Source organism: Pseudarthrobacter kochi, assembly GCF_055412805.1.
The window spans coordinates 1-56,132 of record NZ_JBVAYV010000003.1 but is presented as its reverse complement, the minus strand read 5'-3'; the positions used below and the strand labels follow the sequence as shown (position 1 = coordinate 56,132).

Annotated in this window: 52 protein-coding genes (1 of these 52 running past the window's edge); 38 read left to right on the top strand and 14 right to left on the bottom strand. The window is 68.3% G+C overall.

Features of this window, described 5'->3' with window-relative positions; all coding sequences use genetic code 11:
- Nucleotides 1–1,962, top strand: partial view of an ATP-dependent DNA helicase gene (locus ACZY0Y_RS02420; RefSeq protein ID WP_463956669.1) — the 3' portion only. The gene continues 228 nt to the left of window position 1, outside the view; only the last 1,962 of its 2,190 coding nucleotides appear in the window; its start codon lies beyond the left edge, outside the window; the stop codon is at nt 1,960–1,962.
- Between the two features lie 68 nt (nt 1,963–2,030).
- On the opposite strand, the gene lexA is transcribed toward ACZY0Y_RS02420, so the two are convergent.
- Nucleotides 2,031–2,780: a transcriptional repressor LexA gene (lexA, locus tag ACZY0Y_RS02415; protein ID WP_463956668.1), complete on the bottom strand. Its 750-nt coding sequence runs from the start codon at nt 2,778–2,780 to the stop codon at nt 2,031–2,033.
- Nucleotides 2,781–3,139: 359 nt separating this feature from the next.
- Here lexA and ACZY0Y_RS02410 point away from each other — a divergent pair, with 359 nt between their 5' ends.
- From ACZY0Y_RS02410 to ACZY0Y_RS02375, 8 genes are all read left to right on the top strand, one after another.
- Nucleotides 3,140–3,649: a LysM peptidoglycan-binding domain-containing protein gene (locus tag ACZY0Y_RS02410; protein WP_463956666.1), complete on the top strand. Its 510-nt coding sequence runs from the start codon at nt 3,140–3,142 to the stop codon at nt 3,647–3,649.
- Nucleotides 3,650–3,727: 78 nt separating this feature from the next.
- Nucleotides 3,728–4,846 (top strand): histidinol-phosphate transaminase, encoded by a 1,119-nt coding sequence (locus ACZY0Y_RS02405; protein ID WP_463880573.1) that lies wholly within the window; start codon nt 3,728–3,730, stop codon nt 4,844–4,846.
- Nucleotides 4,847–4,925: 79 nt separating this feature from the next.
- On the top strand, nt 4,926–5,552 hold the full coding sequence (gene hisB, locus ACZY0Y_RS02400) for an imidazoleglycerol-phosphate dehydratase HisB (RefSeq protein WP_024366742.1): 627 nt from the start codon (nt 4,926–4,928) through the stop codon (nt 5,550–5,552).
- Complete coding sequence (gene hisH / locus ACZY0Y_RS02395; protein ID WP_463956665.1) at nt 5,549–6,304, top strand: imidazole glycerol phosphate synthase subunit HisH; 756 nt, start codon at nt 5,549–5,551, stop codon at nt 6,302–6,304. Before hisB ends, hisH begins: the two co-directional genes overlap by 4 nt.
- A complete protein-coding gene (locus tag ACZY0Y_RS02390) occupies nt 6,305–6,463 on the top strand; it encodes a CG2302 family histidine operon protein (protein WP_202129111.1) in 159 nt (52 codons plus the stop codon).
- 52 nt (nt 6,464–6,515) lie between these two features.
- Nucleotides 6,516–7,262: a bifunctional 1-(5-phosphoribosyl)-5-((5-phosphoribosylamino)methylideneamino)imidazole-4-carboxamide isomerase/phosphoribosylanthranilate isomerase PriA gene (priA, locus tag ACZY0Y_RS02385; protein WP_463880580.1), complete on the top strand. Its 747-nt coding sequence runs from the start codon at nt 6,516–6,518 to the stop codon at nt 7,260–7,262.
- Nucleotides 7,263–7,275: 13 nt separating this feature from the next.
- Nucleotides 7,276–8,175 (top strand): SseB family protein, encoded by a 900-nt coding sequence (locus ACZY0Y_RS02380; RefSeq protein WP_463956664.1) that lies wholly within the window; start codon nt 7,276–7,278, stop codon nt 8,173–8,175.
- A gap of 60 nt (nt 8,176–8,235) precedes the next feature.
- Nucleotides 8,236–9,462, top strand: a complete 1,227-nt coding sequence (locus ACZY0Y_RS02375) for an MFS transporter (RefSeq protein WP_463956662.1) — start codon at nt 8,236–8,238, stop codon at nt 9,460–9,462.
- Here the strand turns inward: ACZY0Y_RS02375 and ACZY0Y_RS02370 are convergent.
- Complete coding sequence (locus ACZY0Y_RS02370; protein WP_160666675.1) at nt 9,404–9,790, bottom strand: DUF1844 domain-containing protein; 387 nt, start codon at nt 9,788–9,790, stop codon at nt 9,404–9,406. The two genes, ACZY0Y_RS02375 and ACZY0Y_RS02370, sit on opposite strands and share 59 nt — an antisense overlap.
- A 457-nt stretch (nt 9,791–10,247) precedes the next feature.
- On the opposite strand from ACZY0Y_RS02370, the gene infC reads away from it, so the two are divergent.
- The 4 genes from infC to ACZY0Y_RS02350 all read left to right on the top strand — a co-directional run bounded on the left by infC (nt 10,248) and on the right by ACZY0Y_RS02350 (nt 13,155).
- Nucleotides 10,248–11,270: a translation initiation factor IF-3 gene (infC, locus tag ACZY0Y_RS02365; RefSeq protein ID WP_463956661.1), complete on the top strand. Its 1,023-nt coding sequence runs from the start codon at nt 10,248–10,250 to the stop codon at nt 11,268–11,270.
- A 115-nt stretch (nt 11,271–11,385) separates the two neighbouring features.
- Nucleotides 11,386–11,580, top strand: coding sequence for a 50S ribosomal protein L35 (rpmI, locus tag ACZY0Y_RS02360; protein ID WP_009358635.1), 195 nt, complete (start codon nt 11,386–11,388; stop codon nt 11,578–11,580).
- A 118-nt stretch (nt 11,581–11,698) separates the two neighbouring features.
- Complete coding sequence (gene rplT, locus ACZY0Y_RS02355; RefSeq protein WP_160666671.1) at nt 11,699–12,178, top strand: 50S ribosomal protein L20; 480 nt, start codon at nt 11,699–11,701, stop codon at nt 12,176–12,178.
- A 65-nt stretch (nt 12,179–12,243) separates the two neighbouring features.
- A complete protein-coding gene (locus ACZY0Y_RS02350) occupies nt 12,244–13,155 on the top strand; it encodes a TrmH family RNA methyltransferase (protein ID WP_463956660.1) in 912 nt (303 codons plus the stop codon).
- Nucleotides 13,156–13,255: 100 nt separating this feature from the next.
- Here the strand turns inward: ACZY0Y_RS02350 and ACZY0Y_RS02345 are convergent, their stop codons facing one another.
- Nucleotides 13,256–13,522, bottom strand: a complete 267-nt coding sequence (locus tag ACZY0Y_RS02345; protein WP_463880595.1) for a GlsB/YeaQ/YmgE family stress response membrane protein — start codon at nt 13,520–13,522, stop codon at nt 13,256–13,258.
- Between the two features lie 261 nt (nt 13,523–13,783).
- Here ACZY0Y_RS02345 and ACZY0Y_RS02340 point away from each other — a divergent pair, with 261 nt between their 5' ends.
- On the top strand, nt 13,784–14,704 hold the full coding sequence (locus tag ACZY0Y_RS02340; protein WP_463956659.1) for a cation diffusion facilitator family transporter: 921 nt from the start codon (nt 13,784–13,786) through the stop codon (nt 14,702–14,704).
- Nucleotides 14,705–14,765: 61 nt separating this feature from the next.
- Here ACZY0Y_RS02340 and ACZY0Y_RS02335 read toward each other — a convergent pair whose 3' ends face one another.
- Nucleotides 14,766–15,974: an MFS transporter gene (locus tag ACZY0Y_RS02335; protein ID WP_463880600.1), complete on the bottom strand. Its 1,209-nt coding sequence runs from the start codon at nt 15,972–15,974 to the stop codon at nt 14,766–14,768.
- Between the two features lie 172 nt (nt 15,975–16,146).
- Here ACZY0Y_RS02335 and ACZY0Y_RS02330 point away from each other — a divergent pair, with 172 nt between their 5' ends.
- From ACZY0Y_RS02330 to ACZY0Y_RS02315, 4 genes are all read left to right on the top strand, one after another.
- On the top strand, nt 16,147–16,623 hold the full coding sequence (locus ACZY0Y_RS02330; protein ID WP_463956657.1) for a (deoxy)nucleoside triphosphate pyrophosphohydrolase: 477 nt from the start codon (nt 16,147–16,149) through the stop codon (nt 16,621–16,623).
- 80 nt (nt 16,624–16,703) lie between these two features.
- On the top strand, nt 16,704–17,849 hold the full coding sequence (locus tag ACZY0Y_RS02325) for a Re/Si-specific NAD(P)(+) transhydrogenase subunit alpha (RefSeq protein WP_463880604.1): 1,146 nt from the start codon (nt 16,704–16,706) through the stop codon (nt 17,847–17,849).
- On the top strand, nt 17,849–18,166 hold the full coding sequence (locus ACZY0Y_RS02320; protein ID WP_463880692.1) for an NAD(P) transhydrogenase subunit alpha part 2: 318 nt from the start codon (nt 17,849–17,851) through the stop codon (nt 18,164–18,166). Before ACZY0Y_RS02325 ends, ACZY0Y_RS02320 begins: the two co-directional genes overlap by 1 nt.
- On the top strand, nt 18,163–19,536 hold the full coding sequence (locus ACZY0Y_RS02315) for an NAD(P)(+) transhydrogenase (Re/Si-specific) subunit beta (protein ID WP_463956656.1): 1,374 nt from the start codon (nt 18,163–18,165) through the stop codon (nt 19,534–19,536). The genes ACZY0Y_RS02320 and ACZY0Y_RS02315 overlap by 4 nt, the downstream gene beginning before the upstream one ends.
- On the opposite strand, the gene ACZY0Y_RS02310 is transcribed toward ACZY0Y_RS02315, so the two are convergent.
- Nucleotides 19,533–20,711: an Rv2578c family radical SAM protein gene (locus ACZY0Y_RS02310; RefSeq protein WP_463956655.1), complete on the bottom strand. Its 1,179-nt coding sequence runs from the start codon at nt 20,709–20,711 to the stop codon at nt 19,533–19,535. The genes ACZY0Y_RS02315 and ACZY0Y_RS02310 overlap by 4 nt on opposite strands.
- A gap of 109 nt (nt 20,712–20,820) precedes the next feature.
- On the opposite strand from ACZY0Y_RS02310, the gene pcp reads away from it, so the two are divergent.
- A complete protein-coding gene (gene pcp / locus ACZY0Y_RS02305) occupies nt 20,821–21,462 on the top strand; it encodes a pyroglutamyl-peptidase I (protein WP_463956654.1) in 642 nt (213 codons plus the stop codon).
- A gap of 17 nt (nt 21,463–21,479) precedes the next feature.
- Here pcp and ACZY0Y_RS02300 read toward each other — a convergent pair whose 3' ends face one another.
- Together ACZY0Y_RS02300 and ACZY0Y_RS02295 are read right to left on the bottom strand one after the other, a co-directional pair.
- Nucleotides 21,480–22,118, bottom strand: coding sequence for an SIMPL domain-containing protein (locus tag ACZY0Y_RS02300; protein WP_463956775.1), 639 nt, complete (start codon nt 22,116–22,118; stop codon nt 21,480–21,482).
- A gap of 2 nt (nt 22,119–22,120) precedes the next feature.
- Nucleotides 22,121–22,624: a hypothetical protein gene (locus ACZY0Y_RS02295; protein WP_463956652.1), complete on the bottom strand. Its 504-nt coding sequence runs from the start codon at nt 22,622–22,624 to the stop codon at nt 22,121–22,123.
- A gap of 282 nt (nt 22,625–22,906) precedes the next feature.
- On the opposite strand from ACZY0Y_RS02295, the gene pheS reads away from it, so the two are divergent.
- From pheS to ACZY0Y_RS02275, 4 genes are all read left to right on the top strand, one after another.
- Complete coding sequence (gene pheS / locus ACZY0Y_RS02290; RefSeq protein ID WP_463956651.1) at nt 22,907–23,968, top strand: phenylalanine--tRNA ligase subunit alpha; 1,062 nt, start codon at nt 22,907–22,909, stop codon at nt 23,966–23,968.
- Nucleotides 23,969–23,970: 2 nt separating this feature from the next.
- The gene (gene pheT / locus ACZY0Y_RS02285; protein WP_463956650.1) at nt 23,971–26,514 is read left to right on the top strand and encodes a phenylalanine--tRNA ligase subunit beta; all 2,544 of its coding nucleotides are present in this window, start codon (nt 23,971–23,973) and stop codon (nt 26,512–26,514) included.
- A gap of 5 nt (nt 26,515–26,519) precedes the next feature.
- The gene (locus ACZY0Y_RS02280) at nt 26,520–27,209 is read left to right on the top strand and encodes a 4'-phosphopantetheinyl transferase family protein (protein ID WP_463956649.1); all 690 of its coding nucleotides are present in this window, start codon (nt 26,520–26,522) and stop codon (nt 27,207–27,209) included.
- A gap of 849 nt (nt 27,210–28,058) precedes the next feature.
- The gene (locus ACZY0Y_RS02275; RefSeq protein WP_463956648.1) at nt 28,059–28,739 is read left to right on the top strand and encodes a DUF4166 domain-containing protein; all 681 of its coding nucleotides are present in this window, start codon (nt 28,059–28,061) and stop codon (nt 28,737–28,739) included.
- Between the two features lie 41 nt (nt 28,740–28,780).
- On the opposite strand, the gene ACZY0Y_RS02270 is transcribed toward ACZY0Y_RS02275, so the two are convergent.
- From ACZY0Y_RS02270 to ACZY0Y_RS02255, 4 genes are all read right to left on the bottom strand, one after another.
- The gene (locus ACZY0Y_RS02270) at nt 28,781–30,163 is read right to left on the bottom strand and encodes a M1 family metallopeptidase (RefSeq protein WP_463956646.1); all 1,383 of its coding nucleotides are present in this window, start codon (nt 30,161–30,163) and stop codon (nt 28,781–28,783) included.
- Nucleotides 30,164–30,207: 44 nt separating this feature from the next.
- Nucleotides 30,208–34,188: a Pls/PosA family non-ribosomal peptide synthetase gene (locus ACZY0Y_RS02265; RefSeq protein WP_463956645.1), complete on the bottom strand. Its 3,981-nt coding sequence runs from the start codon at nt 34,186–34,188 to the stop codon at nt 30,208–30,210.
- 129 nt (nt 34,189–34,317) lie between these two features.
- The gene (locus ACZY0Y_RS02260; protein WP_463956644.1) at nt 34,318–35,283 is read right to left on the bottom strand and encodes a quinone oxidoreductase family protein; all 966 of its coding nucleotides are present in this window, start codon (nt 35,281–35,283) and stop codon (nt 34,318–34,320) included.
- Between the two features lie 211 nt (nt 35,284–35,494).
- Nucleotides 35,495–36,586: a fatty acid desaturase family protein gene (locus ACZY0Y_RS02255; RefSeq protein WP_463880637.1), complete on the bottom strand. Its 1,092-nt coding sequence runs from the start codon at nt 36,584–36,586 to the stop codon at nt 35,495–35,497.
- Nucleotides 36,587–36,822: 236 nt separating this feature from the next.
- Between ACZY0Y_RS02255 and argC the strand changes: the two genes are divergently transcribed.
- From argC to ACZY0Y_RS02205, 10 genes are all read left to right on the top strand, one after another.
- Nucleotides 36,823–37,854: an N-acetyl-gamma-glutamyl-phosphate reductase gene (gene argC / locus ACZY0Y_RS02250; protein WP_463880640.1), complete on the top strand. Its 1,032-nt coding sequence runs from the start codon at nt 36,823–36,825 to the stop codon at nt 37,852–37,854.
- A complete protein-coding gene (gene argJ, locus ACZY0Y_RS02245) occupies nt 37,851–39,017 on the top strand; it encodes a bifunctional glutamate N-acetyltransferase/amino-acid acetyltransferase ArgJ (protein WP_463956643.1) in 1,167 nt (388 codons plus the stop codon). The genes argC and argJ overlap by 4 nt, the downstream gene beginning before the upstream one ends.
- A 43-nt stretch (nt 39,018–39,060) precedes the next feature.
- On the top strand, nt 39,061–40,017 hold the full coding sequence (gene argB, locus ACZY0Y_RS02240; RefSeq protein ID WP_463956642.1) for an acetylglutamate kinase: 957 nt from the start codon (nt 39,061–39,063) through the stop codon (nt 40,015–40,017).
- The gene (locus tag ACZY0Y_RS02235; protein ID WP_463956641.1) at nt 40,014–41,336 is read left to right on the top strand and encodes an acetylornithine transaminase; all 1,323 of its coding nucleotides are present in this window, start codon (nt 40,014–40,016) and stop codon (nt 41,334–41,336) included. Before argB ends, ACZY0Y_RS02235 begins: the two co-directional genes overlap by 4 nt.
- Complete coding sequence (gene argF / locus ACZY0Y_RS02230; protein ID WP_463956640.1) at nt 41,333–42,358, top strand: ornithine carbamoyltransferase; 1,026 nt, start codon at nt 41,333–41,335, stop codon at nt 42,356–42,358. The genes ACZY0Y_RS02235 and argF overlap by 4 nt, the downstream gene beginning before the upstream one ends.
- On the top strand, nt 42,358–42,888 hold the full coding sequence (locus tag ACZY0Y_RS02225) for an arginine repressor (RefSeq protein WP_463880650.1): 531 nt from the start codon (nt 42,358–42,360) through the stop codon (nt 42,886–42,888). The genes argF and ACZY0Y_RS02225 overlap by 1 nt, the downstream gene beginning before the upstream one ends.
- A 47-nt stretch (nt 42,889–42,935) precedes the next feature.
- Nucleotides 42,936–44,141: an argininosuccinate synthase gene (locus tag ACZY0Y_RS02220; RefSeq protein ID WP_463956638.1), complete on the top strand. Its 1,206-nt coding sequence runs from the start codon at nt 42,936–42,938 to the stop codon at nt 44,139–44,141.
- Nucleotides 44,142–44,146: 5 nt separating this feature from the next.
- A complete protein-coding gene (gene argH / locus ACZY0Y_RS02215; protein ID WP_463880652.1) occupies nt 44,147–45,574 on the top strand; it encodes an argininosuccinate lyase in 1,428 nt (475 codons plus the stop codon).
- Between the two features lie 137 nt (nt 45,575–45,711).
- Nucleotides 45,712–46,242 (top strand): pyridoxine/pyridoxamine 5'-phosphate oxidase, encoded by a 531-nt coding sequence (locus ACZY0Y_RS02210; RefSeq protein WP_463880654.1) that lies wholly within the window; start codon nt 45,712–45,714, stop codon nt 46,240–46,242.
- A 53-nt stretch (nt 46,243–46,295) separates the two neighbouring features.
- Nucleotides 46,296–47,036: a maleylpyruvate isomerase family mycothiol-dependent enzyme gene (locus tag ACZY0Y_RS02205; RefSeq protein WP_463880657.1), complete on the top strand. Its 741-nt coding sequence runs from the start codon at nt 46,296–46,298 to the stop codon at nt 47,034–47,036.
- Nucleotides 47,037–47,122: 86 nt separating this feature from the next.
- Here ACZY0Y_RS02205 and ACZY0Y_RS02200 read toward each other — a convergent pair whose 3' ends face one another.
- Nucleotides 47,123–47,632, bottom strand: a complete 510-nt coding sequence (locus ACZY0Y_RS02200; protein WP_463956637.1) for a methylated-DNA--[protein]-cysteine S-methyltransferase — start codon at nt 47,630–47,632, stop codon at nt 47,123–47,125.
- Nucleotides 47,629–49,158, bottom strand: a complete 1,530-nt coding sequence (locus tag ACZY0Y_RS02195) for a DNA-3-methyladenine glycosylase 2 family protein (RefSeq protein ID WP_463956636.1) — start codon at nt 49,156–49,158, stop codon at nt 47,629–47,631. The genes ACZY0Y_RS02200 and ACZY0Y_RS02195 overlap by 4 nt, the downstream gene beginning before the upstream one ends.
- 91 nt (nt 49,159–49,249) lie before the next feature.
- On the opposite strand from ACZY0Y_RS02195, the gene ACZY0Y_RS02190 reads away from it, so the two are divergent.
- Together ACZY0Y_RS02190 and ACZY0Y_RS02185 are read left to right on the top strand one after the other, a co-directional pair.
- Complete coding sequence (locus tag ACZY0Y_RS02190) at nt 49,250–49,918, top strand: DNA-3-methyladenine glycosylase (protein WP_463880664.1); 669 nt, start codon at nt 49,250–49,252, stop codon at nt 49,916–49,918.
- Nucleotides 49,919–50,087: 169 nt separating this feature from the next.
- Entirely contained in the window at nt 50,088–50,390 is a 303-nt protein-coding gene (locus ACZY0Y_RS02185; RefSeq protein WP_463956634.1) for a hypothetical protein, read from the top strand.
- 6 nt (nt 50,391–50,396) lie between these two features.
- Here the strand turns inward: ACZY0Y_RS02185 and ACZY0Y_RS02180 are convergent, their stop codons facing one another.
- Nucleotides 50,397–51,014, bottom strand: coding sequence for a GNAT family N-acetyltransferase (locus ACZY0Y_RS02180; protein ID WP_463956633.1), 618 nt, complete (start codon nt 51,012–51,014; stop codon nt 50,397–50,399).
- 173 nt (nt 51,015–51,187) lie between these two features.
- Between ACZY0Y_RS02180 and ACZY0Y_RS02175 the strand changes: the two genes are divergently transcribed.
- The 3 genes from ACZY0Y_RS02175 to tyrS all read left to right on the top strand — a co-directional run bounded on the left by ACZY0Y_RS02175 (nt 51,188) and on the right by tyrS (nt 55,599).
- Complete coding sequence (locus ACZY0Y_RS02175) at nt 51,188–51,739, top strand: adenine phosphoribosyltransferase (protein WP_463956774.1); 552 nt, start codon at nt 51,188–51,190, stop codon at nt 51,737–51,739.
- A gap of 172 nt (nt 51,740–51,911) precedes the next feature.
- Complete coding sequence (locus ACZY0Y_RS02170; protein WP_463956632.1) at nt 51,912–54,140, top strand: HelD family protein; 2,229 nt, start codon at nt 51,912–51,914, stop codon at nt 54,138–54,140.
- 145 nt (nt 54,141–54,285) lie between these two features.
- Complete coding sequence (gene tyrS, locus ACZY0Y_RS02165; protein ID WP_463880673.1) at nt 54,286–55,599, top strand: tyrosine--tRNA ligase; 1,314 nt, start codon at nt 54,286–54,288, stop codon at nt 55,597–55,599.
- Nucleotides 55,600–56,132 lie beyond the last annotated feature (533 nt).

Here is a 56,132-nt window from a genome sequence, read left to right as displayed (position 1 = left end):
CAGCACGAAATGGCCCGGCAGGTGGCGCACGCGATTGACAGCGGCGACCATCTGCTGGTCCAGGCCGGAACCGGCACCGGCAAGTCCCTGGCGTACCTGATTCCGCTCATCGCCCATTCGCTCGTGAGCGACAAGCCCACCCTGGTCTCCACCGCCACCCTGGCCCTGCAGACCCAGATTGTCGGCCGCGACCTGCCCCGGCTGCTGAAGACCATCACCCCGGCGCTCGAACGGCCCGTTAAGATCGCCCTCGTCAAGGGCCGTTCCAACTACGTGTGCCGCCACAAACTCGACGGCGGTTTCCCCTCGGAAGAACCCTCGGAAGGGCAGCTGTTCTCGCTCGGCGAGGATACCTCCGTGCCGCATTTCGCCGCGGCGATGGGCGGACCCTCGTCCCAGCTCGGCAAGGAAGTCGTCCGGCTGCGCGAATGGGCCGAGGACACCGTGACGGGGGACCGCGACGAACTCCTGCCCGGGGTGACAGACCGCGCCTGGCGGCAGGTCTCGGTCACCTCGATGGAGTGCCTTGGCGCGCAGAAATGCCCGCTCGCTGCCGAATGCTTCAGCGAACTGGCCCGCCGGAACGCCGCGGACGCCGACGTCGTGGTCACCAACCACGCCATGCTGGCCGTCAGCGCCTTCGAGGGCCTTGCCGTGCTGCCCGAATACGACGTTGTGGTGGTCGATGAAGCCCACGAACTCCAGGACCGGGTGACCGGTGCCGTCTCCGGCCAGCTCTCCGTCGCGATGGTGCACGCCGCCGCGTCCGGGGCACGGAAGCACACCGGCATCACCGTTGATGCCCTGAACAACGCCGCGTCCAACCTCGAACTCGCCATCGAAGGGGTCCCCAGCGGACTCATGCCCAACGGCCTCAACAGCGAACAGCTGGACTGCGTGGACCAGTTGCGGGACGCCTGCCGCGCGGCGCTCTCCGACTCCAAAGGGGACAGCGCCAACACGGCCGACGGCGGCCGGCAGCTCGCGCGGTCCCGCCTCATGGTGATCCTGGAGCTGTGCGAACGGCTGCTGGCGGCGCGGGAAAACCGCGAAGTGGTCTGGTTTTCCAGGAACAGCACCTTCGACCCACAGCAGGGCTACTCCCAGCCCGACGAGTCCGCGCCCGCCCTGATCAACGTCGCCCCCCTCAGCGTCGCGGGACGGCTCCGTGAGGGCCTGTTCGCGGACCACACCGTCATCCTGACCTCGGCCACCCTGGCGATCGGGTCAGCCTTCGAACCTGCTGCCGGCGGTCTCGGCCTGGTCGGACCCGGCGCCCCCAGCTGGACCGGGGTCGACGTCGGCTCGCCTTTCGAATACCCGAAACAGGGCATCCTCTACGTTGCGAAGCACCTGCCCAAACCCGGCCGCGGCACCTCTCCGGAAGCCCTCGACGAGCTCGAGAAGCTGATCCGGGCCTCCGGCGGCGGGGCCCTGTGCCTGTTCTCCTCCCGGCGCGCGGCGGAGGACGCCGCTGAGGCCATGCGGCCGCGACTGGACATGAGCATCCTGTGCCAGGGGGATTCGACCATGACGGCGCTCGTGAAGCAGTTCGCCGACGAACCGGACACCTGCCTCTTTGGCACCATGTCCCTATGGCAGGGTGTCGACGTGCCCGGGGCCTCCTGCCGCCTCGTCGTGATCGACCGGATTCCGTTCCCGCGGCCCGATGATCCCCTGATGACGGCGCGGTCCCGCGCGGTGGCCCAGGCCGGGGGTAACGGCTTTATGAGCGTTTCCGCGACCCACGCCGCCATCCGCCTGGCCCAGGGCGCCGGCCGGCTGATCCGCACAACGACGGACAGGGGAGTGGTGGCCGTGCTGGACTCCCGGCTGTCCACCGAACGCTACGGCGGATTCCTCCGCGCTGCCCTGCCGCCCTTCTGGCCCACCACCGACCCCGCCATCGCCCTCGCGGCCCTGGAACGGCTCGCGAAAGAATCCGGCCAGCCAGCCAGCTGACTACGGACGGGGGCGGGGCCGGGACGCGCGGGCCGCTGCTAGTGCTGCGGTGCTGGTGCCGACCGGTCCTAGAGGGAGCGAAGCACCGAGACGACTTTGCCCATGATCACGGCGTGATCGCCGAGGATGGGCTCGTACTGGGTGTTCTGCGGCAGCAGCCAGGTGTGGCCGTCGCGCTGGCGGAACGTCTTGACTGTTGCCTCGTCGTCCAGCAATGCGGCGACAATGTCGCCGTTGACGGCGTCGCCCTGCTGGCGCACAACCACCCAGTCGCCGTCGCAGATGGCCGCATCGATCATGGAATCTCCCGCGACCTTGAGCATAAAGAGTTCCCCGTGGCCCACCAGCTGGCGGGGCAGGGGCATGACGTCCTCCACGACCTGGTCGGCCAGGATCGGTCCGCCGGCGGCGATGCGGCCCACCAGCGGCACCATGGCGGTGTCGGTGGCGCTGGCCAGCTCGGACACGGACAATCCGCCCACTGTGCGCAGCCCGCCGGACTTCGCGGCCCCGGAAATCTTTGGGGTTCCCTCATCGAGGGTCAACGGCATCAGCACTTCCATGGCCCGGGGGCGTTTGGGATCGCGCCGCAGGTAGCCAAGTTTTTCCAGCTGTGAGAGCTGGTGGGTGACGCTGGACAGGCTGGCCAGTCCCACGGTGTCGCCGATCTCGCGCATGGACGGCGGATAGCCGTTGTCGGTGACCGAGCGCTGGATGGTTTCCAGGATCTTCTTTTGCCGGACGGTGAGGCTCTTGGGGGGCCGGGCTGCCTGCGGGGTTCGCTGGGTGGCCCTGCCGCCAGTGGCTTGTGCTGCCATGTTCGCCAACGCCTTTCCGTTCCGCCCGGCCGCCGTGGCTGCGGATGCCGGGAACTTCCGGCCTGAAATGTCAGACCCTGCTGATCAACTGCAGAAGTGGTTGTTCTTTGACTCAAACGTAGGCCAGCCACACCGCTTTTTCAAACATTTGTTCTAGCGAGTCTCGACAATGTTCGTCAATAAGTGCTAAAACAGAACAAGCAAGGTTCGAATATGTGTTCTAGTCATTCTCTGTTTGAGGCTGGGGCACTGCTCGGGCACAGCGCGACGTTCGGTTCTTTGTTCGAAGGTTAGACCGGTTGGCGGCAAGCAGGTGGAGTACGCCGGGCGGCACAGTATGGTCCAGGAGGGCTCAGTTCATGTCAGCATCAAGCGCGTTTCACGACACTTTCGGCCGCGACGCATTCGGCAACTACGGCCGGCCCGACGGCGGTGCATCCGTCGGCGGGTATGCGCCGGCCAACCAGGACAGCTCCATCAGCCGGGACAGCTCCATCAGCCGGGACAGTTCCATTCGCCGGCACAATCCCGCAGCGCCCGCACTGCGGGTGCGGCAGGCGCCGCTCAAGCTCACCCGGCGGGGACGCTTCGTCTTCATCGGCGTGCCGCTGATCCTGCTGGCCGCCCTCATCCTGTCCTTCAGCGGCTTCCTTAACGCGCCCGCCAAAGCGGCGGAATCCGCCTCCGAGCTGTCACTGACCCCCACGGTCACCGTGACAGTGCAGCCGGGCGAGTCACTCTGGGCCATCGCCGAAGCCGTGGCGCCGGAGCGCGATCCCCGCGATGTCGTGACCGATATCATCCAGCTGAACAACCTCGACGCCGCCCGCGTCGTGCCGGGCCAGGCCCTCTTCATCCCGTCCAAGTAGCGCGTTCGACCCCGTCAGCCGGGCCCTGCGGGGCGTCACAGTTTCGGGGCCCGCGGCGATCTCACTTAAACTAGTGAGGTGACTGACCAGTTAGAGCGCCTGAACCGACTTCCCCTCCGGACCAATCTGCGCGGCCTGACGCCCTACGGCGCGCCGCAGCTGGAGGTCCCCATCCTGCTCAACGTCAACGAGAACACCCATGGTGTCCCGGCCGATGTTCGGGCTGCCATCTCCGAGGCCGTCACGATCGCCGCCGCAGGCCTGAACCGGTATCCGGACCGCGAATTCACCGAGCTGCGCGAAGCCCTGGCGGAGTACCTGGGTCACGGACTGGGCGCCGACAACATCTGGGCCGCGAACGGCTCCAACGAGGTACTCCAGCAGATCCTCCAGGCCTTCGGCGGCCCGGGCCGCACCGCCCTTGGGTTCCCTCCCACCTACTCCATGTACCCGCTGCTGGCCGCCGGCACGGACACCGGGTACATCGTGGGCGTCCGCGCCGACGACTACGGACTGAGCGCCGAGTCGGCCGCCCGCCAGGTCCGCGAACTCCAGCCCAACATCGTCTTCCTGTGCTCCCCGAACAACCCCACCGGCACGGGCCTGGGGCTCGACGTCGTGGAGGCCGTGTACGAGGCCGGCGAAGCCAGCCAGACCATCGTGATCGTCGACGAGGCCTACCACGAGTTCGCCCACGACGGCACGCCCAGCGCCCTCACGCTCCTGCCCGGCCGGGAACGGCTGATCATCTCGCGCACCATGAGCAAGGCCTTCGCCCTTGCCGGTGCCCGTGTCGGCTACATGGCGGCTGCGCCGGAGGTCACTGACGCTCTGCGCCTGGTCCGGCTCCCATACCACCTTTCGGCCATCACCCAGGCGGCAGCCCTGGCCGCCCTGCACCACCGGGTCGCGCTGATGGCAGACGTCGAGGACATCAAGCGCCAGCGGGACAGGATTGTGTCCGAGCTGCAGCGGATGGGCCTCAAGCCGGCTGCTTCCGATTCGAACTACGTCTTCTTCGGCGGCCTCGACAACCCGCACGAGATCTGGCAGGGGCTGCTCGACGCCGGTGTGCTCATCCGGGACGTTGGCATTGCCGGGCACCTGCGGGTCACGGCCGGGACTGAGACGGAAACCACAGCCTTCCTCGAAGCCCTCGAGCGGATCCTGGCCGGCCGCGCAGTGCAGCCCGCCTAGACTTAACACCGGACATCCACACTGCCCTGTTCGCCGGGCACCGTCGTCATCCAACCGTCGTCATCCAAAGGACACGCACATGAGCAACACCGGATCAACCGCTGCCGAGGGCCGGACCGCACGCATGGAACGGACCACCAGCGAATCCTCCGTGCTGGTCGAGATCAACCTGGACGGCACCGGCGTCTCGGACATCAGCACTTCGGTCCCGTTCTACGACCACATGCTGACGGCGCTGAGCAAGCACTCCCTGATCGATATGACGGTCAAGGCCACCGGCGACACGCACATTGACGTCCACCACACGGTCGAGGACGTTGCCATTACCTTCGGCGAGGTCCTGCGCACTGCGCTCGGGAACAAGGCCGGGATCCGCCGGTTCGGCGAAGCCACGGTCCCCCTCGACGAGGCCCTCGCGCACGCCGTCGTCGACGTCTCCGGACGCCCGTACCTCGTGCACGGCGGCGAGCCCGCCGGCCAGGAGTACCACCTGATCGGCGGACACTTCACCGGGTCCCTGACCCGCCACGTCTTCGAGGCCATCACCCTGCACGCCGGAATCTGCCTGCACATGAACGTCACCGCCGGCCGGGATCCGCACCACATCGTCGAGGCCCAGTTCAAAGCCTTCGCGCGTGCCCTGCGCGCAGCCGTCGAGCCGGATCCCCGTGTCAAGGGCATCCCGTCGACCAAGGGTGCCCTGTGACCGGCAAGGTGCTGCAGGGCGGCGCCATCATCAACCCGGACGCCGGGAGGAAGCCCGCCTCGCCCGAGGGCAAGCCCACCGTCACAGTCCTGGACTACGGCTCCGGCAACGTCCGTTCCGCCGTCCGCGCCCTCGAACGCGCCGGCGCCGAGGTCATCCTCAGCTCCGGGCCCGAGGACGTGCTCAACGCCGACGGCCTCGTGGTCCCCGGCGTCGGTGCGTTCGAAACGGTGATGCGGGAACTCAAGGCCGTCGACGCCGTCCGCATGATCGGACGGCGCGTCGCCGGCGGCCGGCCCGTGCTGGCCATCTGCGTTGGCCTCCAGGTCCTCTTCGAAGCCGGCGTCGAGCACGGCACCGAAGCCGAAGGCATGGGGGAGTGGCCCGGCAAGGTCGAACTCCTCCCCGCCGACGTCGTGCCGCACATGGGCTGGAACACCGTGTCCGTTCCGGAGGGCTCCAGGCTCTTCGCCGGTGTCGAAAACGAGCGCTTCTACTTCGTGCACTCCTACGGCGTCCAGAAGTGGGACTTCGACGTGATCCAGCCCCGGATGGCAGCGCCGCTCGTCACCTGGTCCGAGCACGGCGCCCCGTTCATCGCGGCCGTGGAAAACGGCCCCCTGTGCGCCACCCAGTTCCACCCCGAAAAATCCGGCGACGCCGGTGCGCGCCTGTTGCGCAACTGGGTCGAGGGCCTGCGGGTTCGTTCCGGGACCGCCGAAGCCGCGGCCACGGAAGCCGGGACCGCCTAGATGTGGTCCATAGTGCTGATGGGGCTCGCCGGCCTGCTGGTCGGCGGCGCGCTGTCCTTCCGCCAGCAGAAGAGCCCGCGCTGGGTCCAGGCCGTGTTCTACGTCCTGGCCGCGATGGCGCTGCTCGCCGCGTACCTCCTGACGCTGCCGGCCTCCTGACGCCCCGCAGCACCCCGACCACTAGCCGCCCCTGAAGAGCCGAGGATCCCCGATGACCACCGAAACCCCGCTGCCCGTGCTGGAGCTGCTGCCCGCCGTCGACGTCGTCAACGGCCAGGCCGTGCGCCTTGTCCAGGGCGAGGCCGGCAGCGAAACAAGCTATGGCACTCCGCTGGAAGCCGCGCTCAACTGGCAGCAGCAGGGCGCGGAATGGGTCCACCTCGTGGACCTCGACGCAGCCTTCGGACGCGGCTCCAACGCCGGGCTGCTCCGCGAAGTGGTCGGCCGGCTCGACATCAAGGTGGAGCTCTCCGGCGGCCTGCGCGACGACGAGTCGCTCGAGAAAGCCCTCGACCTGGGCGTCGCCCGTGTGAACCTGGGCACTGCGGCGCTGGAAAACCCGGAGTGGACTGCCCGGGTGATCGAGCGCTTCGGCGACAAGATCGCCGTCGGGCTGGATGTCCGCGGCACCACTCTGGCCGGCCGCGGCTGGACCAAGGAGGGCGGTGACCTCTGGGACGTCCTCGGACGCCTCGAAGAGGCCGGCTGCTCGCGCTACGTCGTCACCGACGTCACCAAGGACGGCACCCTCCAGGGACCCAACGTCGAACTGCTGCGCCAGATGGTGGAGAAGACCGGCAAACCCGTCGTCGCCTCCGGCGGGATCTCCAGCCTGGATGACCTCAAAGTCCTGCGCTCCCTCGTGCCCCTCGGCGTAGAAGGCGCGATCGTCGGCAAGGCCCTCTACAACGGCAACTTCACGCTGCCTGAGGCCCTCGACGTCGCCGGCCGCCGCTAGGTAAGACCACAGCATGGAACACCGTCCCGCGGGCGAGCGCGCAGCTGACCTTCCCGCCCTGCCCCGCCCGTTGCCCGGGCACATCGCGGCGGCCCTCGCCGGCGCCGGCGGGGCGGCGGACTCGGCAGGCCAGCCCTGGGCGGGCCGCAGCCTGTCCGGCGACGACGCCAGGATCCACAATTTCGAGGACGACGACGGCGCCGCAGACCCCGGTTACCTCGCGGCACTTGCTGCCCTCGCCGCCGGCGATGGCGACGAGGCGACGGTGGTGGCAGCACTGGCCACGGCACGGGTATTCGTGCCGATCCTCGCCACTCTCGCCGAAGAAGCCGAAGGCGCCAACGGCCTGCATGCCGACAAGCAGGCCGACATGGCCCTCGTGACGCTCAAGGCCCCCGACGGCCGGACAGCGCTGCCCGTGTTCACCTCCGCCGCTTCGCTCAAGGCCTGGCACCCGGAGGCCCGCCCCGTGGCCGTTTATGCTGCCCGCGCGGCACTCTCCGCGGTCGCTGAGGGCGCAGAATTGCTGGTGCTCGACCCGGGCTCCGCGGTCACGTTCGTGGTGCGCCGGCCCGCGGTGTGGGCCCTCGCGCAGCAGCGGGTCTGGGCTCCGTCGTACGCTGATCCGGAGCTCGCCCGGAGCCTCGGCGAGGCCGCGGTTGGCTTTCCCGCGGTCCGCCGTGTTGAAATTCATCCAGGCGGTGGAGTTGCCGCACTGGCCGCCGACGGAACGCAGCTTCCGGGCGGCGGCTCCGGCCCGGAACTCCGGGTGCTGCTCTACCTTGACGACGGGCTCGACGCCGCCGGCGTGCAGTCCATCGTGTCCGGTCTCAACAGCGCCTGGGCACGGAATGAAGTTTTTGCTGAGCGGGTTGACTCCATCGAGGTCAAATTGCAGCGCGCAGCACAGTAGCTGGCGGCCAGCGGGGAGACCCTGGTGCTGCCGGGGGCAGTACCAGAAGGGAGTAGTTTCGTGAACTTCGCGCTTTACCGGGAGCTGCTGGCCGTTCGGCCGATCCGGCGGCTCCTGCTGGTCGGGATGGTTGCCCGCATACCGCACTCCGCGGCCGGGGTCCTGCTGACCCTGCATATCGTCCTGACCCTCGGCCAGGGCTACGCGGCGGCCGGGGCCGCGGCCGCCGTGATGACCATCGGGATTGCCGTCGGCGCCCCGTGGCGCGGCCGGCGCGTCGACACCGTGGGCCTGCGCCGGGCCCTCATTCCCTCCGTCATTTCCGAGACCATCATCTGGTCGATCGTGCCGCATGTGTCCTACGAGCTGCTGCTGCCGCTGGTGTTCGTCGGCGGCCTGCTGACCCTGCCGATCTTCAGTGTGGTGCGCCAGTCCCTCGGCGTCCTCGCCACGGGGGACCAGCGCCGCACGGCCTTTGCGTTGGACGCCATCTCCACCGAACTGGTCTTTATGATTGGTCCCGCCGCGGGTGCCCTGGTCGCGACCGCCGGGTTCTCGGTCCTCGGGCTGACCATCGTTGGCATCGCCACCTCGGTGTCCGGGCTCTTCCTGATGTGGTTCAACCCGCCGACCCGCAGTGCGGAGTCCGGGGCCACGTCCGATTCATTGTCCGGCGCCGTCTTCGATTCCAGCCAGCAGGAGGCCGCCGAGGCAGCCGTCGTCGCCGCTGCCCCGGCCCACCTGCAGGAGGCCGCCGCCGAGTTCGCCACGCTGGCCGCCGCCGGGGACCGGCGCCAGGAGCGGTCCGGGCTGCGGCACAAGGTCATCCACAACTTCGCCTGGTTCACCACCGCCGTGGCCGCGGTCTTCGCCGTCGCGGCCGGGGCCGGGATGGTCCTCAGCGGCACCGACGTCGGAATCGTGGCCGCCCTCGAGACCGGCGGGCACCAGGCCGAAATCGGGCTGGTGTTCCTGTTCTGGTGCGCGGCCTCTGTGGTCGGCGGCGTGATCTACGGTGCCATGCACCGGCCCATCTCACCGATCCTGCTGCTGCTGGGCATGTCAGCGCTGACCATCCCGATGGCCTTCGCGCAGGACACCTGGACCCTCAGCCTGCTCTCGCTCCTGCCGGGCCTGCTGTGCGCGCCCGTGCTGTCGGCAGCGTCGGAAAAGGTCGCCGAACTGGTCGACGAGCGCCGCCGCGTTGGAGCTGGCCTGCTGGTTGTGCCTAGTTCACCGGGCCGGTGTATTTCTCGCCCGGGCCCTTGCCCGGCGCATCCGGAATGATGGACTCCTCGCGGAAGGCCAGCTGCAGGGAACGCAGTCCGTCGCGCAACGGTCCGGCGTGCTGGGAACCGATCTCGGGCGCCGCGGCGGTCACCAGCCCGGCCAGGGCCGTGATCAGCTTGCGGGCCTCGTCAAGGTCCTTGAGCTCTTCGGCGTTCTCCTCGGCGGCGAGGCCGAGTTTTACGGCGGCGGCGCTCATGAGGTGCACGGCGGCGGTGGTGATGACCTCGATCGCGGGCACCTCGGAGATGTCGCGGATCTGCTGTGAGACGTCGGCCTGGACGCCGGCGGGCTCGTAAACGTGTGAATTACTATCTGCTGTGCTCATGCTGGTAAGCTTGTCACAGACCGACTGATTGTCGTTATTTCGTTTCAGTTCTACTGCAGTTCAACATCAACTGCGTTTCAGTACTACTGCAGCGGATGACGGCGGAACCCGTCCGCAACCGGCATGCCCGTCATCCAGGTGCGCCGGACGGGATTTCTTCTGTAGAATCGACTTTCAGTTTGCAAGCGGAGTTCTCTCCCACCCGCGTCAGCCGCTCTCCTTCGGGAAGCTTCGCAAGAAGCTAAGGTTGCCGGGTACCTGGTCGGGCATTCTTCCCGGGCGTCAGCCTGGTGGGATGTATGCAGCCTCATACGAGGCAGGCAGCTCCGATCTTCGAGGCCTTCGATTGCTCCGGCAATTGGGGGCCTTCTCTTTTTGCCGGTGGAATACCCCTCACGAACACAGGAGCTTTAACATTAGCGAGCCAAGAATCAATGAGCGTATCCGCGTCCCCGAGGTGCGGCTGGTCGGCCCTGCAGGCGAGCAAGTAGGCGTTGTCCGTATTGAGGATGCCCTGCGTTTGGCTGCCGAGTCCGATCTTGATCTCGTTGAAGTTGCACCGCAGGCCAAGCCTCCGGTGTGCAAGCTGATGGACTTCGGCAAGTACAAGTACGAAGCCGCGGTCAAGGCACGTGAAGCCCGGAAGAACCAGACCAACACGGTCCTGAAGGAAATCCGCTTCCGCCTGAAGATCGACACCCACGACTACGAAACGAAGCGCGGCCACGCGCTCCGCTTCCTCGGCGCCGGTGACAAGGTCAAGGCCATGATCCAGTTCCGCGGCCGTGAGCAGCAGCGCCCCGAGATGGGCATCCGCCTGCTCCAGCGCTTCGCGGACGACGTCGCCGAGGTTGGCGTTGTGGAGTCCAGCCCGCGGATCGATGGCCGCAACATGGTCATGGTGGTCGGACCCCTGAAGAACAAGGCAGAAGCCAAGGCAGAGGCCCGCCGCGCAACGCAGCGTGCAGAAGCCAAAGCCGAAAACGAAGCCAAGGCTTCGGGTGACTTCCGGGTGGACACGTCCGGTCCTGAAGCGCCCCTGACGCAGTCGCTCGCCGACCTGCTGCCGGAGGGCTACCAGGTCCGGACTGAGGCACCCGAGCCTGAGGCCGCTGCAGCGGAGGCTCCGGCCGCCGAGGCCAAGGCCGAGGAAGCCCCGGCAGCGAAGGCTCCCGTCCAGGAAGCGCCGAAGCAGGAGGCCCCCAAGGCCGCCCCGAAGCGCGAAGCTCCGAAGACTGAAGCTCCGAAGACTGAGGCTCCGAAGGCCGCTGCCAAGCCGGCAGTAGCCAAGGCGCCCGCAGCGCCCAAGGCCGCCGCCAAGGTTCCGGAAGCCGCCACGGCTGAAAAGGCGGCTCCGGCGGCAGCACCGAAGCCGGTTGCTGCACCGAAGCCGGTCCCGCGTCCCGCGGCGCCGAAGCCTGCTGCGCGGCCGGCTGCCCCGATGGCCGCCGCCAAGCCGGGCACCAAGAAGACCAACTAGTTCAGGGCTGCCGGACAGCAATGTCCGGCAGCAAGCAACCAGCACGCCGCCCGCAGGGGCGGCTGCACGAAAGACTGCAGACCCTGTCTGCGGATACGTAAGGAGATCGGTTCCCATGCCGAAGATGAAGACCCACAGTGGTGCTAAGAAGCGCTTCAAGCTGACCGGCAGCGGCAAGCTGCGCCGCCAGCAGGCCAACCGCCGCCACTACCTCGAGCACAAGTCCTCCAGGCTGACCCGTCGCCTTGCCGGCGACAAGATCGTCTTCAAGGGCGACGCCAAGGTCATCCGGAAGATGCTCGGCATCTAAGTTCCAAGTTCTCTGACTGTTGCCACCTGGCAGCGGTCAACTACCAAAAAGGCTTCTCAGGCCAGCCGGTTGTTCCGGCAGTAGATGCTTGGGATCAGATTTTCGAAGGAGTACGCACGTGGCACGTGTGAAGAGGGCGGTCAACGCCCACAAGAAGCGCCGGGTTATCCTTGAGCGCGCAAAGGGCTACCGTGGACAGCGTTCACGCCTGTACCGCAAGGCCAAAGAGCAGCTGCTGCACTCGTTTGTGTACAGCTACGGCGACCGCAAGAAGAAGAAGGGCGACTTCCGCCGCCTGTGGATCCAGCGCATCAACGCTGCATCCCGCGCCAACGGCCTGACCTACAACCGTCTGATCCAGGGCCTCAAGGCCGCTGAGGTCGAGGTTGACCGCCGTATGCTGGCCGAGCTTGCCGTCTCCGACGCCAACGCCTTCGCCGCGCTGGTCAAGATCGCCAAGGACGCCCTGCCCGCCGACACGTCCGCTCCGGCCGTCCAGGCTGAGGCTGCACCGGCCGCCAAGAAGCCTGCTGCGAAGAAGGCCCCGGCCAAGAAGCCTGCCGCCAAGAAGCCTGCCGCTGACAAGGCTGCTGAGTAGTACCCGAGGCAGTTGACGAACTGCGTCGTTCAAGAGCCGGCTGGAAAAGCCACTAAGGTTCTTGTATGAACGAAACCGGGCGCCCGCAAGACTTTCCACTTTCCAATCCTCGAGCTGATCGGGTGAGGAAGGTGGCACAGCTTGCCGGGCGCCCGGCCCGTTTAAAGCGCCGCGAGTTCCTGGCCGAGGGGCCGCAGGCGGTCCGGGAAGCCCTCGTCCTCCATCAGAAGAGGATCGCCGCGGGGCAGCCCGGCGTCGTCTATGAGGTCTACGCGAGCGAGTCCTGCCTGGACCGGCACCCGGACCTGGAGACGCTGGCGGAGGGCACCACCGCTTACCTCGCCACCGACGAAGTACTCGCCGCGATGGCGGACACGGTCACCCCGCAGGGCATTCTCGCGGTCTGCGGCTTCCTGGATGTCAGCCTCGAACAGGTGCTGGACGCCGGCCCGCGGCTGGTTGCCGTGTTGTGCGAGGTCCGCGACCCCGGCAACGCCGGCACCGTGCTGCGCGCCGCGGACGCGGCCGGCGCAGACGCCGTCGTCCTGACGGCGTCCAGCGTTGACATCTACAACCCCAAGGCTGTGCGGTCGACGGCGGGATCCCTTTTCCACCTGCCCGTGGTCCTCGGCGCCGGGATCGAGGAGACCGTGGCCCGCTGCAAGGAACGCGGCATCGGCGTGCTGGCCGCCGACGGCTACGGCCAGCTCAACCTGGACCGGCTGCAGGATCAGAACGCCGCCCGCCGGCTGGGCGCACCGGCCCAGGATGCCGGGTATGCGCTGGAGAACCCGACAGCGTGGCTGTTCGGCAACGAGGCCCAGGGCCTGTCCGAGGAGGAACTCGCGCTGGCCGACCACCGGGTGGCCGTTCCCGTGTACGGCGCTGCCGAAAGCCTCAACCTCGGTACCGCGGCGACCGTTTGCCTGTACGCCAGCGCCCGTTCGCAGCAGGGCGGCGGAACACCGCAAAGCTAGCCTCACGGGACCGCCCACCGGTATCTCCTTTGGGCAAAAAGTACGGCGGGGGTCCACCGAAAGGTGGGCCCCCGCCGTCGTACTTGTGCAGTTAAGTTGTCTAAGTTGTCTTGTTGCGTCCCGTGATTGCGCCGTAGATGCCGGCAACCGCCAGGCCGCCGACAATGGCCAGGATCCAGGAACCGAGATTCCAGAATTCCATCTTGCCGCCGCCGAACAGCAGGTCGCCGATCCACCCGCCGACAACTGCACCGACAACGCCGAGCACGAGGCTGGTGACCCAGCCGCCGCCGACCCTGCCAGGCATGATTGCCTTGACGATTGCACCTACTATGAGTCCGAGAATGATCCAGCCTAGAAAGCCCATTACTCCTCCTACATATTCGTCGGCATCCAAATGGTGGATCCCGATTATGGCTTCAAGCTAACATAGGCGGGTTTGCTTGTCAGCAGGATCACCCCCAATCGTTACCTGCCCTGTGACCTGCAGTGTTGCGTGCCAGCCGGGCGGTGCTTTGCAGTGCTGGCTGCGGTGCTGGGGCAGGGTGATAACGGGTACGGTATTCCATGTGGGCGCAGGCACCGGCCGGGGTCCACCACCCGGTCGAACCCCTAAGGAGAAGCTCTCTTGGCTGCACATGGCGGTACCAAGGCGATTGTTGCGGCGCTTGCTGCCAACCTGACCATCGCCGTCCTGAAATTCGTCGCGTACTTCCTGACGTTTTCCTCATCGATGCTGGCCGAAGCGATCCACTCGCTCGCGGACTCCGGCAACCAGCTCCTGCTTCTCGTGGGCGGCAAGCGTGCCAATCGGGCGGCAAGCCCGGAGCATCCCTTCGGCTACGGGCGCGAGCGTTACATCTACGCTTTCATCGTCGCGATCGTCCTGTTCAGTGTGGGTGGCCTCTTCGCCCTGTACGAAGCGTGGGGAAAGCTCCAGCACCCGCACGCCATCGAGGGTGCGTTCTGGTGGGTGCCGCTCGCCGTACTGGTCGGCGCCATCATCGCCGAGTCCTTCTCGTTCCGGACCGCGATCATCGAATCCAAGCACATCCGCGGCAAGCAGACCTGGGTCAAGTTCATCCGGAGCGCCAAGCAGCCCGAGCTCCCCGTCATCCTGCTCGAGGACTTCGGCGCCCTCGTGGGCCTGGTCTTTGCGCTCTTCGGTGTGAGCCTGACCCTCCTCACCGGGAACGGAATCTGGGATGCCCTGGGTACCGCGATGATCGGCTTCCTGCTGGTGGCCATCGCCGCCGTGCTTGCCATCGAGACGAAGTCGCTGCTGCTCGGCGAATCAGCCACCAGGGACGACGTCGCCAAGATCCGGGCGGCCATCGAGTCCGACGGCACGTCGATCATCCACCTCAAGACCCTGCACCTGGGTCCGGAGGAACTGCTGGTCGCGGCCAAGATCAGCATCGGCCGCTCCGATTCGGGCCAGGAAGTCGCCCGGGCAATCGACGGCGCCGAGACACGGATCCGCGCGGCTGTTCCGATCGCCCGGGTCATCTACCTGGAACCGGACGTGCAGCGCGTCAGCGCACCGTAACCGACCGGCACCGTGCCGGGCACAGCCATGCGGGCCCCTGGTCCGGCAGCCGCGCTGCGGGCTACCGGACCAGGGGCCTTTTGCGTTCCACGAGTCCGCTGATGAGGGCGACGCCGAGGCCCAGGACGGCCAGCACGGCACCGACGAGGGCGGGCGCGACGTAACCCCAGCCCCATGCGATCACGAGGCCGCCGAGGAAGGCGCCCAGGGCGTTGGCGACATTGAGGGCCGCATGGTTGAGCGAGGAGGCCAGCGAGGGGGCATCCGGGGAGGCATCCAGCAGCCGGGTCTGGAGGGCCGGGACCAGCAAGGCGCCTGCGCCGCCGACGACGAAGACCATCACATACGCGGACCACGGCCAGTGCACGGCAACGGCATAGACCACGAGCGCCACGGCAATGCCCGGCAGCACCCAGTAGATCGTTCCCATCACGGACTTGTCCGCGATCCGCCCGCCAACGATGTTGCCGGCCACCATGCCCAGGCCGTAGAGCGCGACGACCAGCGGCAACCAGGCCGCGGGGATGCCCGCCACGGAGGTCATGGTGTGGGCGATGTAGGTATAGGTGGCGAAGAAACCGCCGAAGCCGACGATGCCGATCAGGATCGCCAGCCAGACCTGGAGCCGCTTGAGGGCGCCCAGCTCGCGGCGGAAGCTCGCATCGGCGTGCGGTTTCTGGAACGGCAGGAACTTCCAGAGCATGACGAGGGTGAGAATGCCGATCACGCCCACCAGCAGGAACAGCAGCCGCCAGCCATAGGTCTGCCCCAGCCAGGTGCCGAAGGGGACGCCGATGACGTTGGAGACAGTCAGGCCGGCCATGACCATCGAAATGGCCCAGCCGCGCTTGGTCGGGGCGACCAGTGACGCCGCGATCACGGCGGCGACGCCGAAGAAGGCCCCATGCGGCAGGCCGGCAGCGAACCGGGAGACCAGCATGCTGCCGTAGTCCGGGGCGATGAAAGACGTCAGGTTCGCGATGCTGAAGAACAGCATCAGGCCCAGGGCCAGGTACTTCCGCGGCATCTTGGCGCCGACGGCGGCCAGCAGCGGGGCGCCGATCACCACGCCGAGTGCATAGGCCGAAATCAGATGCCCCGCCTCCGGGGTGCTGATGTTGAGCCCCTGCTCCACCTCCTTGAGCAGGCCCATCATGGTGAACTCAGTGGTGCCGATGCCGAATCCGCCCATGGCAAGGGAAACGATGGCAAGGGCGAGATGGCGGGTGCCGGTCTTCGGCGTGGCCGGGGCTTGTGCGGTGGTTGTCATTCGTCTGCTTTTCGGTGACGTTCCCGGTTGGAGCCAGGAGAATGCGGCAAGATAAATCGGATTTGTGGTCTGGTTTATCTAACGGGGCGGGCGCGCCCGGTATTCCGGGTCCTCGCCGACGGCGGCCCCTTCCATTCTCCCCTAAGCGAGGCCCGCCCCTAGACTTAGGGGCGTGACTGGACTCATCAGCGTCGTAGGCGGCGCCGTACTGGATTCCCTGGCCGCCCCCGGCAGGATGCTGGTGGCGCGGCGGACGGCGCCCCCGCAGTTTGCCGGCATGTGGGAGTTCCCCGGCGGCAAGGTCGAGGCCGGCGAGACGGCCGAGCAGGCCCTGCACCGCGAGCTGCTCGAAGAACTTGGTGTGAGTGTGCGTCTGGGCGCCGAACTGGACAGTGGATCAGCGGACGGCGGATCAGCGGACGGCTGGCCGCTTAACGAGCGCGCCGCGATGCGGGTGTGGTTCGCGGAACTGCTCGACGGCGTACCCCACCCCCTGCAGGACCACGATGAACTGCGCTGGATCAACATCCGGAACCGCGACGAGGTACTGGCCCTGCCCTGGATCCCGGCTGACCTGCCGATTGTCGAGGAACTGCTGGACCGGCTACAGGTCCCGGATTTCAACGCCGTGCCCGCCCACCGGGGCTGAGCTCCCGGCGGGCGCGGCCCCACCTCTCGCCAAAGCGTTGCGCATGTGACTACGCTGAAGCGAATCGAGAGGAGCAGCCCGTGCGGGTCGGTGTCAGGCGGGAGCAACGAGCAGGGGAGCAACGGGTTGCCGCCACGCCGGAAACGGTGCAGCAACTCATGGCTCTCGGCCTGGACGTGGCGGTGGAGAGCCATGCGGGCACCGCGGCCGGGTATGGGGACGCCGCCTTCGCCGCAGCCGGAGCGTCGATCGTTCCCGAACTGCCCGCCGAATCGCTGGATGTCCTGCTGCACGTCCGCCCGCTCGAACCGGAAACCGCCGCCGGGCTCCGGCCCGGAACCATCACCATCGGGTTCGCCTCTCCGGGCTCGGAACTGCCCGGCGTGGGCGCCCTCGCCGCCGCGGGGGTGACCTCCTTCGCGCTGGAGTTGGTGCCGCGCATCTCCCGGGCCCAGTCGATGGACGCGCTCAGTTCGCAATCGCTGGTCTCCGGCTACCGCGCCGTTCTGGAGGCGGCCCTGCGCTACCCGAGGTTCTTCCCGCTCTACATGACGGCCGCCGGAACGATTCCGCCCGCACGTGTGCTGGTCCTGGGCGCCGGCGTCGCAGGGCTGCAGGCGATCGGCACCGCGAAACGCCTGGGCGCGCGGGTCTCCGCCAACGACATCCGGGCAGCCTCCGCCGACGAGGTCGCCTCGATGGGAGGCACGTTCATCCACCTGGACCTCGACAGCCAGACAGCGGAGGGAAGTGGCGGCTACGCCCGTGAGCTGGGCGAGGACCGGGCCAAACGCCAGCGCGCACTGCTGGCCCCGCATGTTGCCGCTGCGGACGTCCTGATCACGACGGCGGCCATCCCCGGCCGCGCGGCTCCCCTGCTGGTGACGGCCGGGATGGTGGCCGGCATGCGGGCGGGTTCGGTCGTCGTCGACCTTGCGGCGGAATCCGGCGGCAACGTCGAAGGAGTCATTGCGGGGCGGGACCTCCAGATCCCGGTCGACGGCGGTTCCGTCACCCTGGTGGGCCTGCAGGACGCCGCCTCCGCGATGCCTTCCGATGCTTCCCGGCTGTTCGCCAAGAACGTCGCGAACCTCCTGGCCCTGATGACCGCCGACGGCAAGGTTGTCCCGGACTTCGACGACGAAGTGGTTGCCGGCGCCTGCCTGACCCACGGCGGCTCCGTCCGGCATGCCGCCACCGCCGAAGCACTGGAGGCCCTCACATGATGGATCCGATCACGCTGCTCACGGTGGTGGTGCTCGCCGTCTTCGTCGGCTTCGAAGTCGTCTCCAAGGTGACGAGCAAGCTGCATACCCCGCTGATGTCCGGTGCCAACGCCATCCACGGCATCATCCTGGTTGGCGCCATCATCGTGGCCGGCCAGGCGGATGACCCCTGGCTGCTCACGGTTGCCCTCATCGCAGTGGTGCTGGCAACGGCCAACCTGGTCGGCGGCTTCGTCGTCACGGACCGGATGCTGGAAATGTTCGGCAGCCGGAAGCCTGCCCGGCGCGGTGCCGGCGCGGGGGAGGACGGCACATGAGCATCCTTGGCCCGGGGTGGACGTCCCTGTTCTACCTCGTGGCCGCCGTCTGCTTCATTCTTGCGCTGAAGGGCCTGAGCTCACCGCGGACCGCCCGGCGGGGCAACGCGATCGGAGCGGCCGGCGCCCTCGTGGCCGTGGTCACTGTGTTCCTCTCCGCGAAACTGGAGAACATCCCGCTGATCCTCGCCGCCATCGCCGTCGGGTCCGCCGTGGCCGTTCCGGTGGCCCGGCGCGTGCAGATGACCCAGATGCCGCAACTTGTGGCCTTGTTCAACGGCGTTGGCGGCGGGGCCGCTGCGCTGGTCGCCGTGCTGGAACTCGGCCACGGCGCCGACCCCTGGGTGCGGCTGGCCGTGGTCTTCACCATGCTGGTCGGCGCCGTGTCCTTTGCCGGCTCGGCCGTGACCGTCGGCAAGCTGCAGGAACTGATCAGCACCCGCCCCCTGCTGTTCCCCGGCATGCCGGTGGTGATGGGCGCCGTGGTGCTGGGAGCCGTCGCCGCCGGCGCCCTCGTGATCGTCACGGGTGCAGCCGGCTGGGCTGTGGCGCTGTTGATTCTGGGCCTGGCGGCGGGACTCCTGCTGGTGCTGCCCGTCGGCGGGGCCAACGTGCCGATCGTGATCTCCCTGTTGAACGCCTTCACCGGCCTTGCGGTCGCAGCCTCCGGTATTGTGCTGGGCAACGTGCTCCTGCTGGTCGCCGGCACGCTCGTCGGGGCCAGCGGCACCATCCTGACCAAGGTGATGGCGTCCGCGATGGGCCGCGGCGTCACCGGCATCATGTTCGGCGCCTTCCGGGGAGGCTCGACGGCGGGATCCACCGTGCAGAGCGACCGGCCGGTGCGCTCTTCCTCGCCCGAGGACGTCGCCGTCCAGCTCGGTTACGCGCAGCGGGTGGTGATCGTTCCCGGCTACGGGCTTGCTGTGGCCCAGGGCCAGCACACGATCGCCGAGCTCGCCATTGCCCTGGCGGCACGCGGCGTTGAAGTGGTCTTTGCCATCCACCCCGTGGCCGGGCGGATGCCGGGCCACATGAACGTGCTGCTCGCGGAGGCCAACGTTCCCTATGAGGCGCTGAAGGAGCTCGAGGAAGTCAACCCGGAGTTCCCGAACACCGACATAGCACTCATCGTGGGCGCCAACGACGTGGTTAATCCTGCCGCGAAATCCACGCCCGGGGCACCGATCTACGGGATGCCGATCCTGGAGGTCGCGCAGGCCGGTCAGGTGGTGTTCCTCAAACGCTCCATGCGGCCGGGCTTCGCCGGGATCGAGAACGAGCTGCTGTTTGATCCCAAGACCACGCTCCTGTTTGGGGACGCCAAGGAATCGCTCACCCGGGTCCTGGGCGCGGTGAAGGCACTTTAGAACAGGGTGGGCTGTGCAGCCGCCGTGGCGGATCGCGGCCCGGCGGGGAACGCTGCCGCTTCGGGGATGCTGCCGGCGGGGTACTGCGCTTCCTCGTCCCTGGGATCACTGCTGCCGGGATCGCCGCTGACGGCAGTTCCGTTGAGGTCGCGGTGGCTGAAGCCCTGCGATCCGGAGAAGCCATGGCGGGCCTTGAAATACCGGATGCGGCCGGACAGCCAGTCGCGGTACTCCTTGGAGGCGTAGGAGCCCGTGCCGTACAGCCGCCGGTACTTGCCGGCGAGCTGCGGATGTTCCCTGGCGATCCACTGCATGAACCACTCCCGGGTTCCGGGCTTGAGGTAGAGGGCTCCTGCGGTCACCCCGGTGGCGCCCGCCGCAGCAAGCGAGCCGAACAGGGAATCGAGGGCCTCGTCGCTGTCCGAGAGCCACGGCAGGATCGGCATGGCCATCACCCCGCACGGCAGTCCCGCCTCCCGGAGGCGCGAGATCAGCTTCAGGCGCGCACGCGGACCGGGCGTGCCGGGCTCCACTGCCTCCGAGAGGCGCTCGTCCGTCATCGCCAGCGAGATCCCGACGCCGACGGGAACCTGGGCCGCGGCGTGCTTGAGCAGCGGGATGTCCCGGGCCAGCAGTGTGCCTTTGGTCAGGATGGACAGGGGAGTGCCGGATTCGGCCAGCGCTTCAATGATGCCCGGCATGAGCCGGTACCGGCCCTCGGCCCGCTGGTAGGGATCCGTGTTGGTGCCCAGGGCCACGTGCTGCCGCCCCCATGAGGGCTTGGCCAGTTCCCGGCGCAGGACGTCCGCCGCGTTGATCTTCACCACCACCTGGCTGTCAAAGTCCAGCCCGGCGTCGAAGTCGAGGTAGGTGTGGCTCTTCCGGGCGAAGCAATAGACGCAGGCGTGGCTGCAGCCGCGGTAGGGGTTGATGGTCCACTCGAACGGCATCCGCGAACCGGCGGCCACCTTGTTGAGCACCGATTTGGCGGTGACCTCATGGAAAGTGACGCCGGCGAACTCGGGGGTGGTCACGGAACGCACCAGCCCGATCAGGGGCAGCAGCGCATCGGTGGCGGGGGCGGCCGGGGAGCTGTTGCCTCCGCCGCCCGGGGCATAATCTTCCGTTGCCCTGTCTCCGGGCGCCGGTGTGAGTGCTTGTGCGTCCCATCTCATGGCTCTATTCGAATGTATGTTCGAGTTTAAGTCAAGGACCCCGCCGCAGTCCTGACCCCAGGAAACGGGACGCCGGCTGGCCCTCCGGCGGCGTTGTTAGGCTGGGGCCATGATTCTCCTGACAGGGTTCGAGCCGTTCGGCGGCGAAAGCACCAACCCGTCCTGGTCCGCCGCACGGGACGCCGCGGCGGAGCTCCGGGCGGAAGGGCTCGATGCGCAGGCCGTCGAGCTGCCCTGCGTCTTCGGGGACGCGATCCGCGTGCTGGAAGCGGCGCTGGAACGGCACCGCCCGGAGCTGGTGGTCTGCGCAGGCCAGGCCGGCGGACGGCCCCGGATCTCGCTCGAGCGGATCGCGATCAACTGCGACGACGCGCGGATCCCGGACAATGCCGGCAACTCACCCGTGGACCAGCCGGTGGCCGGCGGGGGACCCGCGGCCTACTTCAGCACTCTTCCGGTCAAGGCGGCGCTCGCGGCCCTTCTCACGGCGGGGATCCCCGCCGAGGTGTCCCAGACCGCGGGCACCTACGTCTGCAACCACGTCTTCTACGGACTGATGCACGCCCTGCGGCTCCGTCCCGGCACCCGGGGAGGCTTCGTCCATGTTCCCTTTGAGCCGGCCCAGCTGCCGGCGGGGAGCAACCAGCCGTCCCTGCCGCTGGCCCAGCTGACCGAGGCGCTCGCCGTCGTCGTGCGCAGCACCCTGGCGACGACCGCGGACCTGAAGATCGCCGCCGGCGCCACGCACTAGCGGGGGCGCGGGCCGGCTCAGCCGAGCAGTTCCCACACGACGCCGACCGTGGCGGTGACGCTCGATTGGCCGGCCTCGACCGTGAGCGACTCCACCGCAGCGGCCCGCTGCATCTTCGCTACCGGGATCGGCGCCGGGCGGCCGGACTGCTGCGCGAGCGAGACCACTTTGCCCAGGGACGTTCCGGCGAGCGACGCGAAGTGCCCGGCCGTCGTGAGGGCATCCTGCCACGCGGCTTCGCGGGCCCGTGCGGTGACCGCGGCGGGATCAGCGAAGCCGAGCTCCAGCCCGTTGAGCCGGACATCGTTGCCGCCGGCCGCGACCGCTGCGGCGATGACCTCGGACGATGATGCCAGCTCCCTGATCCGGACGCTGAGCATGCTGGACGCCAGGTAGCCCGAGACGACCTGCCCCCGGCCCTCCTGCCAGTTCACCTCGGCGCGGACATTGAGTCCCGACGTCGTGATGTCCGGATCCGCGACGCCGTACCCGCGCAGTGCCGCCGTGATGGCCGCGGAGACACGGCCCGCCTCACCGTACGCCGCGCCGACGTCCTCCCGGCGGCACTCGACGCCGATCGAGAGGGTCAGCAGGTCCGGTGCGGCTTCCGCACTGCCGGTTCCCGTGACGGAGATGGTCCTGGGGCTGTCGGTCATTGTCATGCCTCGTTCCGTTCGGGGACCGCGGAGCGCGTCCCGGGGGTCGCGTTGGATCCGTTGTTGTTTGGACCCGCAGTGGGGGAGCGGCGCCGGGAGCCTGTGCCCGGCTCCGGATAGCCGCCGGCCTGCAGCCCGGCGAGCCGTTCGAAGACATTGCGCGAGCCGGGGTTGCCGGTCCGGACCAGGGACCAGCCCGCGGCGAGGACATACAGCGGCAGGAAGGGAAGGCCCAGGCACCAGGCGTACTGGGTGCAGTGGCGTTCCTCGTGCGCCAGCAGCGCCGGGTTGGCCAGGACTTCGCCGGGACCGGCACGGAAGATCACCACGTTGCCGACCGTGAAGGCCCCGGCCAACGGCAGCCGCCAGCGGTAGCCGGTGGCCAGGAGCAGACCGTGTGGTCCGCGGCGGAGGGCAGTGCGGGCGCAGCCGGCCAGCAACAGTCCCAGCGGGGTTGTTGCGTTCAGTACGTTGGCCAGCTGCCGCAGCCGTTGTCCCGGCGTCATGAGGCCATGCTAGCCGGGCGCCCCGCCCTGCGGGACACGCAGCCGGGACAAGCAGCCGGGAATACGCAGGCCTGGATACGCAGCCGCGCGGGACGCGAACCACTGCGGGGGCGCCCGGGGAGCAGCGTCACGTTCGGGCACCTGAGTGCGTTCAACTAGACTGAAGGGGAGTGCCCGCCGGAGCCATTTGGCGAGCCCTGCCCTTTGTCAACGCGCGGGTCCCTGCACCTTAGGAAGGTCCCGTGCCGTTGGCATGAACCGACTCGTAGCTAAGAACAGTAGATGACTGAAACTTTGCCGGGCGCCGGCGTCCCGAATCCCCTGGATGAAGCCGCCATCACCGCCGCCGTAGACCAGGCCGTTGCCGCCATTGCCGCCGCCTCCACGCTCGATGAACTCAAGGCCGTGCGCCTCGCGCACACCGGCGAGAAGTCCGCGCTGAGCCTCGCCAACCGTGAAATCGGCGGACTGCCCAAGGACCAGAAGGCCGCCGCCGGCAAGCTCATGGGCTCCTCCCGCGGACGCGTCAACAAGGCGCTCGCGGACCGCACAGCCGGGCTCGAGGCCGAGAACGACGCCCGCATCCTGGTCGAGGAGACCGTGGACGTCACGGCTGCTCCGCGCCGCCGTCGGGCCGGTGCACGCCACCCGTTGTCCACCCTGCAGGAACGCGTCGCGGACATCTTCGTTGGCATGGGCTGGGAGATCGCCGAGGGCCCCGAGGTCGAGTCCGAGTGGTTCAACTTCGACGCGCTGAACTTCAAGCCGGACCACCCCGCCCGCGAAATGCAGGACACCTTCTTCGTGGAGCCGCCCGAGGCCCACCTGCTGATGCGCACCCACACCTCCCCGGTACAGGTCCGCTCCATGCTGGAACGCGAACTGCCCATCTACGTGCTGTGCCCCGGCAAGGTGTTCCGCACCGATGAGCTCGACGCCACGCACACTCCGGTCTTCCACCAGTTCGAGGGCCTCGCCATCGACAAGAAGCTCAGCATGGCGGACCTCCGCGGCACCCTGGAGCACTTCGCGCGCCAGATGTTCGGCGACGAGGCCCAGATCCGGCTGCGCCCCAACTACTTTCCGTTCACCGAGCCGTCCGCGGAGCTGGACATCTGGCACCCGGGCGCCAAGGGCGGACCCAGCTGGATCGAATGGGGCGGCTGCGGCATGGTCAACCCCAACGTGCTCCGCGCCGCCGGCATCGATCCGGACATCTATTCAGGTTTTGCCTTCGGCATGGGCATCGAGCGGACCCTCATGTTCCGCAATGAGGTCGGCGACATGCGCGACATGATCGAAGGCGACGTACGTTTCAGCGAGCACTTCGGGATGGAGATCTAACAGTGCGTATCCCACTTTCCTGGCTGCGTGAATTCGCGCAGGTACCGGCCGGGGCAACGGCCGAAGACGTGATGGCAGACCTGGTCAAGGTCGGCTTTGAAGAAGAAGCAGTCCACCGGCCGACGGACACCCTGCAGGGCCCCATCGTGGTGGGCCAGGTCCTTAGCGTCGTCAAGGAACCCCAGACCAACGGCAAAACCATCAACTGGTGCCAGGTCCGGGTGGTCCCCGAAGGACAGCAGCAGAGCCTCACCGGCGAGGGCATCGACCCCTCCGGCGTCCAGGGCATCATCTGCGGCGCCCACAACTTCGTGGAAGGCGACAAGGTGGTGGTCACCCTTCCCGGTGCCGTGCTGCCCGGCGACTTCCACATCTCCGCACGGAAGACCTACGGCCACCTGTCCGCCGGCATGATCGCCTCCGTGCGCGAGCTCGGCATTGGCGAGGACCACGACGGCATCCTGGTGCTGTCGGGGATCGGACTGGACCCGGAAATCGGCACCGACGCCATGGAGCTGCTGGGCCTCTACGACCAGGCCGCCGAAATCAACGTCACCCCGGACCGCGGCTATGCGTTCTCCATCCGCGGGGTGGCCCGCGAGTACGCGCACGCCACCGGCACGTCCTTCACCGACCCGGCCGCCAGCGTCCAGGCGCCCGCGGAACTGGCCGGCGGTTTCGGCGTAAAGCTCAACGACGGCGCCCCGATCTACGGCAAGCCCGGCTGCGACCGTTTTGTGGCCCGCACCGTCCGCGGCGTCGACGCCACGACGCCCACGCCCCCGTGGATGACCTCCCGGCTCCGGCTCGCCGGCATCCGCTCGATCTCGCTGCCGGTGGACATCTCGAACTACGTCATGCTGGAACTCGGCCAGCCCACCCACTGCTACGACCTGGACACCCTGTCGGGCGACATTGTGGTCCGTCGGGCGGCGGCCGGGGAAAAGATCACCACGCTGGATGGCAAAGAACGCAAGCTCGACGTCGAGGACCTCCTTATCACCGACGGTTCCGGTGCGATCGGCATTGCCGGCGTGATGGGCGGGGCCGCCACCGAGGTGTCCGGTGCCACCACGAACGTCCTCGTGGAGGCCGCGCACTTCGACGAAGTGTCCATCGCACGCTCCCGCCGCCGCCACAAGCTCCCGTCCGAAGCCTCCAAGCGCTTCGAACGCGGCGTTGACTGGCAGGTGGCCGGCGTCGCCGCCCAGCGGGTTGTTGACCTCCTGGTCGAGCTCGCCGGCGGCACCGCCGTCGCCGAGGGGACCGACGTCGGCACCGCACCGGACGCCGCCGCCGTCGAACTGCCCGCAGCCTTCGCCGCGGAACGGATCGGCATCGACTTCACCGAGGACCAGATCCTCACCTCGCTCCAGGACCTGGGCGCCGTCGTCGTCAGGAACGCCGGCGGGTACACGGTGACGGCGCCGAGCTGGCGGAACGACCTGGAAACCAAGGAAGACCTGACCGAGGAAATCGCACGGCTGGTCGGTTACGACCAGATCCCGGCGTCCCTGCCGGTGGCACCCCCGGGCCGCGGGTTGACCCGCGTCCAGCAGCAGCGCCGGCGCCTGGTCCAGGCCCTGGCCGCGTCAGGACTCACCGAGGTCCTCGCGTACCCGTTCGTCTCCAAGGCCGCCAATGACACCTTCGGCGTCCCCGCGGCAGGAACGCCGCGCAAGGCACTCAAGCTGGCCAACCCGATCAGCGAGGAGCAGGGCTACCTGCGCACCTCGATCCTGCCGGGCCTGATCGAGGTCGCCAAGCGCAACCACTCGCGCGGCTTCCGCGACCTGGCCCTCTTCGAGGCCGGCCTCGTGTTCCTGCCGGGCGACACGCTTGGCACCGCCACGATCCCGCCGCTCGGTGCCAGGCCCAGCGATGAGGTGCTGGATGGCCTGTACGACGGCGTCCCGGACCAGCCGCTGTACCTCGCCGCGGTGCTCACCGGACACGACTCGCCGGCCGCCGCCGGCCACGCGCCCCGGGCGTGGGACTGGGCCGATGCCCTGGACATCGCCAGGATCGCCGGCGACGTGCTCGGCGTCGAGATCATCATCAGCCAGGGCCAGCACCAGGCCTTCCACCCGGGACGGACCGCCCAGCTGGCGCTCCGGACCGGCGAGGTCCTGGGCTTTGCCGGCGAGCTGCACCCGAAGCTGCTGGCCGCCCACGACATGCCCGCGCGGTCGGTGGCAGTCGAATTCAACGCCGACGCCCTCTTCGAGGCCGCCGCCGACGTGATCGTCGCCCGGCATCTGTCCACCTTCCCGGTGGCCACCCAGGACGTCGCCCTCGTGGTGCCGCAGGACATCCCGGCGGAAGACGTGCTGGCCGCACTGCGCGAGGGAGCCGGCGGGCTGCTCGAGGACGTCGCACTCTTCGACGTGTACGCGGGCAAGGGCATCGAGGACGGCAGGAAGTCGCTGGCTTTCAGCCTGCGCTTCCGTGCCGATGACCGCACGCTGACCGCCGACGAGGCATCCGCGGCCCGCGAGAGTGCCGTCGCCGTTGCCCACGAGCGCTTCGGAGCAGTCCAACGCTAAAGCCGATGGGGCACAGAGGGACACTCGCCGTCGCCGGAATCACCGTCCGGTCCGTTCGTCTTGCCGACGTCGGACCGGACGGCGGGGCCTTCCTTGATCCCGCGGAACGCGCGCGTGCCGCGGACATCACGGATCCGCCGGCCCGGCTGGACTTTGTGGCCGGCCGGATCGCGCTGCGCGATTTCGCCGCCGGGATCCTCTCTGTGCGACCCAAGGAACTGACGGCTGATTATTCGTGCCCGGATTGCGGAACCGGCCCGGAGCTGGACCACGGCCGGCCCGGCTACCGGCTCCACGGTGCGCCCACAGGCCTCAGCCTGAGCCTTTCCCGCAGCCGTGGCTGGGCCCTGCTGGCCGCCGGCCGCGCTGTTGGTCCTGGCAGCGCCGGGGCAACAATCGGCATCGACCTGGAGCACAGCTCGGGAGCGATGTTCCCCGGGTTCGACGACGTCGCCCTCACCCCAGCGGAACGCCAACTGCTCACCGAACTGCCTCCGGACCAGGCGGACCACTGGCGGACAGCTGTGTGGGCACGGAAGGAGGCCCTGCTGAAGGCCCGCGGGACCGGACTGCGGCTGGACCCCTGCTCGGTCGAGGCCTTCCCGGAGCCCGTCGACGGCAATGTCCTCTTTGAATTGGACACCGCTGCCCTAGGTCTGCCGGCAGGATTTGCCGCCGCACTCGCTGTCGTCTGACATTGTTGCTATCGAGTGTCGCTCTGCACATTATGATGCTGCAGTGGGGGAAAATTTGAGCAGGGAAGACTCTGCTACACGCCGGCCGATCTACGTTGAGGCCGCTATCCGGGCACCCATGGAACGGGTATGGAACCTTAGCCAGGACCCGGCGCTGCACCCCCGCTGGGATCTTCGATTCTCCCGAATTATCCCCACCGGGCGAAACGATCAGGGACTCCTGCATTTCCGCTACGAGTTCCGTCTTCCTTTACATGTCATCCAAGGGACCGGGACATCCCTGGGGCACCGGTATCGATCCGATGGGCAGGCCACATCGGTGCTGAAATTCGACACGGCCGACCCGGCGTCGCCCATAGGGCAAGGATCCGGATACTGGCGCTACATCCCGGCAGAGGATGGTGTTCGTTTCATCACTGGGTACAACTATCAGCCCGGACTGGGCTCTCTCGGAATACCCCTCGATTTCTGGCTATTCCGCCCGGCGTTGGGTTGGGCGACTGCAATAAGCTTTGACCGCCTGAGGATGTGGGCGGAGTCGGACCTTGATCCGAAGGACTCCCGCAATCGGTGGTTCATGGACGCCATGGCCAGGGCAGGCGGCGTTCTGACCGCCTGCATCCTGCTCCGCCGGGCTGTGGCCGGACGAACCGCGGGCCCCGCCGTCCTGGGCATGACCGCCGCGGCGGCCTCGTGGCTTCTCCCGGCCCACTGGACAGTCCCCAGGGCGGGACGCTGTCTGCGGCGGTCGCCGGACTCACGCTCCGGACGTGCTCCGTCCGCCCTTGCCGGGCTGGCTGGACCGGTTGGACCGGGTCTGAGCGCCGGGTCGGGAGTGCAGGAGCAGCCGTGACATCAATTTTTGAGTCGGCGCTGGGGAGCGACTTCCACAGGCTCCACCCAATGCTGCAGAAGCGCTTCGGTGTGGACACGGCTGCAGGGTATGCGTGTGTCGGACGCGGGATTTTTTCCGAAGTCCGCCGCGGGGCCTGGTGGACAGTCCCATTTTTGCAGTTGGGGGGCCACCGCAACATCCTCTTTCCAGACCAGGGAAAGGACATCCCGTTCACGATCGAGAATTACCCCTACCGTGATGGGTTCGGCCGGCCTACGGTCACCTTCGTCAGAACCCTTGAACTGCCCGGACCAAAGCGGCGGCGCTTCGACGCCACCATGGTGCAGAGCAGGAATGGTGGGATCGTCGATTATCTCGGCACCCACCAGCATCTGGCTACGGACCTCGCCCTGGAGGTTTTGGCCGATGGATCGCTGCATCTGCAATCAGGGGCTCAACGGTTCTACGAAGGCTTCGCAGCATTCGAGTTTCCCGCGATCTGCACAGGCACGGCAGACCTGTATGAGAACTTCGATGATGCCCGTGGGGTGTTCACGATCCAGATGCAGGTCCGGAACCCACTCCTCGGATTTCTTTTCGGCTACCGGGGCGAGTTCACCTGCACGTATCCGGAACTTCGTGACGACGCAATCCCGGAGCATCTCAGACCCCTGAGGGAAGAAAGCCGCGAATAGTAGCCACGGGACCCAGGGGCGTCGCTCAAATAGTTCATGTGCTAGCCGAGAGGCAGCGGCGGCAGGGCTTCCTGGTACAGCCAGGGATGCAGCACGGCCTCGGTGTCGAGGCCGGTCGCGTGGTCCGCGGTGAGGATGAACTGCGGCGTTGAGACGGAGCCGTGACGGTTCTGGCTTGCCCACTCATGCAGCAGGGAGAAAAAGGCAAGGTCGCCGCAGCGCAGCCGGAGGGCATGCAGTGCGAGGGCGCCGCGCTTGTAGACCCGGTCATCGAACATCAGCTCCGGCCCGGGGTCGCCCACCAGCAGGTCCTGCTTGCCGGCGCTGAGCTTCCGCCAGGCGGAGGCAGCCCGCCGGGCCACCGACATGACGCCGGCTTCCTCGGACCAGATCCATTCGGCGTAGCAGGCAAAACCCTCGTGCAGCCAGATGTCCTTCCACGAGGCTGCCGTCAGCGAGTTCCCGAACCACTGGTGGGACAATTCGTGGGCGATGAGCCGCTGGGACTCCCAGTCCTGCCCCAAATGGTTGGGACCGAAGATCGATAAGCTTTGCGCCTCCAGCGGGATCTCCAACTCGTCCCCGGCCACCACAACGGTGTACTCGGCGAAAGGGTACGGGCCGAAGCAATCGATGAAAGTGCGCATCATCTCGGGCTGCCTCGCCAGCCCCGCGCGTGCTGTGTCCGCCAGCGCCGCCGGCACCGCCGCGTACTGGGGCACCTGCGTCGCCGGACGGACGTGATTGAGCGACAGGAGTTCGTAGCGGCCGATCTGGACTGTGGCGAGGTACGTTGCCATGGGTTCGGACTGCTCGTAGACCCAGGTCTCGCGGCTGGACCGGCTGGTGCGGGCAATCAGGATCCCGTTGCACACGGCCCGGTAGTTGGCGTCCGTGGTCACCGAGATCCGGTAGCTGGCTTTGTCCTGCGGGTGGTCGTTGCAGGGGAACCAGGAGGGCGCGCCGTTCGGTTGGCCCGCCACGAGCACGCCGTCGGTCAGTTCCTCCCAGCCCACTTCGCCCCACAGGCCGCGGCGGGGAGAGGGGTTGCCCTCGTAGCGGATGTCCAGGGTGAATTCCTCGCCCGGCATCAAGGCGGCGTCGGGGACGATGACGAGCTGGTCGGCGCGCTGGCTGAACTTGCGGACCCTCCGCCCGCTGAGCTGGATCTTGGTGGCCCGGAGCCCGGTCATGTCAAGCACGACGGCCGACGTCGGGCGCTGCGTGATGGCATGCACCACGGCCCGCCCGGTCAGGCGGTTGCTGCTGAGCTTGTAGTCCAGCTCGAGTTCATAGCGGGTGACCCGGTAGGCATCGGTGCCATGGCCGGGCAGGTACGGATCCGGGGAACCGGCGGCGTCGTCCGAGGGCAGGCCGCCTCCGGTGCCGGCTGCGGCAGTGGGACTCTGGGGGCTGGAACTCATAAACCGGCCTTCGGGATTGCAGGTGCGTGATGGGCGGGGCGGGGCTACTTCGGCTTGGGGGCAGGCACAGCCGGTCCGCCCCACGGGCTCACCGGATTGCCCATCCAGTACGTCGCGGCGGGCACCGTTTCACCCCGCATCACGAGGGATGCCGGGCCCACCGTGCCGCCCTTGCCGATCCGGGCCTGCGGAAGGATGACACCGTGCGGGCCCATCGTTGCCCCGTCCTCGAGCGTAACAGTGTCGATGCTCATCACGCGGTCGTGGAAGAGGTGGGTCTGGACCACGCAGCCGCGGTTGACCGTGGAGTTCCGGCCCAGGGTCACGAGGTCCGCTTCGGGTAGCCAGTAGCTTTCGCACCACGTGCCGGCGCCGATCCTGGCGCCGAGGGCCCGGAGCCACCAGACCAGGGCCGGGGTCCCGGTGGCCGCACGGGCGAACCACGGGGCGCTGACCATTTCGATGAAGGTGTCCACGACCTCGTTGCGCCAGATGAAGGAACTCCACAGCGGATGCTCGCCGGGCCTGATGCGTCCCACGAGCAGCCATTTCGCCACTACGGCGCTGCCGGCCGCCACGGCGCCGGCGAGCAGGATCACGACGCCGCCCAGGAGCGCTGCGATGCCGTAATTGAAGACCGTGGCAAGCCAGTCGAAGGCGAGGAACACGCCGGCGGCGATCGCGACCGTCGCCACGACGGGGACAAAGCGGCACAGTTCCCACAGCGCGCGGGCGATCTTGAGCCTCAGCGGCGGCTGGTAGGTCCTGGTGTCATCGGAGGCGATGGCGGTGCGCCGGAGCCTGACCGGCGGGCTGCCCAGCCAGGACGTCCCGGACTTCGCCTTCGCGGGAGTTGCCGACAGCACCGCGACCAGGGAGTTCTTGGGCACATTGCGTCCCGCCGCGGTCATGCCGGAGTTGCCGAGGAAGGAGCGTTTGCCGATTTTGGCCGGGGCGATCCGCAACCAGCCGCCGTCGAGCTCATAGGAGGCCACCATGGTGTCGTCGGCCAGGAAGGCGCCCTCACCCACCGTGGTCATCTTGGGGATCAGCAGGACGGTCGAGGCCTCCACGTTTTTGCCGATCCTGGCGCCGAGCAGGCGCAGCCAGACCGGTGTGAAGAGGCTGGCGTAAAGGGGGAAGAGCAGGTCACGGGCCAGGTCCAGGACCCGTTCGGTGGCCCAGACCTGCCAGCCGATCCTGCTGCGCACCCGGTAGTAGCCTTCGGCCAGCCCCACACCGAGGAGACGGGTGGTGAGGAGGATCAGCACAAGGTTGGACAGGAACCAGGTCAGGGCCGCCGGCGGCAGGGACAGCAGGAGCTGCGGCAGTGCTGCGGTCAGCGAGTCGCTGCCGCGGATGAAGCCAAAGACCACAAGGGCCGCGGCGGCGGCGGAGAGATAGGGAATCAGGGCCAGGACGGCCGAGGCGGTCGCGAAGCCGGCAAACCAGAGCCGGCCGATCAGCGGGTGCTCGGGGGGAGTGTCCGGCCAGGAGTGTTTGGCCTTGCCCCGCCGCTCGGCCGGGGATCCGGCGACGAGTTGCCCGGACTTCACCTTGCCCAGCACGGCCGAGCCGGGTTCCACCTGGGCTCCGGCGCCGATCGTGGCGCCCGGCATCAGGGTACTTCGGGCACCGACCGTTGCGCTGGCGCCGATATGGATGGCGCCGATATGGACAATGTCACCGTCGATCCACCAGCCGGACAGGTCGACTTCCGGCTCGATATTGCAGCCGCTGCCGAGTGAGAGCAGGCCGGTGACCGGCGGCAGCGAGTGGAGCTGGACATTGTTGCCGATTGTGGCCCCGAGGGCCCGGGCGTAGTACGGCACCCAGGGGGCACTGGCCAGGCTGACTGCGCCGGCCAGGTCCTGGATCTGTTCGGCCAGCCACAGGCGCAGGTGCACCCGGCCGGAGCGCGGGTAGGTTCCGGGCATCACCTTGCGGAGCAGCAGGCGGGCGGCGGCGATGGAGATCAGCATCCGCCCCAATGGGCTGACGAAGACGAGCCACGAGGCCGCGACCCACCACCAGGACACGGTGGGCGCCGCCGTGAAGCCGGCAAGGGAGGAGAGCAGATTGTTCGCCGCCATCAGGTAGGTCAGCCAGCGCATGCCCACCAGGAGGTGCAGCGGGACACCCATCAGGGTCTGGAAGACCTGTGACTTCCGGGCGGTCCGGCGGACCGTGCGCTCCGGGGCGGGCCCGGCACCGCCCTCGGGCAGCGACTGGCGGGCGGCGTCGATGAGCGCCCCGACGCGGGGGGTGGCGTAGATGTCGGCCACCGTGATGGTGGGGTACCGCACGCGGAGGGCGGAGACAAGTTGCGCGGCAGCGAGGGAACCGCCCCCGTAGGCGAAGAAATCGGCGTCCAGGTTGGCCACGGAGCCGCCCAGCACCGCGCTCCACTGCTCCACGATCCAGGCAGCATCGTCCGGGAGGTTCAGCGGGGCCGCAGCGGCGTCGGCGGCACCGGCCCCCGGCAGCGGCCACGGCAGTGCGTGCCGGTCCACCTTGCCGCTGGTCTTGGTGGGCAGCGAATCGACCACGGTCAGCAGCGGGATCAGCGGGGCCGGCAGGCTTTGGCCAAGGAGCTCCCGTGCCGCGGCCAGATCGAGATCCCGGCCACCGGCCGGGGCCAGGTACCCGACAAGAATCTGGTTTCCAGCCGCCGTCGTCTGCACGGTCGCGGCCGCGCCGGCAACATCCGGCAGCGACTGCAGGGCGGCGTCGATCTCACCCAGCTCAATCCGGCGCCCGCCGAGCTTGACCTGTTCGTCGGCGCGGCCCTGGAAGACCAGTCCCTCGGCTTCGTAGCGGACCAGGTCGCCGGAGCGGTAGGCGCGTGTCCAGCCCAGCGACGGCATGGGGGCATACTTCTCGGCGTCCTTCGCCGGGTCCAGGTACCGGGCCAGTCCGACGCCGCCGATGATCAGTTCGCCGATTTCCCCTTCTCCGACCGGCAGGGCGTTGGCGTCGACGACGGCGAGGTCCCAGCCGTCCAGCGGGAGGCCGATCCTGATAGGCCCGGGGCCGCCCAGCTTGGCAGCGCAGGCGACGACGGTGGCCTCGGTGGGGCCGTAGGTGTTCCAGACTTCGCGGCCTTCGACGGCCAGCCGCTCGGTGAGGTCCGGCGGGCACGCTTCGCCGCCGAAGATCAGCAGGCGGACGCTCTCGAGGGACTCCACGGGCCAGAGCGCGGCGAGGGTGGGCACCGTGGAAACGACGGTGATGCCGTGGCTGATCAGCCACGGACCGAGGTCCATGCCGGTCCGGACCAGGGCCCGCGGCGCCGGGACGAGGCAGGCGCCGTGCCGCCAGGCAAGCCACATTTCCTCGCAGGAGGCGTCGAAGGCCACCGACAGGCCGGCCAGGACGCGGTCCTGCGGGCCGATCGGATCGTCCTGGAGGAAGAGCCGGGCCTCGGCGTCGACGAAAGCGGCCGAGGACCGGTGCTGCACGGCGACGCCTTTCGGCGTTCCGGTGGACCCCGACGTGAAGATCACCCAGGCGTCGTCGTCCGGGCCGGGAAGCCGCGGGGCGGGGAACGGCCGGGGCCGCTGGCCCTCGGGCGCAATCTCCCCGGCACCGCGGAGCGTCCCGGCGACCCGGGCTTCGCCGAACACGAGCCTGGCACGCTCTTCCGGGTCGTCCGCGTCCACCGGGACATACGCCGCCCCGACCATCAGGATGGCCAGGATTGAGATGTAGAGCAGATTGGTGCCCGAGGGAATCCGCACGCCGATCTTGTCCCCGGCACCCAGGCCTGCGGCGTGCAGCTCCCTCGCCTTGGCCCTGACCGCCGCCACAAGCTGGGCGTAACTGAGCGACTGGTGGCCGTCGTCGAGCGCCGAGGCATCCGGAAAGCGCTCGGCCGTGTCCAGCAGGATGTCGACGAGGGTCCGTTCCGGCGGTGTGACCAGGGACCCTGAAAGCTGCGCCCCGAAGACCGGGCTGACGGTGGCGGTGGCCTGCGAAAGGTGGCCGTTTGGGGGTTGCTGTTGCTTAGTCACGGGGGGAATCATCTCCGGCCTAGGTGAACGGAAGGCGTCCGCGGTCGCTTTGTGTTAATACTCCGCCTCTGTCCGGACGTCCGCACACTGTTACCTCCCGGGGTGTGCCCGGACCGGACTCAGGGTGCCCCCGGACCGGGCTCAGGGAACCAGGAGGACCTTGCCCGTGGTACGCCGCTGTTCCAGGTCGTCGTGGGCCCGGGCGGCTTCCGCGAGGTCATAGCGGGCGCCAACCCGGACCTTGAGGCTTCCGTTGGCCACCGCGGCGAACAGCTCGTCCGAGCGCCAGCGGCGCTCCTGGGCGTCGCGCAGGAAATGGGCGATCGTTGGCCGGGTCAGGTACAGCGAGCCCCCGGCGTTGAGCCGTTGCGGGTCGAACGGCGGCACGGGCCCGGACGCGGCACCGAACAGCACGAGGGTGCCGCGGATGCGCAGGGAAGCAAGGGAGCCGTCGAACGTGTCCTTGCCAACGCCGTCGTACACGACGTCCGCGCCGGCCCCGTCAGTCAGTTCACGGACCTTGGTGGCGAAGCCGTCATAGCGCAGCACATGGTCCACACCGGCCCCGCGGGCCAGTTGCTCTTTTTCATCGGTGGAGACGCTGGTGATGACGCGCGCGCCCCTGGCCTTGAGCAGCTGGATCAGCAGGAGACCGACGCCGCCCGCTCCTGCGTGCAGCAGGACGGTGTGGCCCGGCTCCACCTTGAAGGAGGAATTGATCAGATAATGCGCGGTGATGCCCTGCAGCGGCAGGGCGGCGGCGGTGAAGTCGTCCACGCCCTGGGGGACCGGCAGCGCTTTGTCCTCATCGATCAGGGCGTAGCCGGCGTAGCAGTTGATGCCTTCAGCCGTGGCCACGCGGTCGCCGGGGGAGAATCCGGTCACGCCGTCGCCGAGTTCCGCCACGGTTCCCGAGGCCTCGGAGCCGGGGGTGAAGGGGTAGGCCACTTTATAGCTGCCGCTGCGCTTGTAGGTGTCAATGAAGTTCACGCCGACGGCGGCGACCTTCACCAGCAGCTGGCCGGGACCCGGAACCGGGCGCTCGACCTCTGCCGGTGTGAGAACCTCGGGGCCGCCTGCCTGGCGGGCGACGATTGCGTGCATCATGTGTGTCCTTGCCTGCTCTGAAGGTGTTGGGGCTAAAGGGTGTTGGGCTAAAGTTCCGGGCTGCGGGTTCCTGGCCCTCATCCTGCACCCATCCTAGAGACACCGGCGCCAACGACGAAGTGACGGCCGGTATCCGGCCGTCACTTCGGGTCAAACAGGAATATCAGGGCCGCTGGCGGAACCCTCCGCGTTCGCGGAGCCGGCCGGCCGCTTAGAAGCGGCGGGTCACCGTGGCCATCGGGCACTCGAAGTGGCGCCCGGCCGAGAGGCCGACGTCGTTGAGGTAGCGGACGATGATGCCGTAGGACTGCAACAGGGTGGTTTCCGTGTAGGGAACCTGGTGCTTCGCGCAGAACTCGCGGACGATCACGGCGGCCTTGTCGAGCTGGGGCCGTGCCATGTCCGGGAAGAGGTGGTGTTCGGCCTGGCGGTTGAGGCCGCCGAGCAGGATGTCCATGAAGCGGCCGCCGGAGATGTTCCGGGACGTCAGGACCTGGCGGCTGAAGAAGTCCACGCGGCTGTCCGCCGGCAGGACCGGCATGCCCTTGTGGTTCGGCGCGAAGGAGGCGCCCATGTAGAACCCGAAGACGGCGAGCTGGACCGCGATGAACGCGAGCGCCATGCCCCAGGGCAGGAATGTGAAGGCAAGCACCGGCAGGAGGCTGAGGCGGACCACGAGGATCGGGATTTCAACCCAGCGGTGCGTGACCTTGGCGCGCTGGAAGATGAACTTGATCGAGTCGATCTGCAGGCCCAGGCCGACGAGGAACAGCAGCGGGAAGAAGAGCCAGCCCTGCTTGCGCGTGAGGAACGAGAGCCGTCCCTGCCGGGTGGCGGCGGCCTCCGGGAAGAATGCGATGGCGCCGGTGGCGATATCCGGGTCCTTGGAAATGACGTTCGGGTGGTTGTGGTGTGCGCCGTGCTTCTGCTCCCACCAGGAGTAGCTGATCCCGGCGACCGACGTGGCGAGCAGCCGTGCGGCCCAGTCATTGGCCCGGCGGGAGGCGAAGATCTGGCGGTGTCCGGCCTCGTGGGCCAGGAAGCTCAGCTGGGTGCAGAGGATGCCCAGGGCGGCGGCGATGAGGAGCTGGAACCAGCTGTCGCCGATCAGGGCAAAGCCGAACCAGGTGGCCGTCATCAGAAGGACCAGGACGGAAAACACCGTGATGTAGAAGCCGACGCGGCGTTCGAGCAGGCCTGCGGCCTTGACCGTCTTAAGGAGTTCCGAATAGCTAAGGACGACGGCGTTGGGCTGGCGGACGCGCGATTTCGGGCGTTCCGGCGTAGCAGTGGTGGGGGTCATGGAGCGCGTGCCTCGTAACTGTTACGGGCAACGCTGCAGCCGACATTCGGACTGCACGGTCTGGATCACCCTTAACCAAGCATACGCCCCCGGCCATTTCCGGCCCCTCCCGGCCCGGCGCCTGCCGCGCACCGGACCCGGCGCCCGGCGGTAGGACAGGGCACGAGGACAAGGCACGCGGGATCGACTGCATAAATATCGGCATCTATGCATACTCTTGCTGTATAGTCCTTGGTATGACTATTTCTGTTGCCGTCTCCGGCGCAAGCGGTTATGCCGGCGGCGAGGTGCTGCGGCTCCTCGCCGGCCACCCCGACGTCACGATCGGCGCCATCACGGCCCACAGCAACGCCGGTTCCAGACTAGGGGAATTGCAGCCGCATCTCCACGGTCTGGCCAGCCGTATCCTCGAAGACACGACGGTGGAGAACCTGGCCGGACACGACGTCGTCTTCCTGGCCCTGCCGCACGGTGCCTCCGCGGAGATCGCCGCGCAGCTGCCGGCCGGCACCGTCGTGATCGACGCCGGCGCCGACCACCGGCTCGAGGATGCCGCCGCGTGGGAGAAGTTCTACGGCTCCCCGCACGCCGGCACGTGGCCCTACGGCCTGCCGGAACTTCCCGGCCAGCGCGAGGCGCTTCGCGGCGCCAAGCGGATCGCCGTCCCGGGCTGCTACCCGACGTCGGCCCTGCTGGCCCTCACCCCGGGCTTCAGCAACCACCTGCTCCAGGCCGACGACGTCGTTATCGTTTCCGCGTCCGGTACGTCCGGGGCCGGCAAAGCCGCCAAGGTCAACCTGATCGGCGCCGAGGTGATGGGCTCCATGAGCCCGTACGGTGTGGGCGGCGGACACCGCCACACGCCCGAGATCGAACAGGGGCTGTCCCGGGCCCTGAACGCCCCCGTCACCGTGTCCTTCACCCCCACGCTGGCCCCCATGAGCCGGGGCATCCTCACCACCGCGACGGCGAAGGTGCGTCCCGGTGTCACCGCCGATGAACTCCGCCGCGCCTGGGCCGAGGCCTACGACGACGAGCCGTTTGTGCACCTGCTGCCCGAAGGCCGCTGGCCCTCCACCAAGTCCGTCCAGGGATCCAACCACGCCGTGATGCAGCTGGCACTGGACGGGCACGCCGGCCGGCTGATCGTCACGTGCGCCATCGACAACCTGACCAAGGGGACCGCCGGCGGGGCCGTGCAGTCCATGAACATTGCCCTCGGCATGGCGGAAACCGCCGGCCTCGATCTGCAGGGAGTTGCACCGTGAGCATCACCGCCCCCCAGGGGTTCCGCGCCGCCGGCGTCACCGCCGGCCTCAAGACCTCCGGCAACCCGGACCTTGCCCTCGTGGTCAACGACGGCCCCTCCAAGGCCGCCGCGGCCGTGTTCACCTCCAACCGGGTGGCCGCAGCCCCCGTGCACTGGTCCCGCGAGGTGGTCAAGGACGGCCGCGTGGACGCCGTCATCCTGAACTCCGGCGGGGCCAACGCCTGCACCGGGCCGCAGGGTTTCCAGAACACCCACACCACCGCCGAGAAGACCGCCGAAGCCCTCGGCCTCTCCGCCACTGACGTCTTCGTCTGCTCCACCGGCCTGATCGGCGAGCAGCTCCCGATGGACAAGATCCTCGCCGGGATCGGCGCCGCCAGCGGAGCGCTCAGCACCGACGGCGGATCCGGCGCCGCCACCGCCATCATGACCACGGACTCCGTGTCCAAGCAGGCCGTCTTCACCGGGGCCGACGCAGAGGGCAAGGAATTCACCATCGGCGGCATGGCCAAGGGCGCCGGCATGCTCGCCCCCGGACTCGCCACCATGCTGGTGGTCCTCACCACGGACGCGGACGTCCAGCCGGACATGCTCGACGTCGTGCTCCGCGACGCCACCCGGGTCACCTTCGACAGGGCGGACTCGGACGGCTGCATGTCCACGAACGACACCGTGGTGCTGCTCGCCTCCGCAGCTTCCGGCGCCGCGCCGTCCGCCGTCGAGTTCGGCCGGGGCCTGACCCAGGTCTGCGCGGAGCTGGCCCGGAAGCTGATCGGCGACGCCGAAGGCGCCAGCCACGACATCGCCATCCGCACCTTCAACGCCGCCAGCGAAAAGGACGCCGAAGTGGTCAGCCGGGCCGTCGCCCGCTCCAACCTCTTCAAGACCGCAATCTTCGGCAAGGACCCCAACTGGGGCCGCGTGCTCTCCGCCGTGGGCACCACCGACGCGGCCTTCGAGCCCGACCAGCTCAACGTATCCATGAACGGCGTGCAGATCTGCCGCAACGGCAGCATCGGCGACGACCGCAGCCTCGTGGACCTGGAACCCCGGGAGGTGCTCGTCGAGATCGACCTCCAGTCCGGTGACGCCGAGGCCACCATCCTGACCAACGACCTCACCCACGAGTACGTCCACGAAAACAGCGCCTACTCCAGCTGACCCCCTGGGGGCACAGTAAGGACGAGCATTAAGGACGAACAGCATGAACACCCAGACCCGCGAGACCACGTCCATGTCCGATGCCCAGGGCAAAGCCGGCACCCTGATCGAGGCACTGCCCTGGATCCAGCGCTTCGCCGGCACCACGATGGTGATCAAATACGGCGGCAACGCCATGGTCAACGATGAGCTCCGCCGCGCCTTCGCCGAGGACGTCGTTTTCCTGCACCACGTCGGCATCCACCCGGTGGTGGTGCACGGCGGCGGCCCGCAGATCAACGCCATGCTCAGCCGGCTCGGGATCGAATCCGAGTTCAAGGGCGGGCTGCGGGTCACCACACCCGAGGCCATGGACGTGGTCCGGATGGTCCTTACCGGCCAGGTCGGCCGCGAACTCGTGGGCCTGATCAACTCGCACGGACCCTACGCCGTCGGCATGTCGGGGGAGGACGGCGGACTGCTCCGCGCCGTCCGGACCGGCACCGTCGTGGACGGCGAAGAGGTGGACCTGGGCCTGGTGGGCGAGGTCGTCGGCGTAAACCCCGAGGGAATCCTGGACATCGTCGCGGCCGGCCGGATCCCGGTGATTTCGACGGTGGCGCCGGAGATCTTCGATGACGGCAGCGGCGACCCGGGAGCAAGGCAGGCGCAGACCACCGGCCAGGTGCTGAACGTCAACGCTGACACCGCCGCTGCGGCCCTGGCGGAAGCCCTCGGCGCCTCCAAGCTGGTCATCCTCACCGACGTCGAGGGACTCTTCAACAACTGGCCGGACCGCTCCTCGCTGATTTCCTCGCTTACCGCGTCGGAACTGCGGGAGCTGCTGCCGCGGCTGGAGTCAGGCATGATCCCGAAAATGGAAGCCTGCCTCAAAGCCGTCGAAGGCGGCGTTGAACGCGCGCACATCGTGGACGGCAGGCTGCCGCACTCGATGCTGCTGGAAACCTTCACGACGGCGGGTATCGGCACCCAGGTCGTCCCGGACGAGGACAACAAATGAACCAGATCGAAACTGCACCATCCACGGACCTCGAGCACTCCCCGGAGGGGGAGCTGCTGGGGATCGTCCACTCGCACGCCACCGGCGCCCAATGGCTGGCCCGTTATGCGTCGTCGCTGCTTGGTGTCTTCGGCACCCCGCAGCGGGTCCTGGTCCGCGGCTCCGGCTGCCTCGTCTGGGACGCCGACGGCAAGGAATACCTGGACCTGCTGGGCGGAATCGCGGTCAACGCCCTGGGCCACGCGCACCCCTTCGTCACCTCGGTGATCTCCAGCCAGCTCGCCACCCTGGGCCACGTCTCCAACTTCTTCACGAGCCCCACCCAGATCGCGCTGGCCGAGAAACTGCTGGACATCACCAAGGCACCGGCCGGTTCCAGGGTGTTCTTCGCCAACTCCGGCACCGAGGCCGTCGAGGCCGCGTTCAAGCTGGCGCGCCGGAACACGGGCGCCAGCCAGGCCGCGGCAGCGGACAGCGCCAGCCCGGACAGCACAGGTAAACAGCGCACCAAGATCATCGCGCTCGAAGGCGCCTTCCACGGCCGGACCATGGGCGCCCTGGCCCTCACCGCGAAAGAAGCCTACCGGGCGCCGTTCGCCCCGCTGCCCGGCGGCGTCGTACACATCCCCTTCGGTGACATTGACGCGCTCCGGGCCGCGGTGGACGACACCACCGCCGCCGTCTTCCTCGAACCGATCCAGGGCGAGGCCGGTGTCCGGCCGCTGCCCGCCGGCTACCTGGCGGCCGCGCGGGAGGCCACGAGCGCCGCCGGTGCCCTGCTGATCCTCGACGAGGTCCAGACCGGCATCGGCCGCACCGGCAAGTGGCTGGCCAGCGAAGACGCCGGGATTGTGCCCGACGCCGTCACCCTCGCCAAGGGCCTGGGCGGCGGCTTCCCGATCGGCGCCCTCGTCACCTTCGGCCCGGAAACGTCCTCGCTGCTGACCGCCGGCCAGCACGGGACGACGTTCGGCGGCAACCCGGTGGCCACCGCGGCGGCCCTGGCCACCCTGCATGTCCTGGAGAACCAGCACGTGCTGGACCGCGTCCGGGAGGTGGGGGAGCACCTGCGTGCCGGCCTCGCCGCGATCGACGGCGTCACCGAAGTACGCGGCGAGGGGCTCCTGGTCGGCTTCGACCTCGACGCCGACGTCGCCCCCGCAGTTGTCACCGCGGGACTCGACGCGGGCTTCATCGTCAACAGCCCCGGCCCGCACACGATCCGGCTCGCGCCGCCGCTGATCCTCACCACCGAACAGGCCGACCGCTTCCTCGCGGCAGTGCCCGCACTCCTCCGGACCGCAAAGGACGCCCAGTGACCACGCCCGACATTTCGCCCGACATTTCGACCGTGACGTCGACCGCGACGTCGACCAGCCAGGTCCGCCACTTCCTCAAGGACACCGACCTCACCCCGGCCGAACAGGCCGAGGTCCTGGACCTCGCCGTCCGGATGAAGGCCGCCCCCTACAGCGTGCAGCCTTTCGCCGCGGAGGGCAGCGGCCGCAAGACCGTCGCCGTGATCTTCGACAAGACCTCCACCCGGACGAGGGTCTCCTTCGCCACCGGCGTGGCCGACATGGGCGGCAACGCGCTCATCATCAACCCGGGCGAGGCTCAGATCGGGCACAAGGAGTCTGTCGCGGACACCGCCCGGGTCCTGGAGCGCATGGTGTCCACCATCGTGTGGCGCACCGGGGCCCACTCCGGGCTCGTCGCCATGGCCAGGAACTCCCGCGTGCCGGTCATCAACGCCCTGTGCGATGACTACCACCCCTGCCAGCTCCTCGCCGACCTGCTCACCATCAAGGAACACAAGGGCGACCTGGCGGGCCTCACCATGAGCTACTTCGGCGACGCCGCCAACAACATGGCCAACTCCTACCTGCTGGCCGGCGTCACCGCGGGGATGCACGTCCGCATCGCCGGCCCGGACGGCTACCTGCCGTCCCCGGAAATCATTGCGGCGGCCGAGGACCGGGCGGCGGAGACCGGCGGCTCGGTGCTGGTCACGGTGGACGCTGCCGAGGCGCTGCTCGGCGCCGACGTCGTCGCCACCGACACCTGGGTCTCCATGGGCCAGGAAGACGAGAAGGAAGCCCGGCTGCAGCTGTTCCGCGGCTACGCCGTGGACGAAGCGGCGATGAAGCTCGCGGCGCCGGACGCCGTCGTGCTCCACTGCCTGCCCGCCTACCGCGGCTACGAGATCGCCGCGGCCGTGATCGATGGCCCGCAGTCCATCGTCTGGGACGAGGCCGAGAACCGGCTGCACGCCCAGAAGGCCCTGATGGCCTGGCTGATGCACCGCTCCGGGCTCGCCGTTGTCGAAGGACTCGGATAGTGTCCGTCCAGCCTGCCTCCCCGGGGGCCAGCCCGGCCACCAAGACGGCCCGGCAGGCGCGCATCACCGCGATTCTCACCGGTGAGTCCGTCCGCTCGCAGGCGGAACTGGCGGCGCTGCTCGCGGACGACGGCGTCCAGGTCACCCAGGCCACGCTGTCCCGCGATCTGGTGGAACTTGGCGCGGTCCGGGTCCGCGGGAAGGAAGGCGTCCTCGTCTACGCGGTGCCGGGGGAGGGCGGGGAGCGCGCGGCCAGGAGCGGCGTCACCCAGGAGATCCTCGATGCGAGGCTGGCCCGGCTCTGCGGGGAACTGCTGGTCACCGCCGAAGCGTCCGCGAACATCGTGGTGCTCCGGACCCCTCCGGGCGCGGCCAACTTCCTGGCCCTGGCGATCGACCACTCCGTGATGCCCTCCATTCTCGGTACCATCGCCGGGGACGACACCGTGCTGCTGGTCACCCGGGACCCCCTCGGCGGGGCTGACGTGGCCGCGCGGTTCCTGCAGCTGGCCGAAGAGGCCGTTCAATGAACTTGCACCAGACAACCAAGAACCCCAACAACTAAGGAGCATGTGAAGTGACTGAGCGTATTGTTTTGGCCTACTCCGGTGGCCTGGATACTTCCGTAGCCATCGGCTGGATCGGTGAAGCGACCGGCGCCGAGGTTATCGCCGTGGCGGTCGACGTCGGACAGGGCGGCGAGTCGCTGGAGACGATCCGTCAGCGCGCCCTGGGCTGCGGCGCCGTCGAGGCCTACGTGGCCGACGCGTCCGACGAGTTCGCCAACGAGTACTGCATGCCCACGCTGAAGGCGAACGCCCTTTACCAGGGCCACTACCCGCTGGTCTCGGCGATCTCCCGCCCGGTGATCGTCAAGCACCTGGTCAAGGCCGCCCGCGAATTCGGCGCCACCACCGTGGCCCACGGTTGCACGGGCAAGGGCAACGACCAGGTCCGTTTCGAAGTCGGCATCCAGACGCTCGGCCCGGACCTGAAGTGCATCGCACCGGTCCGCGACCTCGCCTTGACCCGCGACAAGGCCATCGCCTTCGCCGAGGAAAAGGGACTGCCGATCGAGACCACCAAAAAGAACCCGTACTCGATCGACCAGAATGTCTGGGGCCGCGCCGTCGAAACCGGTTACCTCGAGGACATCTGGAACGCCCCCACGAAGGACATCTACGACTACACCGCGACGCCGGAATTCCCGCCGGCGCCCGATGAGGTCACCATCTCCTTCGAGGCCGGCGTGCCGGTCGCGATCGACGGCGTCAAGGTCACCCCGCTGCAGGCCATCATGGAACTCAACCGCCGTGCCGGCGCCCAGGGCGTCGGCCGGATCGACGTCGTCGAGGACCGCCTCGTCGGCATCAAGTCCCGCGAAATCTACGAGGCGCCGGGAGCGATGGCGCTGATCACCGCGCACAAGCACCTTGAGGACATCACGGTCGAGCGCGAGCAGGCCCGCTTCAAGGCCACGGTCGGCCAGCGCTGGTCCGAACTGGTCTACGACGGCCAGTGGTTCTCCCCGCTCAAGCGCTCCCTCGACGCCTTCATCGAGGACACCCAGCGCTACGTCACCGGTGACATCCGCATGGTGCTGCACGGCGGCCAGGCGATCGTCAACGGACGCCGCTCCGAGACCTCGCTCTACGACTTCGACCTCGCCACCTACGACACCGGCGACACCTTCGACCAGTCGATGGCCCGCGGTTTCATCGAGCTGTGGGGCATGTCCGCCAAGGTTGCCTCCGGCCGCGACATCCGCGTAGCAGGAAAGTAGCGCCGGTGGCTGAGCAAAAGTCTGAAGCCACTAACACTGGAGCGCTGTGGGGCGGCCGGTTCGCCGGCGGCCCCGCCGACGCCCTCGCGGCACTGAGCAAATCCACGCACTTCGACTGGCGGCTGGCCCGTTACGACATCGCCGGGTCCAAGGCGCACGCCCGTGTGCTGCACAAGGCCGGATTGCTCGACGACGCCGAACTCGCGGGCATGCTCGACGCCCTGGGCCGGCTGGATGCGGACGTTGCCTCCGGCGCGTACACGCCGGCGGAGTCGGATGAGGATGTGCACGGCTCGCTGGAACGCGGGCTCATCGAGCGCGCCGGGACCCAACTGGGCGGCAAACTCCGCGCCGGCCGGTCACGCAACGACCAGGTGGCGACGCTGGGGCGGATGTTCCTGCGCGACCACGCCCGGATCATCGCCCGCGGTGTGCTCGCCACCATCGATGCCCTCGTGGGGCAGGCCGAGGCGCACCGGGGCGTGGCCATGCCCGGCCGCACGCACCTGCAGCACGCCCAGCCAGTCCTGCTCAGCCACCACCTGCTGGCCCACGCCTGGGCGCTGCTGCGCGATGTGCAGCGGCTTCAGGACTGGGACAAACGGGCGGGCGTTTCGCCGTACGGCTCCGGGGCCCTGGCGGGCTCCTCGCTCGGCCTGGACCCGGAAGCCGTGGCCGCGGAACTGGGCTTCTTCTCCGCCACGCACAACTCGATCGACGGCACCGCCTCCCGCGACGTCTTCGCCGAGTTCGCGTGGATCGCCGCCATGATCGGCGTGGACCTGTCCCGGGTCTCGGAGGAAGTCATCCTCTGGGCCACGAAGGAGTTCTCCTTTGTGACCCTGCACGATTCCTACTCCACGGGCTCCTCGATCATGCCGCAGAAGAAGAACCCCGATGTGGCGGAACTGGCCCGCGGCAAGGCCGGCCGGCTGATCGGCAACCTGACCGGGCTGCTGGCCACGCTCAAGGGCCTGCCGCTCGCGTATAACCGCGACCTGCAGGAGGACAAGGAACCGGTCTTCGACGCCGCAGATACCCTGGAAGTCCTGCTTCCGGCCGTCTCCGGCATGATCGCGACGCTGACGTTCAATACCGAACGGATGGAGTCCCTGGCTCCGCAGGGCTTCGCGCTGGCCACGGACATCGCCGAATGGCTGGTCCGCCAGGGTGTCCCGTTCCGCGAGGCGCATGAGCTCTCCGGTGCCGCCGTGAAGCAGGCTGAAAGCCGCGGCGTCGAACTCTGGGACCTGACGGACGGGGAATACGCCGCCATCTCGGAGCACCTGACCCCGGAGGTACGCACGGTCCTGTCCACGGAAGGCTCGCTGAACAGCCGGAACTCCCAGGGCGGCACCGCGCCGGCCGCCGTCGAGCGCCAGCTGATGGCCCTCGAGGGCGAGCTCGCCGGCGTCCGCGGGTACGCGGGCTAGCGACAAACGCTCTCTCACGTCCTGCAGCATTTCCGCCGGCGCTCCTGCACTGCCTGCAGGAGCGTCGGCGGATTTCCTGCCAAAAGTGAGGGAGCGTTGTGCCTTTGCCGCCGAAAACTCCCAGCTAGCATTGCGGCATGAGCGAAACCTTCCGCCAACTGCTGCGTGGCCTGCCCGATTTCCCTGATGTGCTCCCGGAGTTCGACCCGGCCGGCGCCCCCGCGGATCCCGCGGTGCTGTTCCGGCAGTGGCTCGGGGAGGCGCTGGACGCCGGCGTCCCGCAGCCCAACGCCTGCAGCCTTGCCACGGTGGACGGGCTCGGAGGCCCCTCCTCCCGGATGCTGATCCTGAAGGACCTCGACGACGACGGCTGGCACTTCGCCACGTCCCGCACCTCGCGGAAGGGCCGGGAACTCGCGGCGAATCCGCAGGCGGCCCTGAACTTCTACTGGCAGCAGCAGGGCCGGCAGGTCCGCGTCGCCGGCGGCGTTGTGGAGCTGTCCTTGGCGGCGTCCCTGTCCGACTGGCATGCCCGGCCCGGCGCCGACGGCAGCGACAACCCGGACTGGCAGCTGTACGCCCTCCGGCCCCGCGAGATCGAGTTCTGGCAGGCCCGGCACGACCGCCGGCACATCCGCCACCGCTACGGCCCGGAGTCTTTCAGTTAATCGTCTTTCGGCTAATCCGGATGTATTCAGGGCGCTCGGTTAGGATGTTCGCCATGACCCCCATCACGCCGGAAAACCTCCTCGAAGAACTGCGCCGCGCCGCCGGCGTCGTCGCCGGAACCACTGCCGCCTTGTCCGAAGAGGACGTCAAGGCGCCCTCGGAACTGCCGGGCTGGACGCCCGGCCATGTGCTGGCCCACCTCAGCGGCATCGCCAACGCGATGGCCCGCCAGCTGGAATTCGCTGCCCGGGGCGACAGCATCGAACTCTACGACGGCGGCTTCGAAGGCCGGACCCGCGCCATCGACATGGCAGCCGGACACACCCTGGCCGAACACCGTGCCGATGTGGACGCCGCCCTGGGCCGGGCCCTGCATGAATTTGAAACGCTCGACGCCGCCGGCTGGCAGGCGCCCATCAGCTACCGCGGGGGAGTCGTGTTCGATGGCGGGCTGGCGCTCTGGCGCGAACTCACCATCCACGCCACCGACCTCGGCACGGGCCGCGGCCCGGAAACCTGGAGCCGGCCGTTCTGCGAGCACCTCTTCGAGTTCCTGGCCGCGCGCGTCCCGGAGGGGGAGCGGTTCGTCCTCCAGCCGCTCGGCCTGCCGGCCGTGGCCATCGGGGCCCCCGGCGGCCGGTCGACGGCCATCAACGGGATGCTGACCGACATCGCGGCCTGGCTCGCCGGACGCACGCCGACCCTCGGCAGCCTGCGCGCCACTGCGGCGGCCGACGGCGTCGACCTCCCCGCGCTGCTGCCGTGGCCGGCCGGGGTGCCCGCCACCCGCTGAGACCTCCGCCGAGGTGAGATTTCGCGCCCATGTTCCTTCGCGACATGGGCGCGAAATCTCACCTCGGCGCCGGCTAAGGGCCGGCGCTACACGGCGGGGGCCAGTTGGCGCTCCCGGTCCAGGAGGCTCTCCTTGATAGCCAGCCCCCAGCGGAAGCCGCCCAGGCTGCCGTCGGTGCGGATGACACGATGGCAGGGTACGAAGAGCGCCGCCGCGTTGAAGGCACAGGCGCTGGCCGCGGCGCGCACGGCCTTCACGTTTCCGGACAGCTCCGCGTATTCGGTGTAGGTCACGGGGTGTCCCGCCGCGACGGTGCGGAGCATGTCCCAGGCATGGCCGCGGAACGGACCCGACTTCTGCAGCACCGGCACCCCCATCGCCGGTTCGGGGTTACCGGCGTAAAACTCCTCGACGGCGTCCGAGATGGCGACCAGCCCTGTGACGGTTTCGTATTCACCGGGCAGCAGGTCCGCGTGGATCTGCCCGGTCAGCTCGCCGGGAACGGCGGTCCACCCTGAGGCAAGCACCGACCCGTCCCGGGCAATGATGGTGAAGGGGCCGTCCGGGGTGGACATGGTCAACAACTGGGCTTTCATGATTTCACTTTCTTCGAAGGAGCGGACGGCCTGCGCGCCGTGGCCTGGGCGGTGGCCGCCGCGCGCCACAGGTGCATCGTGGCATAGGAGCGCCAGGGACTGAGCTCACGGAAGTCAGGACTCAGGCGGGCTTGGGCGGACACGGCCGCGCCGCCAGTATCCACGGCGAGCGAGCGGATGCCATTGCGCACCGCCGCATCGTTGGCCAGGAAGACATCAGGGGCGCCGATCACCCGCATCGCCACGTAGCCAACCGTCCACGGCCCGACGCCGGAAAGGGGCAGAAGTTTGGACTCCAGCCCGGGAAGGGCATCGCCGTACCCGAAGTCGAGCACTCCCGACGCCATCGCGGCGGCAGCACCCCGGACCGAGTCGATGCGGCGTTGCGGGCCGCGGAGCAGCTGGAAACCGGTTTCCGCAATTTCGCCCGCGGTCGGGAAGATCCGGTCCAGGCCGTCGGCGGGAACCAGGCTCACGCTCCCTGCCTCGGAGAGTTGGACCAGCGCCGTCCGCGCCGCGGCGACGGTGATCTGCTGGCCGATCATGGCCCGGATCAGCAGTTCCTGCGGATCGACGGCGCCCGGCATACGCATGCCCGGCGTGGCAGCGACGCTGGCTGCCAGCCGCGGATCGGACCCCAACGTCGCGTCGATGGCGACGGGGTCGGCGTCGAGATCCAGCAGCCGGCGGACCCGGCTGAGCAGGGAGGGCAGGTCCCGGAGGTCGACGGCGCCGATGGTCAGCACCAGCGGGCGGCCCGCTGTGCCGGCATCGTAGTCCACCCGGAAGCGGGCGTCGCCGTGGGCCAGGCGAAGGGTCCGGGCGTAGGAGGTGGACGAGCCTTCCTCGATGCCGGGGATGGCCCGGACCGCGAGGAAATTGAAGACCCCCGGATCGAAGGGCTCGCGGTATGGCAGGTTCAGGGCCAGGGCTGTCGACGACACGGCGGTCACGGCAGGCGACCGGTGGTGCCGGGCGGTGGCCCGCAGCGCCGAGGGGGTCATGGCGAAGACCTCGCCGATAGTCTCGTTGAACTGGCGGACACTGCTGAAGCCGGCCGCGAAGGCAATGTCGGCGGCCTTCATGGTGGTGGAGACGAGCAGGGTGCGGGCGGTCTGGGCCCGGCTCGCCCTTGCGAGGGACAGCGGTCCCGCGCCGAGTTCGTGGCTCAGGATCCGATTGAGCTGCCGCGAGGAGTACCCGAGGCGGGCGGCGAGCCCTTCCACGCCGTCACGGTTGATCACCCCGTCGTTGATCAGCCGCATGGCCCGCCCGGCGATGTCCGAGCGGAGGTTCCAGGCGGGCGTGCCGGGGACGGCCTCGGGCAGGCAGCGTTTGCAGGCCCGGTAACCGGCGTCGTGCGCGGCAGCGGAGGTTTCGTAGAACGTGACGTTCCCCGCCTTGGGGGTCCGGGCCGGGCATGACGGCCGGCAGTAGATGCCCGTGGTGCGGACAGCGGTGTAGAACTGCCCGTCGAACCGGGTGTCCCGGGCATCGATTGCCCGGTAGCGCTGCCAGAAGTCCATGAGTTCATCCTGCCAGCTTCCGGGTACTGCTGCTAGCGGAAATCGGACACGGCCGTGGAGGGGGATCCGGATGGTTTGTTAAAGTCGGAGCATGAGTGTGACGCCTCCCGCCAGCGTGCCCGGCAGTGCACTGCCTGCCGGCAGGCTCCGGGAGCTCCTGTCCGCAGACGCCCGGCAGGTGGCGCCGCTGCTGCTCGGCGCGGTGCTGACGCACGAGGGGCGCGACGGCCCGGTGTCCGTGCGGATCACCGAGGTGGAGGCCTACCTGGGCCCGCACGACTCACCGCACCCGGATCCCGGCTCGCACACTTTCCGCGGCGCCACCGCCCGCAACGCCCCGATGTTCGGCCCGGCCGGCCATCTGTACGTCTACTTCACCTACGGCATGCACCACTGCGCCAACATCGTGTGCGGGCCGGCGGGGGTGGCCTCCGCCGTGCTGCTGCGGGCCGGCGAGATCGTGGCCGGGGAGGACCTGGCACTCACCCGGCGGCCGACGTCGAAGTCCTCCACGGACCTGGCAAGCGGCCCTGCCCGGCTCGCCACCGCGCTCGACATCACGACGGCGGACAGCGGCCGGGACGCGCTCGGGGCCCCGTTCCGGCTGGAACTCCCGGCGCTCCAGGCCGTGGATGTCAGCGCCGGACCACGCGTCGGTGTCTCCGGCGCGGGGGGCACCCACGACTACCCGTGGCGATTCTGGCTGAACGGCGACCCGACCGTCTCGCGCTACAAGGCGGCGAAAGTGCGCCCGGGCTAGCGGCCGCGGCGGTGGTTCCCTGGCATCCGGTCGCGGGGGAATGATGAGTTCTTATGGGTGAGGGCAAGCCGGGCAAGCCGGGCAAGCCGCGCAGCGAGCTCGAACGGCTTGAGATCTTTGAGCAGCTGGCCGCCCCCTGCTCGTGGAGGCGACCGAGGCAGTGGCCGGCATGGTCACCCCTGAGATGGTCCAGGGACGCCAGCACGTGACGCCGGAACCGGCCCCGGATCATGGCCGTGACACTTTCGAGGACGTCCTCTACGGGAGGCTCCTGCACGGCGATGCCGACCGGTTCCACCGCTCGGCATGGGCACAGGACAACAATCGTCTCAGTGCCGCGGCGGCCCCACGGTTCGACGCGGAACAAGCGCTCCGCACAGCGCTCGACGTCGTGAGGTACGCATTCGCGAACTGCCTCCTGCGCTCACCCGCTGTGCCGCCGGACGACGCCGGGCCCCCGGCGGAGACTTAGGGAGTTTCAGGACGCGGCGAGGGTGGGGACCGCGCCCTCGGCTCCGAGGGCGAACGGGGCAAGGCGGCGCCGGAGGTCTTCGCGCGCGTGCGGCCACTCCTGCGAGAGGATCGAGTAGACGGCGGTGTCCGCGCGGCCCCCGCCGGGCGCCGCGCGGTGGCCGCGGAGGACCCCCTCGAAGCGGGCGCCGAGCCGTTCGATCGCCGTCGCGCTCCGGGTGTTGCGGGTGTCGCAGCGGAACGCCACCCGGTGGACTGCCAGGACGTCAAAGGCGTGGGCCAGGAGCATATGCTTGCTGGCAGGATTGACGTGGCTGCCCCAGAACTGCCGCCCGAAGAACGTCCCCCCGATTTCGAGGCGCTGTTGGGTCGGGGCGAAGTCACGAAGGGACGTGGTGCCCAGGAGGGCGCCGGTCCGGCCGTCCGTCACAGCGAAGGCGATGGTGGCGGGATCATCCAGCCGGGACTGGAACAGTGCTGCCAGCTCGCCAACCGTCCCGGGCAGCGGGGCCGCCATGCCCGCCCACATGCCGGGATCCACAAAATCAAAGAGACCTTCCGCGTGGTCCGGGGCGAGCGGAACCAGGTGCACCCCGTGGCCGGAGAGGACGATGTCGTGTCGCATTGGAGCATTCAATCACCGCCGGGGTGGACGGAACGGTCGAATCCGGCGCCGCTGAAATGAACATTTGCTGACTGCCAGGTTGCCGGGGATCAAGCGGACGCGCCGGACGCCGCAGGACCAGCCAGTAAGGTTGTTGGGTGAATCCCAGCGAGCTCCACCAGACCACGATGACCATGAATGAGACCACCGCGGATGAGACCGCCGCGCAGGTGGCCGGGCTGATCAGCAGCCTGTGCGCCACCATCCCCGACTACCCCAAGCCCGGCATCGTCTTCAAGGACCTGACCCCCGTCTTCGCCGACGGCGCGGCACTGAAAGTTGTCGTGAACGCCCTGGTGGCGCCCTTCACGGGCCAGTTCGACGCCGTCGCCGGGGTGGAGGCCCGCGGCTTCCTGCTCGCTGCCGCTGCCGCGTACGCCACCGGCACGGGCGTCATCACCGTCCGCAAGGCCGGCAAGCTGCCGCGGGAAGTGGTCTCCGAGGACTACGCCCTCGAATACGGCAACGCCACCCTGGAGCTGCACACCACCGACCTCGCTCCGGGCAGCCGCGTCCTGATCCTCGACGACGTCCTCGCCACGGGTGGCACTCTCGGCGCCGCCGTGCGTCTGTTCGAACGCTGTGGCGTGGAGGTCGCCGGTGTGGGTGTTGTCATGGAACTCGGCGACCTCGGTGGCCGCTCGGCCCTCTGTGGCCACCGGGTCAGCTCACTGCTGCGCCTGTAACCCGTTCCCTGCCGAGTTCCCTGCCGCGCCGGCAGGTCGGGGCGTGCCCCCGGAAGCAACGGACGATTGCGCTTTGCTGGGTAGAATGCCTGCAAAAACTGACATGTGCCGGTGGGGAGACCGAAATGGTTGTAGAATGGTTGGTCTGTCTTTTTCGATAGGGGAACGTTCGATGCACGACGCTGATTTGGCCCATGAACGCGACTATGTGGCCGGACTTTACGCCCGGCTGGATGAGTTGCGGGCGGAAAAGCGCGCCCAGCTGGCGCAGGTACGGCGCGCCGGTGCGGTGGGCACCATGCAGAACGTCTCCGAGCGGGACGCGTTCGCGGCACTGTACGAGGACCGCCTCGCCCAGCTCGACGCCGTCGACGACCGGCTGGTGTTCGGCCGCCTCGACCTCGACTCCGGGGAGGCCCAATACATTGGCCGCATCGGCCTGACCACCGAGGACCTCCAGCGCCTCATGCTGGACTGGCGCGCGCCGGAAGCCGGCCACTTCTACCAGGCCACGGCGTTCGACCGGCAGGGTGTACGCCGCAGGCGCCACCTCATCCTGCAGGGCCGCGAGGTGAAAGCGATCGAGGATGACGTCCTCGACGCCGACCTTCTCGCCGACAACGACTCCCTCCAGGGCGAGGGCGCGCTGCTGGCAGCCCTGAATTCCAAGCGGACCGGACGGATGTCAGACATTGTCGGGACCATCCAGTCTGAGCAGGACCGGATCATCCGCTCCTCGATCTCCGGCGCCCTCGTGGTCCAGGGTGGTCCCGGCACCGGCAAGACCGCCGTCGCGCTGCACCGCGCCGCCTACCTGCTCTACACCCACCGGGACCGGCTCAAGACCGCCGGCGTCCTGCTCGTGGGACCGTCGTCGTCGTTCATGAAGTACATCGAGCGCGTGCTGCCGTCGCTCGGTGAAACCGGCGTCGTGATGGCGAGCGTTGGCCGCCTGATGCCCGGTATCCATGCGGTCGCCGAGCCCGAGTCCGAGGTCGCGGCCATCAAGGGCCGGCTGGACATGGCCGAGGTCGTGGCGAACGCCGTGGCCAACCGGCAGCGCATACTGGCCGAAAACCGCGTCCTCGAAGTCGACGGACGCAAACTTCTCCTGACTCCCCGGCAGGTCCGCCGCGCCAGGGACAGGGCCCGTTCCACCGGCAAGCCGCACAACGAGGCCCGCGTCTCGTTCGTGAAGATCCTGCTGCGCGAACTGACCGAGCAGATGACGGAACTTGTCGAAGCCGGCAGCATCGGCAACAGCGCTGACCGCTCGTACCTGGCCGAGGATGTCCGCTCCGCCCGGGACGTCCGCATCGCCCTGAACCTATGCTGGATGCCGATGACGCCGGAGAAGCTCATCGGTGAACTCCTGAGCAAGCCCGCGATCCTGGAAGCCTGCACCCCGAATCTCAGCGCGGCCGAGCGTCAACTGCTGCTCCGGCCCGCCGGTGCTCCCTGGACCGAAGCCGACGTGCCGCTGCTCGACGAGGCCGCCGAGCTCCTCGGCGAACTCGACGCCGCCGCCGGCAGGGGACTGGCCCAACAGGAAAACGACCGCGCCCGCGACCTGGCCAATGCCAAGCAGACTCTCGTCAACATGGAAACCGCCGGCGTGGACGTCCTGATCTCCGCGGAAGAGCTCGTGGACCAGAACCAGGAACGCGAAGCCCGGCTCACCGCAGCCGAGCGTGCCACAACGGACCGCAGCTGGGCGTTCGGTCACATCGTGGTGGACGAGGCCCAGGAGCTTTCGCCGATGCAGTGGCGCCTGCTGGTCCGCCGCTGCCCGCTGAAGTCCTTCACCATCGTGGGCGACATCGCCCAGACAAGCTCCGTGGCCGGCGCCAATTCCTGGCAGGGTGCACTGGCGCCCATGTTCGGGGACCGCTGGCAGCTCGAGGAACTCACGGTCAACTACCGCACTCCCTCCCAGATCGCCGAGGCGGCCGCCCGGATGGCCAACGCAGCGGGACTGGTCGTCTCCGCGCCGAAGGCTGTCCGCGAAGGCCGCTGGACGCCGGTGATCGACCGCGTCGAGCCCGGCCAGATCATCAGCAAGCTCGTGGAGATCCTGCCGCAGGAACTTGAGGCGCTGGAGGGCGGTCTGCTGGCGGTCATTGCCAACGGCGATCTCCTCCCGGCGGCCACCGCGGCGCTGCGCGCCGTCTACGGCCGCCGCGTCGGCACCGATGCCGGCAGCTACGTGCAGGACATTGTGGTCATCAGCCCCCGCGAGGCCAAGGGCCTGGAGTTCGACGGCGTTGTGGTGCTGGAGCCCTCTGCCATGCTCAACCATGAGCACGGCCGTGTCGGCGACCTGTACGTCGCCATGACCCGGCCCACCCAGCGGCTGCGGCTCATCGCCGCCGCCGGGGTGCCGGCCGGCATCGAAGAGTAGGACCTGCCGCCCGGGGGCAGCCGCCCGCCGCCCGCCGCCCGCCGCCCGCCGCCCGCCGCCCGCCGCCTGCCGTCCGGCGTCCGGCGGCGGGTCGGCTGACGGTCACACGCGCTGAGGGTGCCCTGATCCTGCTAACTTAGATTCCGTGTCCCAGCTAAATGATCTCCGTTCCCAGCAGAATGACCCCAGCTTCGCCAACGTCTGGCAGGAGCTGAAATGGCGAGGCCTGGTCCACGTCTCAACGGATGAGGCGGAGCTGGAAAAGCTGCTCGCCGGTGATCCCGCAACGTATTACTGCGGCTTCGATCCCACCGCACCGAGCCTGCACCTGGGCAACCTGGTCCAGCTGCTGCTGATGCGCCGGATACAGCTCGCCGGCCACAAGCCCCTCGGCCTTGTCGGCGGCTCCACCGGCCTGATCGGAGATCCGCGGCAGACCGCCGAACGTGTGCTCAACACCCCCGAAACCGTCGCGGAATGGGTCGGAAAACTGCAGGCGCAGGTCCAGCGTTTCCTCAGCTTCGAGGGCGACAACGCGGCCCGGATGGTCAACAACCTCGACTGGACCGCGCCACTAAGTGCCATCGACTTCCTGCGGGGGATCGGCAAACACTTCCGCGTCGGCACCATGATCAAAAAAGACATTGTTGCCAACCGCCTGAATTCCGATGAAGGGATCAGCTACACGGAGTTCAGCTACCAGATCCTCCAGGGTATGGACTTCCTTCAGCTTTTCCGCGACTACGGCTGTGTCCTGCAGACCGGCGGTTCGGACCAATGGGGCAACCTCACCAGCGGCACGGACCTCATCCGCAAGGTCGAGGGCAAACACGTCCACGCACTGGGGACGCCCCTCATCACCAACTCCGACGGCACGAAGTTCGGCAAGAGCGAGGGCAACGCCATTTGGCTGGATCCGGAGATGTGCAGCCCGTATGCCTTCTACCAGTTCTGGCTCAACACGGCGGACAGCGATGTAGCGGCACGCCTGAAGGTCTTCACGTTCCTCAGCCGGGCCGAGATCGAGGCCCTCGAGGCCGCGGTTGCCGAGCGGCCGTTCGCCCGCGAGGGACAGCGCAAACTTGCCTACGAAGTCACCTCCCTCGTGCACGGGGTGGACGCCACCGAAAAGGTCATCGCCGCCTCCGCTGCCCTGTTCGGGAACGGCGACCTTACTGTCCTGGACGAGGCGACGCTCAAGGCGGCCACGTCCGAACTGCCGTCGGCCACGGTCGATGCGGCCGGCTTGGGCATCATCGACCTGCTCGTGGCAACCGGCCTCTCCGAGAGCAAGTCCGCCGCCCGCCGCACCGTGGGGGAGGGCGGGGCCTACGTCAACAACGCCAAAGTGTCCGATCCTGACACCCTGATCGAACGCGGCCAGCTGCTTCACGGCCGCTATCTGCTGCTGCGCCGGGGCAAGAAAAACCTGGCCACCGTGGAAGTCAGCGCGTCTTAACGCGACACCCCGCGTCATCTGCACGCTCCGCCACGATCCAGTTGCAAGGTCGGGGCGGAGCGTGTATTGTTTTTCTAGTCGCCACCGCAGAGTGGCGACCAACCCCAACAAAAATAGAGAAGCAATTCTTCTAGCGCTTTCGGCTCCCCGGAGTACGTGAAGCAGGAATGAAAAGTTGCTTCACATTTTGCTGGGCGAATTCACTCGACCAAGTGAATTTCGGATGAAAATCCGGATTTGCAATGTGGATATGAATGAAATAAGCTTGAAATATCGCAGCGAAGGAAAAGCGTAAAAAACAATTCAATTACATTGAATTGTTTCGGCAAGTAATTCGAATGTGTCTGTTGTTTGAGAACTCAATAGTGTGCCAAGTTTGTTGATACCAATTTATTGTATTGAATTGGTTGAATTGACTGGACTCCGCCACCCCGTGGTGTGGTCTGGTTTTTACAGCTGGTTTCAAATTTTGTGCAGTCAATACGTCCCGTTTTCCCGGGGGTGTTGGTTGTGTCTGTTTTACTTCAACGGAG

What these genes read in the sequence shown, in the direction of transcription:
- rpmI (WP_009358635.1), top strand. Translation starts at nt 11,386, where the DNA reads ATGCCGAAGATGAAGACCCACAGTGGTGCTAAGAAGCGCTTCAAGCTG.
- ACZY0Y_RS02185 (WP_463956634.1), top strand. Translation starts at nt 50,088, where the DNA reads ATGGTCACCCCTGAGATGGTCCAGGGACGCCAGCACGTGACGCCGGAA.
- ACZY0Y_RS02205 (WP_463880657.1), top strand. Translation starts at nt 46,296, where the DNA reads ATGACCCCCATCACGCCGGAAAACCTCCTCGAAGAACTGCGCCGCGCC.
- ACZY0Y_RS02350 (WP_463956660.1), top strand. Translation starts at nt 12,244, where the DNA reads ATGAACGAAACCGGGCGCCCGCAAGACTTTCCACTTTCCAATCCTCGA.
- argC (WP_463880640.1), top strand. Translation starts at nt 36,823, where the DNA reads ATGACTATTTCTGTTGCCGTCTCCGGCGCAAGCGGTTATGCCGGCGGC.
- ACZY0Y_RS02410 (WP_463956666.1), top strand. Translation starts at nt 3,140, where the DNA reads ATGTCAGCATCAAGCGCGTTTCACGACACTTTCGGCCGCGACGCATTC.
- ACZY0Y_RS02345 (WP_463880595.1), bottom strand. Translation starts at nt 13,522, where the DNA reads ATGGGCTTTCTAGGCTGGATCATTCTCGGACTCATAGTAGGTGCAATC.
- ACZY0Y_RS02170 (WP_463956632.1), top strand. Translation starts at nt 51,912, where the DNA reads ATGCACGACGCTGATTTGGCCCATGAACGCGACTATGTGGCCGGACTT.
- ACZY0Y_RS02315 (WP_463956656.1), top strand. Translation starts at nt 18,163, where the DNA reads ATGAGCATCCTTGGCCCGGGGTGGACGTCCCTGTTCTACCTCGTGGCC.
- ACZY0Y_RS02235 (WP_463956641.1), top strand. Translation starts at nt 40,014, where the DNA reads ATGAACCAGATCGAAACTGCACCATCCACGGACCTCGAGCACTCCCCG.
- ACZY0Y_RS02280 (WP_463956649.1), top strand. Translation starts at nt 26,520, where the DNA reads ATGGGGCACAGAGGGACACTCGCCGTCGCCGGAATCACCGTCCGGTCC.
- ACZY0Y_RS02180 (WP_463956633.1), bottom strand. Translation starts at nt 51,014, where the DNA reads ATGCGACACGACATCGTCCTCTCCGGCCACGGGGTGCACCTGGTTCCG.
- ACZY0Y_RS02270 (WP_463956646.1), bottom strand. Translation starts at nt 30,163, where the DNA reads ATGAGTTCCAGCCCCCAGAGTCCCACTGCCGCAGCCGGCACCGGAGGC.
- ACZY0Y_RS02265 (WP_463956645.1), bottom strand. Translation starts at nt 34,188, where the DNA reads ATGATTCCCCCCGTGACTAAGCAACAGCAACCCCCAAACGGCCACCTT.
- argB (WP_463956642.1), top strand. Translation starts at nt 39,061, where the DNA reads ATGAACACCCAGACCCGCGAGACCACGTCCATGTCCGATGCCCAGGGC.
- ACZY0Y_RS02200 (WP_463956637.1), bottom strand. Translation starts at nt 47,632, where the DNA reads ATGAAAGCCCAGTTGTTGACCATGTCCACCCCGGACGGCCCCTTCACC.
- ACZY0Y_RS02175 (WP_463956774.1), top strand. Translation starts at nt 51,188, where the DNA reads ATGAATGAGACCACCGCGGATGAGACCGCCGCGCAGGTGGCCGGGCTG.
- ACZY0Y_RS02300 (WP_463956775.1), bottom strand. Translation starts at nt 22,118, where the DNA reads ATGACCGACAGCCCCAGGACCATCTCCGTCACGGGAACCGGCAGTGCG.
- pheS (WP_463956651.1), top strand. Translation starts at nt 22,907, where the DNA reads ATGACTGAAACTTTGCCGGGCGCCGGCGTCCCGAATCCCCTGGATGAA.
- ACZY0Y_RS02335 (WP_463880600.1), bottom strand. Translation starts at nt 15,974, where the DNA reads ATGACAACCACCGCACAAGCCCCGGCCACGCCGAAGACCGGCACCCGC.
- hisB (WP_024366742.1), top strand. Translation starts at nt 4,926, where the DNA reads ATGAGCAACACCGGATCAACCGCTGCCGAGGGCCGGACCGCACGCATG.
- ACZY0Y_RS02195 (WP_463956636.1), bottom strand. Translation starts at nt 49,158, where the DNA reads ATGGACTTCTGGCAGCGCTACCGGGCAATCGATGCCCGGGACACCCGG.
- ACZY0Y_RS02370 (WP_160666675.1), bottom strand. Translation starts at nt 9,790, where the DNA reads ATGAGCACAGCAGATAGTAATTCACACGTTTACGAGCCCGCCGGCGTC.
- ACZY0Y_RS02310 (WP_463956655.1), bottom strand. Translation starts at nt 20,711, where the DNA reads ATGAGATGGGACGCACAAGCACTCACACCGGCGCCCGGAGACAGGGCA.
- ACZY0Y_RS02390 (WP_202129111.1), top strand. Translation starts at nt 6,305, where the DNA reads ATGTGGTCCATAGTGCTGATGGGGCTCGCCGGCCTGCTGGTCGGCGGC.
- pcp (WP_463956654.1), top strand. Translation starts at nt 20,821, where the DNA reads ATGATTCTCCTGACAGGGTTCGAGCCGTTCGGCGGCGAAAGCACCAAC.
- ACZY0Y_RS02320 (WP_463880692.1), top strand. Translation starts at nt 17,849, where the DNA reads ATGGATCCGATCACGCTGCTCACGGTGGTGGTGCTCGCCGTCTTCGTC.
- priA (WP_463880580.1), top strand. Translation starts at nt 6,516, where the DNA reads ATGACCACCGAAACCCCGCTGCCCGTGCTGGAGCTGCTGCCCGCCGTC.
- ACZY0Y_RS02295 (WP_463956652.1), bottom strand. Translation starts at nt 22,624, where the DNA reads ATGACGCCGGGACAACGGCTGCGGCAGCTGGCCAACGTACTGAACGCA.
- lexA (WP_463956668.1), bottom strand. Translation starts at nt 2,780, where the DNA reads ATGGCAGCACAAGCCACTGGCGGCAGGGCCACCCAGCGAACCCCGCAG.
- ACZY0Y_RS02210 (WP_463880654.1), top strand. Translation starts at nt 45,712, where the DNA reads ATGAGCGAAACCTTCCGCCAACTGCTGCGTGGCCTGCCCGATTTCCCT.
- ACZY0Y_RS02255 (WP_463880637.1), bottom strand. Translation starts at nt 36,586, where the DNA reads ATGACCCCCACCACTGCTACGCCGGAACGCCCGAAATCGCGCGTCCGC.
- ACZY0Y_RS02260 (WP_463956644.1), bottom strand. Translation starts at nt 35,283, where the DNA reads ATGATGCACGCAATCGTCGCCCGCCAGGCAGGCGGCCCCGAGGTTCTC.
- ACZY0Y_RS02190 (WP_463880664.1), top strand. Translation starts at nt 49,250, where the DNA reads ATGAGTGTGACGCCTCCCGCCAGCGTGCCCGGCAGTGCACTGCCTGCC.
- ACZY0Y_RS02380 (WP_463956664.1), top strand. Translation starts at nt 7,276, where the DNA reads ATGGAACACCGTCCCGCGGGCGAGCGCGCAGCTGACCTTCCCGCCCTG.